General features: G+C 62.9%; 55 protein-coding genes (1 of these 55 running past the window's edge). 22 read left to right on the top strand and 33 right to left on the bottom strand.

Going from position 1 to position 57671, the window contains the following annotated elements; all coding sequences use genetic code 11:
* On the top strand, positions 1–118 hold the 3' end of the coding sequence (locus tag F1542_RS00275) for an acyl carrier protein (RefSeq protein ID WP_007400085.1). It extends 134 nt beyond the left edge of the window; 118 of the gene's 252 nt are visible here — the last part of the coding sequence; its start codon lies beyond the left edge, outside the window; the stop codon is at positions 116–118.
* A 6-nt stretch (positions 119–124) separates the two neighbouring features.
* Positions 125–1327 carry a serine palmitoyltransferase gene (gene spt / locus F1542_RS00270; RefSeq protein WP_193731251.1) on the top strand — a complete coding sequence of 401 codons (1203 nt, stop codon included), beginning with the start codon at positions 125–127 and terminating at the stop codon, positions 1325–1327.
* On the opposite strand, the gene F1542_RS00265 is transcribed toward spt, so the two are convergent.
* Together F1542_RS00265 and F1542_RS00260 are read right to left on the bottom strand one after the other, a co-directional pair.
* On the bottom strand, positions 1311–2279 hold the full coding sequence (locus F1542_RS00265; RefSeq protein ID WP_408886204.1) for a hypothetical protein: 969 nt from the start codon (positions 2277–2279) through the stop codon (positions 1311–1313). The two genes, spt and F1542_RS00265, sit on opposite strands and share 17 nt — an antisense overlap.
* 12 nt (positions 2280–2291) lie before the next feature.
* On the bottom strand, positions 2292–3272 hold the full coding sequence (locus tag F1542_RS00260) for an acylglycerol kinase family protein (RefSeq protein ID WP_193731249.1): 981 nt from the start codon (positions 3270–3272) through the stop codon (positions 2292–2294).
* A 159-nt stretch (positions 3273–3431) separates the two neighbouring features.
* Here F1542_RS00260 and F1542_RS00255 point away from each other — a divergent pair, with 159 nt between their 5' ends.
* The 8 genes from F1542_RS00255 to F1542_RS00220 all read left to right on the top strand — a co-directional run bounded on the left by F1542_RS00255 (position 3432) and on the right by F1542_RS00220 (position 10529).
* Positions 3432–4349, top strand: coding sequence for a metallophosphoesterase (locus tag F1542_RS00255; RefSeq protein ID WP_193731248.1), 918 nt, complete (start codon positions 3432–3434; stop codon positions 4347–4349).
* A 50-nt stretch (positions 4350–4399) separates the two neighbouring features.
* Positions 4400–5578 carry an LptF/LptG family permease gene (locus F1542_RS00250; RefSeq protein WP_193731256.1) on the top strand — a complete coding sequence of 393 codons (1179 nt, stop codon included), beginning with the start codon at positions 4400–4402 and terminating at the stop codon, positions 5576–5578.
* Positions 5575–6684, top strand: coding sequence for an LptF/LptG family permease (locus tag F1542_RS00245; protein ID WP_193731247.1), 1110 nt, complete (start codon positions 5575–5577; stop codon positions 6682–6684). The genes F1542_RS00250 and F1542_RS00245 overlap by 4 nt, the downstream gene beginning before the upstream one ends.
* A complete protein-coding gene (locus F1542_RS00240; RefSeq protein WP_193731246.1) occupies positions 6681–7463 on the top strand; it encodes a sterol desaturase family protein in 783 nt (260 codons plus the stop codon). The genes F1542_RS00245 and F1542_RS00240 overlap by 4 nt, the downstream gene beginning before the upstream one ends.
* An 8-nt stretch (positions 7464–7471) precedes the next feature.
* Positions 7472–8239, top strand: a complete 768-nt coding sequence (locus tag F1542_RS00235; RefSeq protein WP_193731245.1) for a nucleotidyltransferase family protein — start codon at positions 7472–7474, stop codon at positions 8237–8239.
* A 99-nt stretch (positions 8240–8338) separates the two neighbouring features.
* A complete protein-coding gene (locus F1542_RS00230; RefSeq protein ID WP_346011730.1) occupies positions 8339–8758 on the top strand; it encodes an MmcB family DNA repair protein in 420 nt (139 codons plus the stop codon).
* Between the two features lie 31 nt (positions 8759–8789).
* Entirely contained in the window at positions 8790–9578 is a 789-nt protein-coding gene (locus tag F1542_RS00225; RefSeq protein ID WP_193731244.1) for an inositol monophosphatase family protein, read from the top strand.
* A gap of 126 nt (positions 9579–9704) precedes the next feature.
* Entirely contained in the window at positions 9705–10529 is an 825-nt protein-coding gene (locus tag F1542_RS00220) for a lipid-binding SYLF domain-containing protein (RefSeq protein ID WP_193731243.1), read from the top strand.
* A 29-nt stretch (positions 10530–10558) separates the two neighbouring features.
* Here the strand turns inward: F1542_RS00220 and mltG are convergent, their stop codons facing one another.
* The 10 genes from mltG to F1542_RS00170 all read right to left on the bottom strand — a co-directional run bounded on the left by mltG (position 10559) and on the right by F1542_RS00170 (position 19453).
* On the bottom strand, positions 10559–11557 hold the full coding sequence (gene mltG, locus F1542_RS00215; protein ID WP_193731242.1) for an endolytic transglycosylase MltG: 999 nt from the start codon (positions 11555–11557) through the stop codon (positions 10559–10561).
* A 55-nt stretch (positions 11558–11612) separates the two neighbouring features.
* Positions 11613–12896 carry a beta-ketoacyl-ACP synthase II gene (fabF, locus tag F1542_RS00210; RefSeq protein WP_193731255.1) on the bottom strand — a complete coding sequence of 428 codons (1284 nt, stop codon included), beginning with the start codon at positions 12894–12896 and terminating at the stop codon, positions 11613–11615.
* 70 nt (positions 12897–12966) lie between these two features.
* Positions 12967–13206, bottom strand: a complete 240-nt coding sequence (locus F1542_RS00205; RefSeq protein WP_003618476.1) for an acyl carrier protein — start codon at positions 13204–13206, stop codon at positions 12967–12969.
* Positions 13207–13463: 257 nt separating this feature from the next.
* Positions 13464–14219 carry a 3-oxoacyl-[acyl-carrier-protein] reductase gene (gene fabG / locus F1542_RS00200; RefSeq protein WP_193731254.1) on the bottom strand — a complete coding sequence of 252 codons (756 nt, stop codon included), beginning with the start codon at positions 14217–14219 and terminating at the stop codon, positions 13464–13466.
* A 76-nt stretch (positions 14220–14295) separates the two neighbouring features.
* Positions 14296–15282: an ACP S-malonyltransferase gene (gene fabD / locus F1542_RS00195; RefSeq protein WP_193731241.1), complete on the bottom strand. Its 987-nt coding sequence runs from the start codon at positions 15280–15282 to the stop codon at positions 14296–14298.
* Positions 15283–15339: 57 nt separating this feature from the next.
* The gene (locus tag F1542_RS00190; RefSeq protein ID WP_193731240.1) at positions 15340–15879 is read right to left on the bottom strand and encodes a YdcF family protein; all 540 of its coding nucleotides are present in this window, start codon (positions 15877–15879) and stop codon (positions 15340–15342) included.
* 2 nt (positions 15880–15881) lie between these two features.
* Positions 15882–17156: a bifunctional 2-polyprenyl-6-hydroxyphenol methylase/3-demethylubiquinol 3-O-methyltransferase UbiG gene (locus F1542_RS00185; protein ID WP_193731239.1), complete on the bottom strand. Its 1275-nt coding sequence runs from the start codon at positions 17154–17156 to the stop codon at positions 15882–15884.
* Positions 17157–17166: 10 nt separating this feature from the next.
* Positions 17167–17925, bottom strand: a complete 759-nt coding sequence (locus F1542_RS00180; protein WP_193731238.1) for a glycine betaine ABC transporter substrate-binding protein — start codon at positions 17923–17925, stop codon at positions 17167–17169.
* A gap of 35 nt (positions 17926–17960) precedes the next feature.
* The gene (locus F1542_RS00175; protein ID WP_193731237.1) at positions 17961–18578 is read right to left on the bottom strand and encodes a Dabb family protein; all 618 of its coding nucleotides are present in this window, start codon (positions 18576–18578) and stop codon (positions 17961–17963) included.
* Between the two features lie 53 nt (positions 18579–18631).
* Complete coding sequence (locus tag F1542_RS00170; protein ID WP_193731236.1) at positions 18632–19453, bottom strand: acyl-ACP desaturase; 822 nt, start codon at positions 19451–19453, stop codon at positions 18632–18634.
* A 184-nt stretch (positions 19454–19637) separates the two neighbouring features.
* Between F1542_RS00170 and sucC the strand changes: the two genes are divergently transcribed.
* The 7 genes from sucC to F1542_RS00135 all read left to right on the top strand — a co-directional run bounded on the left by sucC (position 19638) and on the right by F1542_RS00135 (position 26310).
* The gene (gene sucC / locus F1542_RS00165) at positions 19638–20837 is read left to right on the top strand and encodes an ADP-forming succinate--CoA ligase subunit beta (protein WP_193731235.1); all 1200 of its coding nucleotides are present in this window, start codon (positions 19638–19640) and stop codon (positions 20835–20837) included.
* A 4-nt stretch (positions 20838–20841) separates the two neighbouring features.
* Complete coding sequence (gene sucD, locus F1542_RS00160) at positions 20842–21714, top strand: succinate--CoA ligase subunit alpha (protein WP_193731234.1); 873 nt, start codon at positions 20842–20844, stop codon at positions 21712–21714.
* Between the two features lie 106 nt (positions 21715–21820).
* The gene (bioB, locus tag F1542_RS00155; protein ID WP_193731233.1) at positions 21821–22837 is read left to right on the top strand and encodes a biotin synthase BioB; all 1017 of its coding nucleotides are present in this window, start codon (positions 21821–21823) and stop codon (positions 22835–22837) included.
* An 86-nt stretch (positions 22838–22923) separates the two neighbouring features.
* A complete protein-coding gene (queE, locus tag F1542_RS00150) occupies positions 22924–23559 on the top strand; it encodes a 7-carboxy-7-deazaguanine synthase (RefSeq protein WP_193731232.1) in 636 nt (211 codons plus the stop codon).
* Between the two features lies 1 nt (position 23560).
* Complete coding sequence (gene queC, locus F1542_RS00145; protein ID WP_193731231.1) at positions 23561–24298, top strand: 7-cyano-7-deazaguanine synthase QueC; 738 nt, start codon at positions 23561–23563, stop codon at positions 24296–24298.
* Positions 24291–24818: a 6-carboxytetrahydropterin synthase gene (locus F1542_RS00140; RefSeq protein ID WP_193731230.1), complete on the top strand. Its 528-nt coding sequence runs from the start codon at positions 24291–24293 to the stop codon at positions 24816–24818. The genes queC and F1542_RS00140 overlap by 8 nt, the downstream gene beginning before the upstream one ends.
* A gap of 34 nt (positions 24819–24852) precedes the next feature.
* Positions 24853–26310 (top strand): SulP family inorganic anion transporter, encoded by a 1458-nt coding sequence (locus F1542_RS00135; RefSeq protein ID WP_193731229.1) that lies wholly within the window; start codon positions 24853–24855, stop codon positions 26308–26310.
* A 137-nt stretch (positions 26311–26447) separates the two neighbouring features.
* Here F1542_RS00135 and F1542_RS00130 read toward each other — a convergent pair whose 3' ends face one another.
* The 9 genes from F1542_RS00130 to F1542_RS00090 all read right to left on the bottom strand — a co-directional run bounded on the left by F1542_RS00130 (position 26448) and on the right by F1542_RS00090 (position 35382).
* Positions 26448–27341, bottom strand: coding sequence for a hypothetical protein (locus tag F1542_RS00130; RefSeq protein ID WP_193731228.1), 894 nt, complete (start codon positions 27339–27341; stop codon positions 26448–26450).
* Positions 27338–28291, bottom strand: a complete 954-nt coding sequence (locus tag F1542_RS00125; RefSeq protein WP_193731227.1) for an MlaD family protein — start codon at positions 28289–28291, stop codon at positions 27338–27340. Before F1542_RS00125 ends, F1542_RS00130 begins: the two co-directional genes overlap by 4 nt.
* The gene (locus tag F1542_RS00120; RefSeq protein ID WP_193731226.1) at positions 28291–28986 is read right to left on the bottom strand and encodes an ABC transporter ATP-binding protein; all 696 of its coding nucleotides are present in this window, start codon (positions 28984–28986) and stop codon (positions 28291–28293) included. The genes F1542_RS00125 and F1542_RS00120 overlap by 1 nt, the downstream gene beginning before the upstream one ends.
* Before the next feature lies 1 nt (position 28987).
* Entirely contained in the window at positions 28988–29878 is an 891-nt protein-coding gene (locus tag F1542_RS00115) for an ABC transporter permease (protein ID WP_193731225.1), read from the bottom strand.
* Positions 29875–32220 carry an adenylate/guanylate cyclase domain-containing protein gene (locus F1542_RS00110; RefSeq protein ID WP_193731224.1) on the bottom strand — a complete coding sequence of 782 codons (2346 nt, stop codon included), beginning with the start codon at positions 32218–32220 and terminating at the stop codon, positions 29875–29877. Before F1542_RS00110 ends, F1542_RS00115 begins: the two co-directional genes overlap by 4 nt.
* Positions 32221–32317: 97 nt before the next feature.
* On the bottom strand, positions 32318–32998 hold the full coding sequence (dnaQ, locus tag F1542_RS00105) for a DNA polymerase III subunit epsilon (RefSeq protein WP_193731223.1): 681 nt from the start codon (positions 32996–32998) through the stop codon (positions 32318–32320).
* Positions 32995–33624, bottom strand: a complete 630-nt coding sequence (coaE, locus tag F1542_RS00100) for a dephospho-CoA kinase (RefSeq protein ID WP_193731222.1) — start codon at positions 33622–33624, stop codon at positions 32995–32997. The genes dnaQ and coaE overlap by 4 nt, the downstream gene beginning before the upstream one ends.
* A 12-nt stretch (positions 33625–33636) precedes the next feature.
* A complete protein-coding gene (locus tag F1542_RS00095; RefSeq protein WP_193731221.1) occupies positions 33637–34512 on the bottom strand; it encodes a shikimate dehydrogenase in 876 nt (291 codons plus the stop codon).
* A gap of 51 nt (positions 34513–34563) precedes the next feature.
* On the bottom strand, positions 34564–35382 hold the full coding sequence (locus F1542_RS00090) for an N-formylglutamate amidohydrolase (protein ID WP_193731220.1): 819 nt from the start codon (positions 35380–35382) through the stop codon (positions 34564–34566).
* A gap of 221 nt (positions 35383–35603) precedes the next feature.
* Here F1542_RS00090 and argH point away from each other — a divergent pair, with 221 nt between their 5' ends.
* Both argH and F1542_RS00080 read left to right on the top strand, forming a co-directional pair.
* On the top strand, positions 35604–37043 hold the full coding sequence (gene argH / locus F1542_RS00085) for an argininosuccinate lyase (RefSeq protein WP_193731219.1): 1440 nt from the start codon (positions 35604–35606) through the stop codon (positions 37041–37043).
* Positions 37040–37201 carry a hypothetical protein gene (locus F1542_RS00080; protein ID WP_193731218.1) on the top strand — a complete coding sequence of 54 codons (162 nt, stop codon included), beginning with the start codon at positions 37040–37042 and terminating at the stop codon, positions 37199–37201. The genes argH and F1542_RS00080 overlap by 4 nt, the downstream gene beginning before the upstream one ends.
* Here the strand turns inward: F1542_RS00080 and F1542_RS00075 are convergent.
* Positions 37180–37599 (bottom strand): cytidine deaminase, encoded by a 420-nt coding sequence (locus F1542_RS00075; RefSeq protein ID WP_193731217.1) that lies wholly within the window; start codon positions 37597–37599, stop codon positions 37180–37182. The two genes, F1542_RS00080 and F1542_RS00075, sit on opposite strands and share 22 nt — an antisense overlap.
* 77 nt (positions 37600–37676) lie before the next feature.
* Between F1542_RS00075 and lysA the strand changes: the two genes are divergently transcribed.
* Both lysA and F1542_RS00065 read left to right on the top strand, forming a co-directional pair.
* Positions 37677–39047: a diaminopimelate decarboxylase gene (lysA, locus tag F1542_RS00070; protein ID WP_193731216.1), complete on the top strand. Its 1371-nt coding sequence runs from the start codon at positions 37677–37679 to the stop codon at positions 39045–39047.
* The gene (locus tag F1542_RS00065; RefSeq protein ID WP_193731215.1) at positions 39044–41788 is read left to right on the top strand and encodes a DUF4175 domain-containing protein; all 2745 of its coding nucleotides are present in this window, start codon (positions 39044–39046) and stop codon (positions 41786–41788) included. Before lysA ends, F1542_RS00065 begins: the two co-directional genes overlap by 4 nt.
* 337 nt (positions 41789–42125) lie before the next feature.
* Here F1542_RS00065 and F1542_RS00060 read toward each other — a convergent pair whose 3' ends face one another.
* The 7 genes from F1542_RS00060 to glmU all read right to left on the bottom strand — a co-directional run bounded on the left by F1542_RS00060 (position 42126) and on the right by glmU (position 50845).
* Positions 42126–44750, bottom strand: a complete 2625-nt coding sequence (locus tag F1542_RS00060) for a cation:proton antiporter (protein WP_193731214.1) — start codon at positions 44748–44750, stop codon at positions 42126–42128.
* A 223-nt stretch (positions 44751–44973) separates the two neighbouring features.
* Positions 44974–45594 carry a thiamine phosphate synthase gene (locus tag F1542_RS00055; RefSeq protein WP_193731213.1) on the bottom strand — a complete coding sequence of 207 codons (621 nt, stop codon included), beginning with the start codon at positions 45592–45594 and terminating at the stop codon, positions 44974–44976.
* Complete coding sequence (locus F1542_RS00050; protein WP_193731212.1) at positions 45591–46361, bottom strand: thiazole synthase; 771 nt, start codon at positions 46359–46361, stop codon at positions 45591–45593. Before F1542_RS00050 ends, F1542_RS00055 begins: the two co-directional genes overlap by 4 nt.
* A 5-nt stretch (positions 46362–46366) precedes the next feature.
* Positions 46367–46567 (bottom strand): sulfur carrier protein ThiS, encoded by a 201-nt coding sequence (gene thiS, locus F1542_RS00045; RefSeq protein WP_193731211.1) that lies wholly within the window; start codon positions 46565–46567, stop codon positions 46367–46369.
* 24 nt (positions 46568–46591) lie between these two features.
* On the bottom strand, positions 46592–47587 hold the full coding sequence (locus tag F1542_RS00040) for an FAD-dependent oxidoreductase (RefSeq protein WP_193731210.1): 996 nt from the start codon (positions 47585–47587) through the stop codon (positions 46592–46594).
* A gap of 67 nt (positions 47588–47654) precedes the next feature.
* Positions 47655–49478, bottom strand: coding sequence for a glutamine--fructose-6-phosphate transaminase (isomerizing) (gene glmS, locus F1542_RS00035; protein ID WP_193731209.1), 1824 nt, complete (start codon positions 49476–49478; stop codon positions 47655–47657).
* Positions 49478–50845, bottom strand: coding sequence for a bifunctional UDP-N-acetylglucosamine diphosphorylase/glucosamine-1-phosphate N-acetyltransferase GlmU (glmU, locus tag F1542_RS00030; RefSeq protein WP_193731208.1), 1368 nt, complete (start codon positions 50843–50845; stop codon positions 49478–49480). Before glmU ends, glmS begins: the two co-directional genes overlap by 1 nt.
* A gap of 111 nt (positions 50846–50956) precedes the next feature.
* Between glmU and gph the strand changes: the two genes are divergently transcribed.
* Positions 50957–51637: a phosphoglycolate phosphatase gene (gene gph / locus F1542_RS00025; protein WP_193731207.1), complete on the top strand. Its 681-nt coding sequence runs from the start codon at positions 50957–50959 to the stop codon at positions 51635–51637.
* Between the two features lie 4 nt (positions 51638–51641).
* Here the strand turns inward: gph and gyrB are convergent, their stop codons facing one another.
* The 4 genes from gyrB to dnaA all read right to left on the bottom strand — a co-directional run.
* Entirely contained in the window at positions 51642–54110 is a 2469-nt protein-coding gene (gyrB, locus tag F1542_RS00020; protein ID WP_193731206.1) for a DNA topoisomerase (ATP-hydrolyzing) subunit B, read from the bottom strand.
* Positions 54111–54200: 90 nt separating this feature from the next.
* Entirely contained in the window at positions 54201–55325 is a 1125-nt protein-coding gene (gene recF / locus F1542_RS00015) for a DNA replication/repair protein RecF (protein ID WP_193731205.1), read from the bottom strand.
* Positions 55326–55347: 22 nt separating this feature from the next.
* Positions 55348–56472: a DNA polymerase III subunit beta gene (gene dnaN, locus F1542_RS00010; RefSeq protein ID WP_193731204.1), complete on the bottom strand. Its 1125-nt coding sequence runs from the start codon at positions 56470–56472 to the stop codon at positions 55348–55350.
* A gap of 117 nt (positions 56473–56589) precedes the next feature.
* Positions 56590–57671: chromosomal replication initiator protein DnaA (dnaA, locus tag F1542_RS00005; RefSeq protein WP_193731203.1), on the bottom strand; the 1082-nt coding region annotated here is incomplete at its 5' end.

Below are 57671 nucleotides of genomic sequence, written 5' to 3'. Positions count from 1 at the left end.
TTTTGTCATGGAAATCGAGGATACACTCGACGTTTCCGTGCCGCTTGACCGGCTGGCTGATATCCGCACCATTGATGATCTGGCTGCCTGTATCGTCTCTCTCAAGCAGGCATCCTGATACACCATGTCGATTTTCTCGAAATACGAAGGCCTTGCGTCCGCCCTGTCGGCTGTAACGGCCGGTGGCGGGCGCAACCCGTTCAACGTCGTGATCGAAAAGCCCATTTCCTCAACGGTCGGGCTGATCGAAGGGCGTGAGACGCTTCTGTTCGGCACCAACAACTACCTTGGGCTGAGCCAGTCTCCGGCCGCGATCGAAGCGGCGGTGGAAGCGGCCAAGGCCTATGGTGTCGGCACGACCGGATCGCGCATCGCCAATGGCACGCAGGGCCTGCATCGCCAGTTGGAGGAACGGCTGTGTGCCTTCTTCCGTCGTCGGCATTGCATGGTGTTTTCCACCGGGTATCAGGCCAATCTGGGCACGATTTCCGCATTAGCAGGCAAGGACGACTACCTGCTGCTTGATGCGGACAGCCATGCCAGCATCTATGACGGCAGCCGCCTTGGCCATGCGCAGGTCATCCGCTTCCGTCACAACGACGCCGATGACCTGCATAAACGCCTGCGTCGCCTTGAGGGTACGCCCGGCGCGAAACTGGTCGTGGTCGAAGGCATCTATTCCATGATGGGTGACGTCGTTCCCATGAAGGAATTCGCCGCCGTCAAGCGGGAAACCGGTGCATGGCTGCTGGCGGATGAAGCGCATTCCGTTGGTGTAATGGGCGAACATGGCCGTGGCGTGGCGGAAGCGGACGGCGTGGAAGATGATGTCGATTTTGTCGTCGGCACCTTCTCCAAAAGCCTTGGCACGGTTGGTGGCTATTGTGTATCCAACCATGCCGGTCTGGACCTGATCCGGCTGTGTTCGCGTCCGTATATGTTCACCGCATCCCTGCCGCCAGAAGTTATTGCCGCGACCATGGCCGCACTGACCGAACTGGAAAACCGGCCGGAACTGCGCGTGCGGTTGATGGACAATGCGCGCAGGCTTCATGCCGGGCTGCAGGCGGCTGGCCTGCGCACAGGCCCGCAGGCCAGTCCTGTTGTGTCCGTCATTCTGGATGATGTGGCGGTTGCCGTGGCGTTCTGGAACCGGCTGCTGGACCTTGGGGTTTACGTCAACCTCAGCCTGCCGCCTGCAACGCCCGACCAGCACCCGCTGCTGCGCACCTCCGTCATGGCGACCCATACGCCGGAACAGATAGACCGGGCCGTGGAAATCTTCGCCGTTGTGGCGGGGGAGATGGGTATCAACCGCGCCGCCTGAAAAAGCCTGCCTGCCGTAATTTCCACAGCAGATACGGCAGGCAGATCAGCGGATGCCGTTCCGAAAACGGTCCCAGCGGCAGTTCAATGCCGGAATGCCGCTTGATCTTCCATGCGATATAGCGCGCGCCCCCTTCAAACGTGAAGGCACCCTTGAACAGGCGGCTGACATTCAGCACGCGCCCCAGTCGGCCACGCAGCCACCAGCCATCATGCATGGTCCGACGCAGTTCAGGTGTCAGCTGGGGGGTCAGTTGATCGCCCTCGGACCGGAACGGCAGACCGTCTGCCCGCCATACATCCGGCAGTAGATGCCTGTATCGTGCTTCCTGTCCCTGTAACAGGCTACGCGGCCTGCGCCCGTTCTCGACACGCAGTTCCGCGCCGTACGTATGGGCAAACAGGGCCAGCCAGTAGTCATCGGCCGTACCCTGCGCCGGACCCAGGGCTGCAGCCCAGCGCCCTGCCTGCCCCACCGCACGGATAATGCAGGCCAGGATGGCATCGGCCGCCTCTGGCTCCCTGACCCATACAAGCCGCACGGGCTGGCAGAAACGTGCCCAGACCGTGGTATCCAGCGTGGCGCGCCCCGTCATTCTCCGGAACTGCGCTATGGACAAGATGGCCACCTTGGCCCGGATGATCCGTCCCCCGATGGAAAGTTCGTGATATTCCACATTGGGGGGTAGGATACGGTTGGCCTCACGTGACAGGTAGCCTGATGTCCAGTCTTCCAGATGCTCGACAATCACGTAAAAATCCAGAATCCCATCCGGATCGGGCGCCCGCAGGGCGGAACCATAGAAAATGACGCCCAGCGGCCGGGTGTCGCCAAGCAGGTGCGTGACAAACTGCGTAACAAAGGGGGCGACAGGCTGGACCAGATCATGCGCCAGCAGATGGGCGACCCGTCCGGCTGCGGCAGTGCGGTCTGTGGGGCTGGACGGGGACATGCTCACCATTCCTTACGCGTGGATGAAATCGATCGGGGCGGTCGCCGACAGCACGATCCGGCCTGTCGCACCGGGGGACATGACTTCCCCATCCAGTACGAAATCGGATTTCATCGTCATTTCGATGCGGTCTTCGCACCCGCTGCAATAATCCGGGTTATGCTGCAGCCAGGCCGGATGCCGCCCCCGCAGCAGCGCCCATGCCGCGGCGGCAAGGCGGGAAGGCTGTCCCGCCACATGCAGGAAATTGATGACATCATCACGCACCCCGCATGCGGTCCAGAACGGCCATATGCCATGGGGCAGATGCTGGAGCGTCGTGGACAGGAACAGGAAGCAGTTGCCCTGTCGCTTGATGGTCTTTCCCGCCTTCATGCCCATCTGTTCCCCGCGCATCCAGTCCTGCCGGGAACGCCGCGAGAACAGATGTGCTACCGACGACAGGAAGGAGACGACCACAGCCATTTCATGCGAATAATTATTCAGGATTGCGGGCTGGTGGGCCAGTTCGATACCGCGTGTAAACGCCGCCGCCCCGTGAAACATGCCCACCACCGGTGGTGGGCCATCGGGTTCGGGCCATTCCACCACCAGACCGCAGCGCCTGCGCACGTTACGTCGTAACTGACCTGACGCATCAAGCCGCTGCAGGTGCTCCAGCGCCCTGAGGCCACGCAGCCCGAAACCGACATCCCCCGCAATCAGGTTGGTATTGCCGGACGGCAGGATGGCGAGCGCAGGCAGCCTGTCGGGGGCATAATGCCGGTGGACGGCGGTCAGCACATCGCTGACGGTGCCATCGCCCCCATCTATGACGATACAGTCCGTGCCGCGGGATGCGAATTCCGCAATATTGGCATCCAGACGGGAACGGTCAGCCGGATCAACGAAGTTTTCTCCCAGCAGAGTCCGGGCTGTCTGGGCGTATGCACTCGTGTCCCCCATGTTCCGCCGGCTGCGCGGGTTGTAAACAAGCGCAAAACGTCCGGTCACTGATTATTCCATCCCTGTCTGAAATTTGACTTACAGGCCATAAGCAACCATCTGCCTTCTATTGCAAGGCACGAAAAGACGGAGCGCCCTCCCGCGCGGGCAGCCATAACACATGTCCCGACCGTTACCGGACGGCATGAGGCAACAAAAGAGGTCAGCTTGAACACGATCACCATCGCGCATCTGTCGGACCCTCACTTGCCTACCGAAATGGTGCCCCCACGCCTTGGCGAACGGCTGAACAAGCGCATGTTCAGCTATTTTTCGTGGAAAGGCCGCCGCCGTTTCCTGCACCGTCCCGAAATCCTGTCCCATGTCATGACGGATATCGCGGCAAGTGGGGTCGACATGATTGCCGTTACCGGGGATCTGACCAACATGGGCCTGCCGGGGGAATGCAGGCAGGCCCTGCGCTGGCTGGAGCAGATGCCCGCACCCTGTACAGTCATACCGGGGAATCATGACACCCTTGTGCATGACAGATGGCATCAGACCGTGGGATTATGGCAGCCATGGATGGGGACGTTGCCCTTTCCCTTTGTTCGCAGGGTAGGCAATGTGGCGCTGATTGGCGTCAGTTCGGCCGTACCGACACCATGGTTCATGGCGACCGGAACGGTCGGCGCACGACAGGCTGCGCGTCTGCGTGACATCCTGCGTGAAACCGCGCGTCAGGGACTGTGTCGCATTGTCATGATCCATCATCCCCCTGTCCCCGGCCTGGCAATACGTCGTAAAGCACTGACGGATATACAGGATTTTACAACCTGCATCGCACAGGAGGGTGCCGAGATGGTCCTGCACGGGCATATCCATACCTCGACCCTGTCTTCCCTTCCCGGTCCCGCAGCCCCCGTGCCGGTCGTGGGCATTGCGTCAGCTTCCGCACGGTCATGTGATCCGTTGCGTGCCGCCGGGTGGAATCATATTACGGTCACACCGCATGACACAGGTTACAGGCTGGGTGTCACGCGTCATTTTTTCATGGCGGATGCAACGACAGGCGCCAGTCAGGAAACTATTTTTGACCTTTCCTCTCCATCAGGGTGTTTTTCCAGTGTAAGCACGCCTGCATGAGTCGCATGTCCTTGCCGCACCGAATACTGGGGAAACTCGCTCTCAGCACAATGGACCGCTACCTGCTGCGTCAGGTTGTGCCGCCGTTTTCCATTGCGCTGGGTGTGGTCATGGCCGCCCTGCTGCTGGAGCGGCTGCTGGTGCTGTTCGACATGCTGGCGGCCAATGGCAGTTCCATGAAGACCTTTGTCGCGCTGCTCAGCGACCTGGTCCCCCATTACCTGGGTCTGGCGCTGCCCGCGGCCATGTGCGTCAGCGTGTTCACCGTCATCCGGCGCATGAGCGCCAACCACGAAATCGACGCACTGACCGCAAGCGGGGTCTCGATCTTCCGTATCTGCCAGCCCTTTGTCCTGACGGGCGCGGTATTCGGGCTGCTGGCATTCTCGCTTTACGGGTTCATCCAGCCCTATGCGCGTTATGATTACCGTTCGGCCTTCTATTTCGCCAGCCACGCGGGATGGACGCCGCATCTGCAATCAAAGATGTTCGCGATATCGGACAACATCGTGCTTACGGCGGAAACGGTCGATCATGCCGGGTCCCGCCTGTGGCACGTCTTCATACGCGACCAGTCGGACAAGGCGCATACACGCTACATTTCCGCACAGAAGGGATATATCTACAATCCCGCCGATGGCTCCAAGATACGCCTTGACCTGATAGATGGCACCATCGTGACCGATAGCGGCGACAAGCAGCCCTCCGTTACGGGGTTCACCCGCACCACCCGCATGATCTCAAGCAATGGCAAGCTGGATGATGAAGCCTATAACGGCCGAGGAGAGACCGAACGCGAACTGACGGTCCCGGAACTGTATTACGGTATACGACATGGCAACCCGTCCATCAGCCATTCCTACATGATTGCCGAACTGCATTTCCGTCTGGCCCGCACGGCGGCCATTCCGTTCATCCCCATCCTTGCCTGCGCGCTGGCGGGCGTGCGCAAGCGGCAGAAGGGCAATCCCGGTCTGGCCATCGCCGCGATCACACTGGTCGGTTTTGACCATACGCTGCAGATGGGGATGAGCTTTGTCGCAAACATGCATATGTCCCCGCTACTGGTCATCTGGCTGCCGACCCTCGTCTTCGCCGTGATCTGTATCGGCACACTGATCCATCAGGCGGGCGGGATCCGTATTCTCCTGACCCGTGGGCCTGCCATTGCACCACGCGAACTGTCTGCCGACGGCCTGCCCCGCCGTGCTGTGGAAACCGGGACATGAAACTGCGGTTACGCCTGGCCAATGGCACGGTCCTGCTGGGTTACCTGTCACGCGAACTGCTGTCCAAGGTGTTCACGACCACCGCCATCGTGGTTGCGCTCATGGAGATCCTGGCGCTGCTGGAGCAGGTGACGGAAATCATGCACCGCAAGCTGGGCCTGAGCGGGGTTCTGTATTATGCCGTGCTGCACCTGCCGCTGCTGCTGGGCAACGCCATGCCCATCGCGGTGCTGATCGGCACGCTGCTGACCCTGCAGCAACTGACGACATCGAACGAAATCTCGATCATGCGCGCGGCCGGGCTGTCCACGCCCGGACTGATCAAGCTGCTGCTGCCCGCCACCATCGCACTGGGGCTGCTGTGCGGAATCGTGGATGACCAGATTACCCCCCGCACCGAGCAGGCACTGGCCCAATGGTGGAACACCACCTCGCGACACGCGATGACACACAGGCACAACTACTGGATCCGGGCGGATAACGACCTGATAAACATCACGTACCTGGGCGGTGGCGGCACGATGATGAACGATGTGACCGTCTATCACCGCGACCAGCGCAGCCTGCTGCAGAAAATCACGACCCTGGAGGATGTCCATTACATCCATGGCCACTGGTATGGCACGCCGACGCATGTCCTCAGCGTCATCAACCCCACACGCGTGGACCTGCTCGATACCCCCCCTGGCCAGAGCGTAAGACTGAACTGGCCCGCGTCACTGACGCCGGGATATATCATTCAGTTGACGGTCAGCTTTACACAGTCCATCAATACGATGCTGGATGAACAGCGCGGCGTGCTGCCTTCCAGCCAGTCTCCGTCCTTTTTCCTGACGGAAATACTGGGACGTATCATGTTACCCGTGACATTCACGGTAATGCTGTTACTGGCCGTGCCGGTGGTCTATATCCCACCGCGGGCCGGAACGCGCAGCTGGCTGCCAATCTGGTGTCTGGGCGCGGGCCTGCTATTTATCGTATTCCAGGGGCTATTGCGCGCACTGGGAAATGCGGGAACATTGCCCTCGCTTATGGCGATATTCGTCGGGATCCTTATTTTCATCCTCGGCGTCATCACCGTGCTATTGAGGATCGAAGAGCGATGATTACGAATACCCTCAAAAACAGTTCCATCAGAACAGGTCGCAGCTTTGACCTGGGCAAGATGAACCTATCCCAGCTCTGGATTGCCTATCTGACCTATCCCACCATCTTGCTGTATTTTGCCCTGGCGTTGGTCAGCTACGCGTTGATGGTCTATAATTTCACATCCCTGGCGCCGGTGGCGATCAGCATTGCATCCGTCATTCTGGTCTATCCGCTGGTATGGTACTGCATTCATCGTTTCATCCTGCACGGACGTTTTCTCTATCGCATGAAATGGAGTGCGACGCTGTGGAAACGCATCCATTTCGACCACCATCAGGACCCCCACCTGCTGGATGTGCTATTCGGCTCCCCGCTCAACACCATCCCGACCATTGCCATCGTCACCATTCCCATCGGTTATGCCATTGGCAACATAGCCGGGGCCGCGGCGGCTTTCGGTGCGGGCCTGACCATCACGTGCATCTATGAATTCTTCCACTGCATCCAGCACCTGAACTACAAGCCGCGCATGGGCTGGATCCAGCGTATGAAGCAGCGCCACGTGCTGCACCATTTCCATAATGAAAACGGCAATTACGGCATCACCAGCTTCGTGGCCGACCGCCTGTTCCGTAGCTATTACGTTGATGCCCGCGGCTGCCCGCGCAGCCCGACCGTGTTCAACCTCGGTTACGACGTGAACGAGGCCAAGCAGTATCCGTGGGTGATGGAGGAAACCGGCTCCCCCCCCCGTGACCGGCCCGATGGTGCGAACACCACCCGTAACGCGGCGTGAACGCACAGATGGGGCTGAACGTTCTGATCCTGGCGGGCAGCCGGCCCGGGCGCCCCGACCCGATGGCGCAGGCGGCGGGTATTTCGCACAAGGCCATCCTGCCGGTCTGTGGCACCCCGATGATCAGCCGGGTCATCACCGCACTGCAGGCAGTCGAAGGCATTGGCAGGATCGCCATCTGCATCGAACGGCCTGACATCCTTGCGGGCATCGTGCCCGATAATGTCACCTTCATTCCCCCGGCCGCCGGTCCCAGCGCCAGTGTCATGCGGGCGCTGGACACGCTGGGCACGCCCCTGCTGGTCACCACTGCCGACCATGCCCTGCTGGAACCTGGCTGGGTCCGCGCTTTCGTTCAGGGCGCGCAGGACAGCGGATGTGATGTCGCGGCCGGTATCGCGATGGAACCCGATATACTGCGTGATGTTCCGGGCACGAAGCGCACCATGATCCGGCTGGCGGATGGCGCGTTTTCGGGCTGCAACATGTTCCTGTTCCGCACGCCCGCCGCCTATGGCGTGATCCGGCTGTGGCAGAAACTGGAAGCCGAGCGCAAACACCCGTTCAGGATGGCACGCATTCTTGGGCCGGGGATCCTGCTGCGTTTCATCCTGCGGCGCCTGACGCGCGCGGATGTCTGCCGTCGCATCGGGCACCTGTCCCACGCACGGGTGGCCATGATCCCCCTGCCGGACGGACGCGCCGCCGTGGATGTGGACAAGCCTGCGGACCTTGAACTGGTGACCCGCCTGCTATCCGCGGCATCTGCGACCTGATCGTTCTTATCCGCCCCCATGTCCCGCTCGGCTGCGCCACAGATCCAGTCCGCCATCCGTACTGGCGCAAGCCAGATATGCAGGCTGCATGGGTGAGCGGTGCTGCATGAATTCACCCTGCCGGGCCGCAGGCGCGCGGATATCATGGCGCTTACGCCCAAGGGGCATTTCATCTGTATCGAGATCAAGTCCGGCCTGCCCGATTTTCGCGCCGACCAGAAATGGCAGGAATACCTACCATGGTGCGACCAGATGTATTTTGCCGTCAATCAGGATTTTCCACAGGCTGTCCTGCCCGATACCACCGGCCTGATCTTGGCCGCGACGGGTCAGGGAGCAGAAGGGACTGCGACCTGTATTGACTGCGCGATCCTGCGCTCTTCCCCCAATGCCCCACTGCCCCCGGCGCGGCGACGGCAGCTGACACTTCAGTTTGCCATGCAGGCCGCCGAACGGTTAGGCAGGATGGAAATGCCACAGGTGGAACACGCGGTGAAAACGGCGCTACGTGTGGAATGAGATTTTCTGACCCTGAAAAGAAGGTTACCCGATGACACAGGCCATTCTGACCCGTTTTGAAGCCGCCCGTTCGGTTGTGCGTGATGCAGCCGCCATGGCCATGAAAATGCGCCCCGCCCCCGGTGGCCCCAAGGGTACGCTGAAAAGCGCGCAGGACTGGCTGACGGAAACCGATGGCGCGGTGGAAGCCTTCATTTCCGAACGAATCGGCACACTGTTCCCCGAGGATGGTTTTCAGGGGGAAGAAGAAGGCCGCACCCGCACCGGCAGCCTGCGCTGGGTGGTGGACCCGATTGACGGTACATCCAACTATGCCCGCGGCCGCAACCGCTGGTGCATCTCGCTTGGCCTAATGGATGGCGACACACCTGTCGCCGGCATTATCGAAGCGCCCGCACTGGGTGAAACCTATACTGCGGTGCGTGGGCATGGCGCATTCCTCAATGGCCAGCGCATCCATGCATCCCCCGTAACCGATACCGCATCCTCCCTCATCGAGATGGGATGGAGCAACCGCGTGCCCGCTGGCGTATTCCAGCAGAAGATCGACGCGATCCTGAACCTTGGCGCCATGCCGCGTTCCGGCGGGTCCGGCGCCATTGCGCTTGCGGAAGTCGCCTGTGGCCGCCAGGACGGCTATCTGGAAATCTGCATCAACCTGTGGGATGTGGCAGCAGCCCTTGTCCTGCTGGATGAAGCCGGGGCGCGTGTATCCCCCTTCCTGCGCGATGGTGGGCTGACAGGTGGCATCTGCATCCTTGCCGCAGCCCCCGGCATTGCCGATACGCTGTCGGACGCGGTTGGCGTCTCCCTTAAATAACCGCAATATATGGCTGTATCATGCCACATGGTCTTGCCTTATGGACCATGATTCAGCCATGAAAACGGACCACTCCAAGGCACGGGCCGTTTTGGTGGATCTGCCGTTACGAATCGGAAAGGGAGCATGGGTTTGCACACGTTTCATCTCATCAGGACATCATTTGCCGCCCTGGCCCTGATGATGCCGCTACACGCGGCCATGGCTGCCAGCATGGAAGAAGAACAGAATCTGGTGGACCGCGCCACCCTGACCGTTCGTGACATGTTTTCCACCGCGACCGCAGGCAGCAAGGTGACCCGTTACCTTGCTGAATCCCGTGGGGTCATTGTCTGTCCATCCGTCTTTCGCATGTCGATCGCTTTTGGCGGCGGCGGCGGCGGCTGTGTCTTTCTGACCCGTGATGCCCATGGGTCGTGGTCGGACCCTGCGTTCTACCGCATGTCTTCGGCCAATTTCGGCCTTCAGCTTGGCATGCAGGATGTCGAGGTCATGCTGTTTGTCATGACCGATGATGGCGTGCAGTCGCTGCTGGACAGCCAGATGAAGCTGAGCGCGGATGTCGGCACGTCCTTTGCCTCCTCCGGGTCGGGACTGGAAACCGGCACGGCGGGCGAACACAACACGTCCATCCGCGGCGTGCAGAAATCCAAGGGCCTGTTCGCGGGTGCGGCGCTGGGCGGGTCCAAGATGCGGGTGAACAGCGCCGCCAACCGGGCCTATTACAACCAGATCGTGGGACCGGAAGACATCGTGGTTTCCATGCGGGTCAACAATTCAGGTGCGGACCCGCTGCGCTCCGCCCTGAGCGAGGTCCTGACTGCAGCACAGGCCCGTCCGGACAAGACCGGCAAAACCAGCACCACGAATACGGACACCACCACAACACAGCAGCCGGTTGCCACCGCGCCGTCCGGGTCGGTCAGCAGCCAGAGCCTGCCGCCGCAGTAATCACGATACCATACACGGTCGGCCTCCCCCTATCTGGAGGAGGCCGCCTGTGCATGCTTCCCCGCCCGGAACGCGGATACGTTGCGGTTATGATCCCCCAGGGTTGTCGCAAAGTCGTGGCCACCATGTCCGTTCGCCACGAAATATAGCTGGTTTCCCTGTGCCGGATGGGCCGCAGCCTCCAGTGCCGCAGCGCCTGGTGAACAGATCGGTTCTGGCGGAAGCCCTGCAATCACATATGTATTATAGGCCGTCGGCTGCATGAGGTCGGCATGGGACAAGGCATGACCCAAAGGTCCCGCGCCCTGATTAAGGCCATAGACCACAGTCGGATCGGACTGTAGCCGCATGCCCTGATGCAGGCGGTTCAGGAACACGCGCGCCACGATTGGCCGTTCAGCCGGATTTCCCGTTTCCCGCTCGATCATGGATGCCAGCACCAGCAGGTCATGACGGTTCATGATGGCGGCATCCACTTCCCGCCCTTCCCATGCCTGATCCAGCGCGCGATCCATGGCGCGCTGCATGCGGGTCAGCATCTGCGCGCGCGGCATGCCCCATTCGTAATCATAGGTCAGCGGCATGACCGATCCCTCGGCCGGGAATGGAAAACTGCCATCCATATAGGACGCGTGTTCAAGCAGATTGGCAATCTGGATGGCGGACAGGCCTTCGGGCACCGTCAGTTTATGCACCACCGGTTTGCCATGCCGCAGCACGAACAGCACCTGCTGTATGGAAGCATGGGCGGGAAAAACCAGTTCGGCAGCATGAAAGGCCCCATCCACACGGGTCAGGGCGGTTGCGGTCTCATACACCTTGCGTGTCAGCAGGCCGGTATCCACCACGCCTGCCTGCTGCAATGTCAGCAGCACCTGTTCCGTGCCACCATGCGGGATCACAACCGTGCGCTGTTCAGTCAGGGGGCCGGGGGCTTCGTAATGCCGCATCCCCATGAAGGCGGTACCCAGAGCAGACAGGACCAGCAACAGAAAAACCAGTCCAAGTGCAGCCAGAACCCTGCGCACGCCCTCTCCTTACCCTGTTCCTGAAATGAAAAGGGCGCCCGCAGGCGCCCCGGTCTCACACGCCGCGCAGGATCACGCTGGCATTGGTCCCGCCAAACCCGAAACTGTTGGACAGGATCGTATCGATCTTGCGTTCCTGTGCCGTATGCGCAATCCGGTCGATCACGCTTTCACGCGACGGGTTGTCCAGATTGAGCGTAGGCGGCGCCACGTTATCGCGAATGGCCAGGATGGAATAGATCGCTTCCACCGCGCCCGCAGCCCCCAACAGGTGGCCGGTGGCGGATTTGGTGGAGGACATGGCCAGCTTGCGCGCGTCATCACCGAACAGACGTTCAACCGCATCCAGTTCCAGATCATCGGCCATGGTGGATGTGCCATGGGCATTGACATACTGGATGTCAGCAGGGGTCAGGCCCGCGCTGCGCATGGCGTTCTGCATGGCGCGGAAGGCACCTTCATGCCCTGCGGCGGGTGCGGTGATGTGGTGCGCATCGCCAGACATGCCGTAACCGATGACCTCGGCATAGATCTTGGCCCCACGCGCCTTGGCGTGTTCGTATTCTTCCAGCACCACGATACCGGCGCCTTCACCCATCACGAAACCGTCGCGGTCACGGTCCCATGGGCGGGATGCCTTTTCGGGGGTATCATTGAAATGGGTGGACAGGGCCTTGGCGGAACAGAACCCCGCGATGCCCAGCGGGCACACGGCGGCTTCGGCCCCACCGGCAACCATGACGTCCGCATCACCCAGCATGATCATGCGGGCGGCGTCGCCAATGGCATGCACGCCGGTAGCGCAGGCCGTGACAACCGAATGGTTCGGTCCCTTGAATCCGTATTTGATCGAGACATGCCCCGAGACCAGATTGATCAGGGCGGACGGGATGAAGAAGGGCGACAGGCGACGGGCCCGTCCTTCCTTCACCGTCACCGATGCCTCGTAAATGGTCTGGAGGCCACCGATACCCGCACCGATCATGACACCGGTACGGCAGCGGTCTTCTTCCGATTCCGGCTTCCAGCCCGAATCCTCGACCGCCTCGGTCGCCGCCACAAGACCAAGATGGATGAAGCGATCCATCTTTTTCTGGTCCTTGACGGGTATCCAGTCCGAAAGGGTCAGGCCGCCACTTTCCGTCGGCCCCGCGGGCACTTCACCCGCAACCTGTGCCGGCAGGTCGGACGCGTCGAACGAAGAAATGCGGCCAAAGCCATTTTCCCCGGCCACAAGACGTGACCAGTTACGCTCCACACCCAGTCCCAGTGGGCTGACAATGCCCATACCGGTTACGACAACGCGCCGTTGTCCAGACGTTAATCCGGTAGACTGCATCAACCCGTCCTGCTCCTGAAAGTAACGATACCTGACTGAATTCGTGTAAATATGATCGGAAACAGACCGATCAGGCAGCTTTCTGCTTTTCGATGTAGTCGATCGCGTCCTTCACGGTCGTGATCTTCTCGGCTGCGTCTTCGGGGATCTCGACGCTGAAAGCTTCCTCGAACGCCATGACCAGTTCAACCGTGTCCAGGCTGTCGGCGCCCAGATCATCGATGAAGGAGGCGTCGGGGGTGACCTTGCTTTCGTCCACACCAAGGTGCTCGACTACGATCTTCTTAACCTTATCGGCGATTTCGCTCATCTGTCTCTGCTTCCTGTCTGCCCCTGAAAGAAACGGGCGGTTCGAAACGTGTTCGTCCTGTAACGTCCCTGCAAACCAGTGTTTCACACCAGCCCGCTTCGGACGAAGCTGCGGGCGATTAGCACGGTTTTGATGCAATCGCCAAGGCGGCGAATGCATTTCCTGTCTGCTCACCCCGCAATTAAGGGGACAGCGCGACCGTCAGGACTATCTTTTTTGTCACTTCCGGCCTGCTGTCCAGCAAAATATCACATCTGTCAGACCATCGCCATGCCGCCATTGACATGGATCGTGGCCCCGGTGATCCACCCGGCCTCGTCTGAAGCAAGGTATACCACGGCCGGGGCGATGTCAGCGGGCTGGCCCATGCGGCCGAGGGGAATGGATCCGACCAGCTTTTCTTTCTGCGCATCCGGCAGGACATCGGTCATGGCGGTCTGCACGAAGCCCGGGGCCACGGTGTTGACGGTCACGCCCCGGCTGCCCGCTTCCTGCGCCAGCGACTTGCCCATGCCGATCATGCCGGCCTTGGCTGCGGCATAATTCGCCTGCCCCGCATTGCCCGTCACCCCCACGACGGAGGCAATGTTGACAATCCGCCCCGCCCTGCGGCGCAGCATGCCCTTCAGGGCTGCGCGACACAGGCGGAAGGGGGCGGCCAGATCAACGTCCAGCACGCGGCTCCAGTCCTCGTCCTTCATCCGAATCGCAAGCGTGTCACGTGTCAGCCCGGCGTTATTGACCAGGATGGCGAGTGGCGCACCGGCCTTTTCCTCGGCACTGGCGACCAGCGCGTCAGCCGCCGCCGCATCCGACAGGTCGGCGGCGCAGACATGCAGCCGCTCCGCGCCACCTTCCGCGCCGATGGACGCCGCCACGTCCTCCAGCACCGCCTGCCGGGTGCCCGACAGCACCACGACCGCACCCTGCGCATGCAGCGCACGCGCGATCTCGCGCCCGATTCCACCCGATGCCCCGGTAACCAGAGCAACCTTTCCGTCCAGCCTGAACATGACCTGTCCGTTCCCTTCGGTATCCATCAACTCAACATGATCCCACGACCAAAGCCGTGGGACAGACGCATTTTTTTCAGCGCGCGGCCAGATAGGCCTCGATATCGGCCGGGGTTCCGACCGAACGGGTGGCCACATCGCCATTGATGCGCTTCACCAGCCCCGCCAGAACCTTGCCCGAGCCGATTTCGACAAAACTGTCGATGCCCATGCCCACCATGGCGTCCACGCTTTCACGCCAGCGCACTGTGCCGGTCACCTGGCGCACCAGCAGGTCACGGATCGTGGCCGGATCGGTAACCTTGGCCGCCGTGACATTGGCCACCACCGGCACGACCGGGGCCTTGATGTCCGTATCGGCAAGGGCTGCGCGCATTTCCTCGGCTGCAGGGGCCATCATCGAACAATGGAACGGGGCGGAAACCGGCAGCTTGAGCGCCCGCTTGACGCCCTGCGCCTTGGCAAGTGCGATCACACGGTCAATTGCCGCCGTCTCGCCCGCCACGACCACCTGCCCGCCGCCATTGTCGTTGGCGACTTCCAGCACCTGCGTGTGGGTCCTGCCCGCCTTGTCGGTAAAGGTCGCGGCTTCCGCGCACAGGCTGGCGGCGCGTTCCATGTCCATGCCCACGCCAATCAGGGCCGCCATGCCGCCCATACCCGGCGGCACGGCCCGCTGCATGGCGTTGCCACGCAGGCGCAGCAGGCGGGCCGTCTGGGCGACACCCAGCGCGCCAGCCGCCGCAAGGGCCGAATATTCACCCAGCGAATGCCCGGCCACCAGCGCCACGTCACGCTTCAGATCCACGCCCCCTTCACGCTCCAGCACGCGCAGCACGGCCAGCGAGACCGCCATCAACGCGGGCTGGGCATTGTCGGTGCGGGTCAGGTCCTCCATCGGGCCTTCAAACATGAGCTGCGAGAGGTGCTGGTCCAGTGCGTCATCCACTTCCTGGAACACTTCCCGCGCAGGGGCGAATGCCTCGGCCAGATCGCGTCCCATTCCAACAGACTGACTTCCCTGACCGGGGAAAACAAAGGCTTGCACAGGCATGACTTCCATCCACACTCATGTTGTTTTTTCGGTTCAACCGCGTGATGCGGGTTGCGGCAGGCAGTGTCAATCACCATCCCGCCCTGCGCGCAGGCGGTACCATGCCAGCAGCAGCGCGTCCCATGGCAGCGCCGCCCCTTCACGCAGGCGCCAGAACCAGCGCCGGCCCAACCGCTGCGCGGCGGGCGCATCTGGCGGGGGCACGCGCACCACCCGCCAGCCCATCATGCGCATGAGCAGCAGGCAGCGCGGCAGGTGGTAGGCACTGCTGGCCACCGCAACCGGCCCCGCATACCCCCGTCGCCGCAACAGCCCCGTGCACCGGATGACGGAGGCGAGCGTATCCGGTGCCGTACCCTCCACCATGATGGCATCGGACGGGACGCCTCTGGCACGCAGCATATCGGTCATGACATCCGCTTCCCGCAGCCCGGATGGCAACGAGGGGCCGCCGGTGGGCACATACACCACAGCCCCCCGGCGCATGCCAAAAGCATGCGCCGCAGCCACACGCAGGCGCAGCGTGCGCGTGGGCGTGCCGTCAGGTTTAAGTTTCGCGCCGAATATGACGACCGGCAGGCCGTCCCCCCACGCCTGTCCCGCCATGATCAGCGCGGCGCGCGCAGCAGCACCCGGTTCAGCGATTCCAGCGTGGTGAAGACCTGTTCCCAGACCTTTGCAAACCGGCTGGCGGACAGGCCGCGCGTTTCCATGATCGCGCCGATTTCACCCACCGTGCGTTCCCCGTCGATCAGGGGCAGGATGCCGCGCGTCTGCGGCGGCACGGCAATCGCGACCTGCAACGTGCCAAAGGCGAAGGGCAGCCGGTCATCGCCACCGATCATGCGGGCAAGCTCGATTCCGGGGATTTCACGCATGATGGGCACGGCATCCGCCGCCATGGGGTCGGCTCGGTCCACAGGTTCGCTGGTCCGGCGCACATAGGCGACATGGGTAGCCATGTTGCCCGCCACGTCTTCCGCCACGGCCTGCCGCGCGCGTTCGGGCAGGGCCGCGATCCGTTCGCGCAGGCGCGGGTCGGGCAGCAGCAGGGCGGGATCGTAACGCGCCGGTTCCATCAGGCACGCGGCACCCAGCCCCGCACGGTCCAGCAGCCCATGGAAGGCGGTGATGTCATACGCCCGGTCACGCGGGTTGAGCAGCAGGTCATACAGCCCCGCGTCGCCACCGGTCAGGTGATCGCCAAAATTGCCATTCTGCCGCAGCCACGCCGTAGCGGGCAGGTGCCGCATGACCCGGCGGGCCACGTCCAGCCGCTGTTTTGGTGCATCCGCCACCGGGGCCAGCCGCTCCAGCGCGTCCTGCAGCATGTAAACGCCCGTGCGCCCATAGGGGGCATAGACCATGAGGCCCATCCCCCCGCCGGGGGCCAGCACGCCCTCCAGCGCCGCAAGCCCCGCATCGGGGTCTGGCAGATGATGCAGCACGCCACAGCAGTCGATATAGTCGAACGGGCCGGACGCGACCGTAGCAAGATCGGTCAGGTCACCACGCACGAAGCGCATGTTTTCCAGACCACGCACCTGTGCCCGCGCCCGCGCCGTTTCCAGCGCCACGGGGGAACGGTCAAGGCACAGCACTTCCCCCGCCCGTCCCGCGCGCGCCATGTGGGTGGCCAGCATGATCGCGCCATCGCCCGTGCCACACCCGGCCACCAGCACCCGCAACGGCAGCGATTGCGGCCGGGTGGCCCCGAAGACCCAGTAATCGATTTCGCGCAGGTGGCTGGGGCTGCCGATCAGCAGGCGGCCCTTTTCCTCACGCGGGTCGCGGGCGGGATAGGGATACTGCTCGTACTGGGCCTGAAGTCCCGCATCACGTGCATCATGGGCGGGCGGGGCGTCAGTTTCATGCTGGCTCATGACAGGGGCCTCAGCGCGGCAGCAGCTTGCCGCGCTGCCATGCCTCGGCCGCTTCGTCAGCACTCATGCCATCAAAGCGCATGGCGTGGTCCAGCGCGCTGACCACCTTGTTGCCCAGCGTCAGTTCGTCAAGTTCATCCAGCAGATCCTGGTCCATGTCCGCGCGCATGGCGGAACGCAGCAGGATACGCGCGTCCTGTTCAGTCCCGAATGCACCCTTCGGGTCATCCAGCTGTACCAGGCGCTGCCCGTAATGCAGGAAGGACGGCTGCCATGTCGGGATGATTTCGGGCAGGCCACCGGCAAGGACATGGGCCGCGTGATCATATGCCTGCGCATCGGGACGGCTGGCAATCGTGTAGCCTGCTTCCGTCAGGTTGTAGGCCGCGACAACCTGGCGCACGCGGTCAATGATGGAGTCCGGTGTCACGATCTCACGGCCGACGGGGCAGCCCTCACCCGCCAGCTGGGCTACTGACGTAATGCCGGTCGCCGCCGCTTCGGGCACGCACCAGCCAAAGGCCGGGCGGTACAGCTGGCCAAACGCCTCCATGCCCAGGTCGGGGGCCAGGAAGGCGGCATCCACATCCGGCAACCATGCGGACACAAACAGGTCCACATCGCCACGGCGCATGTGTTCCACCATTTCGGCACGGGCGGCCACGACATATTCGATTTCAAGTTCATAGGCTTCCAGAACGCGCGCCACTGCCGCCGCCGATGCCTGCTGCAGGGTGTTGTCCAGATGACCCAGGGTCACGGTTGTCATGTAATCTTACTCCTTGGTGGGGCTTATCCGGCCTGTCAGCCCTGCTGCTGGGGAACACGCAGGCGGCCGGTCTGGACCGGGGCCTTGTGCTGGGGGTGCGCGGAAGGCACGGCATAATCGAACACCAGGGTGCTGATGATGAAGGGTGCCGCGAATTTCTTGAAGGCTTCATGCGCGGGATCGAAATAGGCCGGGTCGGTCACGACGGGACGGCCGACATAGTAATTGCGGTCCCCTTCGGAACGGAACGTGATGATGAAGGCCTGCTGCAGCCCCTCGTCCAGTCCTTCGCCACTCATCTGCGCCCCCGTCTCGATGGAGGCGATGACAGGGCTGCCATCATTGCGCCGGGAGATCTGGCGCAGCGCCATGAAGCGGCGGACGACCTCCGCGCGCTGCTCATCGGTAATGACGGGCAGGAATCGGAACATGACGATATGCCGCACCATGCCCCGGTGGAAACCGGGGGAGGTGAAATTCACCAGCCCGACCTGTGATGCGATCAGCCGTTCGGCATGGGCGGCATCGCTGATCTGGGCTTCGGGCGGGGTATCCGTCCCTGCCGTGACGGGGGTGGCGGGCGCATCCGCCCGCGCCACGCCCGCCAGCGCAAGGCAGCCTGCCGCCACAAGGGCAAGATACCGCGTCTTCATGTCCCGAGCCTTCATTCTGTCTGTCTTCATTCCTGTCTGTGGGTGGATGCCGGTCAGGCCGCCATGACACGCGCGAATTTGCGCTGCCGCATCATGAGGAGGTGATACACCCCCCGCGCGATCAGCGCATGCAGCCGCCCGTGTGGTGTCCACCCGATTGTCTTGAGGATCATGCCCGTCACCCGCATGGCATGCCGGGGCTGGTAAAAGCGCAGCGCGCGCGACATGTAGGCCGCGATGCAGCGCCGGTGATCATAGGGCACGGTGCTGGGTTCATTGGTGGAATGGAAGGCGGAGGCCAGTTCGTCATCCTCGCTTTCCGTCACCCGCCCCAGGGCGATGCGCGTGCGCTGCCATACCCCCAGGTGCTCACGCTTCAGATAGCGGTGCATATGGTCATAGAACAGCTTGAAATGGCGGTATTCATCCGCCGCGACCTGCCGACATATCGCCTTGAGCACAGGTTCGTCCGTGGCGTCCGCCAGTGCGGTATAGAATGAGGAGGTACCCGTTTCCACCATGCAGCGCGCGATCAGTTCCCCCGTGCGCGACCCGCGGATGGAGGCATCCACATCCAGGTCCAGCCGGTAGGACCGCCGGTACCGATCGAACGCCGCCATATAATCCCATGACGGGTCCGCCAGCATGGCCCACCGGCCCAGGGCGTCGCCATGCTGCACCTCCTCCTGCGCCCAGTTGTCCGCCGCCTTGCTGAAATCAGGATCATCGGCGAAAACATTCTTCAGGTAACAGGCATAATCCAGGCCGTTGCGTTCAACGACCGATGCAGCCTTGACCAACGGGACAATGTCAGGGTCCACACGTCGCGGATCGAAACGGTCCCAGTCCATCTGTTCAATGCGCCAGTGTTTCATCGCTACCTGTCTTCTGCATTTTCTCCATGACGGCGCGCCGCGCGTGCCACTGCTGGAGACGACATGACACATGTTTCATGTTTACGCCAATCCCGCATCCATCCCACCCCTGTCATTCCGGGGCCATATCGTGCTAGGGGCGTAGCCCGACACCGCCAATAAGAACGACAGATTGGGTCGCCAAATGAATATTCACGAATATCAGGCAAAGGCGCTTCTGCGCTCCTACGGCATGCCCGTGCCTGAAGGACGTGCCGCCACCACCGCCGCGGAAGCCGTTGATGCCGCCCGTGCCCTGAACGCGCCGGTCACGGTGGTCAAGGCACAGATCCACGCGGGTGGGCGCGGCGCCGGGCATTTCGCGGGGAAGCCCGAAGGCAGGGGCGGCGTGCGCCTGGCCCGCAGCACGGACGAAGTCAGCAATGCAGCAGGCGCCATGCTGGGTGAAGTGCTGGTCACGAAGCAGACCGGCCCCATGGGGCGCCTTGTGCGCACGCTATATGTCGAATCCGGCTGCGACATTGCGCGTGAGCTGTATTGTTCCATGCTGGTCGATCGCGGCACGGGCCAGATCGTCATTGTGGCATCCCCCGACGGCGGTATGGAAATCGAGGAGGTGGCGGCCCGCACGCCTGAACGCATCCTCAAGGAATATATCGACCCGGCAAAGGGGCTGTGTGATTACCAGTCACGCGACCTTGCCGTACGCCTTGGCCTGACGGGGCGCGAGATCAGAGCGTTCCAGAACGTCGTGCGTTCCGCCTACAACGCCTTTACCGGCCTGGATGCCGCGATCGTGGAAATCAACCCGCTGGTCGTGACCGGGTCGGGCGACCTGCTGGCGCTGGACGCCAAGATGTCGTTTGATGAAAACGCGCTGTTCCGCCATCCCGAACTGGCAAAGCTGCGTGACGTGCACGAAGAAGACCCGCGTGAGCGCGAAGCCGCCGAATACGGGCTGGCCTATGTCGGTCTGGACGGCAACATCGGCTGCATGGTCAACGGCGCGGGCCTGGCGATGGCGACGATGGACATCATCAAGATGGAAGGTGAGGAGCCTGCCAACTTCCTTGATGTCGGTGGTGGCGCATCCAAGGAACGGGTGGCGGCCGCCTTCCGCATCCTGATCGGTGATCCCAAGGTGCGCGGCATCCTGGTCAACATCTTCGGTGGCATCATGCGCTGCGACGTGATCGCGGAGGCCATCATCGCCGCGTCGCACGAAACCGGGCTGAGCGTGCCGCTGGTCGTGCGCCTTGCAGGCACGAATGTCGAACGCGGCAAGGCGCTGCTGGCTGAATCCGGCCTGACGATCATCCCCGCCGATGATCTGGGCGACGCCGCCCGCAAGATCGTATCCGCCGTCCGTAATGCGGGAGCCTGAGTGAATGTCCATTCTTGTCAACCAGTCCACCAAGGTGATCACGCAGGGCTTTACCGGCGCGCAGGGCACCTTCCACACCGAACAGGCCATTGCCTACGGCACCCGCATGGTCGGCGGCGTCACACCGGGCAAGGGCGGCAGCCTGCACCTTGGCCTGCCGGTATTCGATACCGTCCTACAGGCGCGTGAAGCCACGGGGGCCGATGCCTCGGTCATCTACGTGCCGCCCGCGGGTGCTGCGGATGCGATCCTTGAAGCCATCGCCGCCGGCATCCCGCTGATCGTGTGCATCACCGAAGGCATCCCGGTGCAGGACATGGTGCGCGTGCGTGCCGCCCTTGAACGCTCCGACAGCCTGCTGATCGGCCCGAACTGTCCCGGCATCATCACGCCTGATGAATGCAAGATCGGCATCATGCCCGGCCCGATCCACCGCCGTGGCCATGTGGGCATCGTCTCGCGCTCGGGCACCCTGACCTATGAAGCGGTGGCCCAGACATCGGCCATCGGACAGGGACAGAGCACCTGCGTCGGCATTGGCGGCGATCCGGTCAAGGGCATGGACTTTACCGATGTGCTTGAACGCATGATCGCCGACCCGGACACGCATTCCATCGTCATGATCGGTGAAATTGGAGGCACCTCCGAAATCGATGGCGCCGAACTGATCCGCGCCAGCGGCACGCGCAAGCCGGTAGTGGGCTTCATCGCAGGCGCAACAGCGCCGCCGGGGCGCCGCATGGGCCATGCCGGCGCGGTGATTACCGGCGGGCACGAGACCGCCAGCGCCAAGATCGAGGCGCTGCGCGAAGCGGGCATCCATGTCGCCCCCAGCCCGGCCGAACTGGGCACGACACTGGCCCGCGTGCTGGGCTGATCCCTGCTTCCGGCGATGGCCCCATAACAATAAAAGTGTGGTCATCGCCGGTTTTGTATGGCACAGCCGAGAACGTTTTCCACCTGACACCAGAGGATCCAGACCGATGCCCGATGGGAGCAGCCCGGACACCCTGTCCATGCACGCCGGGGCCACCAGCCTGCCCCCCATAAGGACAGACTGGACCCGTGACGAAGTCGCGGCCCTTATGGCGCTGCCCTTCCCGGATCTGATCTATCGCGCGCAGACGGTGCATCGCGCCCGTTTCGATCCCACGGAAATGCAGATTTCCACCCTGCTGTCGATCAAGACCGGCGGTTGCCCCGAGGACTGCGCCTATTGCCCGCAGAGCGCCAGGCATGAAGATGGCGGCGTGCAGGCCAGCCGCCTTATGGCGGTTGAAGAAGTGCTGAAGGAAGCCCGCGCCGCCAAGGCCGCGGGTGCCGCGCGCTTCTGCATGGGGGCCGCGTGGCGCAGCCCCAAGGAACATGACCTGGAGACCGTGTGCGCCATGGTCGAGGGCGTGAAGGCGCTGGGGCTGGAAAGCTGTGTGACGCTGGGCATGCTCGACAACCATCAGGCGCATAAGCTCAAGGATGCAGGGCTGGATTACTACAACCACAACATTGATACATCGCCCGAATATTATGGCGACATCATTTCCACCCGCACATTCCAGGACCGGCTGGATACGCTGGAAAACGTGCGCGATGCCGGGATCAATGTCTGCTGTGGCGGCATTGTCGGCATGGGAGAGGACACCACGGACCGCGCGGGCATGATCGCGACGCTGGCCAGCCTGCCCCGCCACCCTGAAAGCGTGCCGATCAACATGCTGGTGCGCGTGGAAGGCACCCCGCTGGCTGACAGGGCCGCAGCTGTTGACCCGATCGAATTCGTGCGCACCATTGCCGCCGCCCGCATCACCATGCCCGCCAGCCGCGTGCGTCTTGCCGCGGGCCGCGAGGACATGAGCGATGAAGCCCAGACGCTGTGCTTCCTTGCTGGCGCCAATTCCATTTTCTATGGCGAACGCCTGCTGACCACGCCCAATCCGGCAGCGCTGCGTGACCGGCAGTTGCTTGACCGGCTGGGCATGCATACATCACACAAACAGGGCTGAACCCGACGCAGCCGGGCGCGGGACCGGCTGGGGCAGTTCCCACGCGTGGTGCCCTTTCCGGCCGCGTGCATTACGAAATCTGGAACATGTCCTATACCGTAAAGGAAATCTTCCCCACCCTGCAGGGTGAGGGCGCGCAGGCAGGCCGTACGGCGGTATTCTGCCGGTTTGCGGGGTGCAACCTGTGGTCGGGGCTGGAACGCGACCGTGACCGGGCCACCTGCCGGTTCTGTGATACGGATTTCATCGGCACCGATGGCCCCGGTGGCGGTCGCTTTGTTGATGCGGAGCAGTTGGCCGACGCCATTGCGGCCCAGTGGCCGGGCCCAGACAGAAAAGCTGCCTTTGTCGTCTTTACCGGCGGTGAACCCCTGTTGCAGCTGGATGATGCGCTGGTGACCGCAATTCATGCGCACGGCTTTGAAATCGCGGTGGAAACCAACGGCACCCTGCCCGCGCCGGACGGGATCGACTGGATATGCGTCAGCCCCAAGGCGGGGGCGGAACTGGTCCAGACTCATGGACATGAACTGAAGCTGGTCTATCCGCAGCCGGATCTGCTGCCCGATCAGGTGGCCGGGCTTGATTTCCAGCAGTTCTGGCTCCAGCCGATGGACAATGCCAATCGCGTCCGCAACACTGCCGATGCGGTCACGTATTGCATGCACCACCCGCAATGGCGGCTGTCATTGCAGACCCACAAGCTGATCGGGATACCCTGACATGCGCGCTCCCCCTCCCCCATCCCATCCTGAAAACGAAGCTGCCCTGGTCCTGTTTTCCGGCGGTCAGGATTCAGCCACCTGCCTTGCATGGGCGCTGGCGCGTTTTGGCCGGGTGGAAACGCTTGGTTTCGATTATGGGCAGCGCCATGCGGTTGAACTGGAATGCCGCGCAACCCTGCGTGACGGGATGGCTACGGAAAACGCCCTGTGGGCCCAGCGTCTGGGCGCGGACCATACGCTCGACCTTGCCGCCCTTGGCACGGTATCGGACACGGCGCTGACGCGTGAAGCCGAAATCACGATGAATGAAAACGGCCTGCCCAACACATTCGTGCCCGGTCGCAACCTGATTTTCCTGACCTTTGCAGCAGCCCTGGCCGCGCGGCGCAACATCCGCCATATCGTGACCGGCGTGTGCGAGACGGATTATTCCGGCTACCCTGACTGCCGCGATGATACGATCAAGTCCCTGCAGGTGACGCTCAACCTCGGCATGGATGCCCATTACGTGCTGCACACGCCATTGATGTGGATCGACAAGGCGCAGACATGGGAACTGGCCCACCAGTTGGGTGGGGACACGCTTGTCCGCCTGATCAACCGCGAAAGCCATAGCTGCTACATGGGTACACGCGGCACCCTGCATGCATGGGGACATGGCTGCGGCACCTGCCCCGCCTGCCAGTTGCGCAAGGCGGGATGGGCGCAGTACGTAGCGGCACGCCAGCATGTTTGAACTGGTTTTCACCCGGCGCTTTTCCATGGCGCACCGGCTGCTGGCGGGCGAGAGCGAACGCTGCGCCCTGCCCCATGGCCATAACGAATATATCCGCGCCCACCTGCGCGCCACGAACCCCACGGCACTGGATGGCCACACCAACATGGTCATGCCCTTCCAGCGGGCAAAGGGTGTCTGGCATGGCTTTATCGACAACCATGTCGATCATGCCCTGCAACTGGCGGAAGACGATCCGCTGCTTGCGTGGTTTGCCCGGAACGAGCCACGGCGTGCGCGGCGCATACTGGTCACACCCGGCGATCCCACGACCGAACTGCTGGCCTGCCTGCTCATGGCCAAGCTGAACGCCTTTCTTGCCGCCGATGGCGGGGTACTGGCCTGTGCCAGCATCGAAATCGAGGAAACACCCACCAACACGGTCCGTTACAGTGGCGACCCGCTAGCGGTCCTGCCTCAGCCCCGTCCCGCCCCGCAGTGCTGGTGGCGGCGGGCAGATACGACCATTTCCGATACCTGATTACCCTTCTGCCCCGAAAGGCCCCGTCTTTTTCATGTCTGCACTCGCCCGTTACCGTCAGGAATGGTTCGGCAACATCACACGTGACACACTGGCCGGCATGGTCGGCACGTTTGCGCTGATTCCCGAAGTCATTGCATTTTCCTTTGTCGCGGGGGTCGATCCCGCCGTCGGACTTTATGCGTCCTTTGTCATAAGCGTGGTGATTGCCTTTACCGGCGGCAGGCCGGGCATGATATCCGGGGCGGCCGGGTCGGTCGCACTGGTTGCCGCCGCCCTGGTGCGCGCCCATGGGGTGCAGTACCTTCTGGCCGCGACCCTGCTGTGCGGGGTGTTGCAGGTGGTGTTCGGCATCCTGCGCCTGCATGTGCTGATGCGCTATGTCTCGCGTCCGGTGCGGACCGGCTTCGTCAATGCGCTGGCCATCCTGATCTTTTCGGCGCAGGTCCCGCATATGCTGCATGTGACATGGCATACCTATGCCATGATCGCGCTGGGGCTGGTGATCATCTATACCCTGCCCCGGCTTTTTTCCGCCATCCCGTCGCCCCTGATCTGCATTGTTGTGCTGACCGTGGTGTCGATCCTGTGCCCCATGCCGTTGCATACGGTGGCCGACCTTGGTCGCCTGCCCGACAGCCTGCCGCATCTGGTCTGGCCCGCCGTGCCGTTCTCGCTTGATACATTCAACATCATCGCCCCCTATGCGCTGGCCATGGCCAGCGTGGGCGTGCTGGAATCCATGATGACGGCCCGCGTGGTGGATGACCTGACGGAAACCCACAGCAGCAAGCGGCAGGAATGCATGGGGCTGGGCATTGCCAATATCGCGGTCGGCCTGTTTGGCGGGATCGCGGGCTGCGGCATGATCGGACAGACGGTGGGCAACCTGCGCTATGGCGGACGGGGGCGACTGTCCACGTTCGTGGCGGGTGCCTTCCTGCTGCTGCTTATGGTGGCGCTGCGCCCATGGGTGGCGCAGGTGCCGGTGGCGGCCCTTGTGGCAATCATGATCATGGTTTCGGCCAGTACGTTTTCATGGTCGTCGCTGCGTGACCTTGTCCATCATCCGCGCACGACCAGTGTCATCATGCTGGCGACGGTGGCGGTTGTCGTGGGCACGCATGATCTTGCAGCAGGTGTTGCCGTGGGCGTACTGCTGAACGGACTGTTCTTCGCGTTTCAGGTTTCCAGCATGCTGTCGGTCAGCAATACGCTTTCGGCTGATGGCCAGACACGGACCTATATCGTGAACGGGCAGGTCTTCTTTGCCTCATCCGACGGTTTTGCCGATGCGTTCGATCTGCATGATACGGCCCGCCATGTCACGATCGACCTGACCCATGCCCATATATGGGACATGACGGCGGCCGGCATGCTGGAAGAACTGATTGGCAAGATGGAGGCACAGGGCATGGACGTGCAACTGATCGGCCTGAATGGCGCCAGCACCCGACTTCTGGCCCAGCATACGCGGTTGCAGGCTGGATAACCGGACCTCAACAATCTGTCGGGGAAAGAATAAACGCTTTTGGGTGCCGCCTTTTTTCAAAAAAGGCGGCATTTTTTTGAAGCTTTTGACTAATTAACCGATACACGCAACGGATGCGCCTGCCGGGTAAATGACCCCTACTTTTTCTTTACCGTTGTCGTAGTCACGGGCAGGGCAAAAGGATCTGCGGCCGTTGCCGTGCCCGCCTGCTTTGCCCAGCGATCGGCGGCGGTCTTGTCACCCGCCTGTCGCGCGCTCTGGCTGGCACGGGCGTAAAGCTGGGCAGCCACCTGTGTATTGCCCGCCTTGTCGGCCGCACGCGCGGCAACCCCAAGGGCACGGGCCATGTCACGGTAATCCACCTGCGTCTGGCGAATGGTCGCCGCCTGCATCGCGTCCTGCATGGCGGTCTGCGTGCTGCCACCCGTGGCCAGCAGGTTCCGGGCGGCAATTTCCTTTGCATCTGCCGTCCAGCCATCCGGCAGCTTTCCGGTCAGGTTGGCAAAATAGGCATCAACGGAGGCCAGTGTAGCCTGATCCCCGCTGTCATCGGCAATCAGGCCGCGGATCAGCTGGGCTTTCTCGACAATATCGGTGTCCTGCGCGCCTGCAGCGCGTGATGCGGCAGCAGCGGCTTCGGTATCCTGGCCCAGCCGGTGCAGCGCGCCCGCCTGAACCAGATCCAGACCGGCATCATCTCCCGTCTGGCCGCGCATCGCCAGGGCCGAACGCGTCGCGGTCACTGTGGACAGCGCATCCTGCGACTTGCCCTCGTCCAGTTGCACCGTCGCCAGGTTGTAACCCGCATCGCCGATGGCCGTGACATCATCGCGCGCGATGGCACGCTGACCTGCGGCCCGGTACTGCTGTTCCGCCACTGAGAGGCGTTCAAGCCCCACGGCATCCTTCGCGGTATCCATGTCCTGCGACAGGGTGGTGTCACCCGGCTGGGTAACCGCCTGCCCCCCGCCGCCACATCCCGCCAGCGCAAGGGCAACGCCAAGGGCCACGTGTTCCTTTTTCATGCTCATGGCTGCACCTTCTGCGCCGGGAGGCGGGCATGGGCATGCTTTGCCGCCTTGTTGCCATTACCGCCCAGTATCCACAGTCCGCGCATCTGATCGACCAGCTTCTGCAGGCTGGTAGCGGTTGTCTGCGCCTGCACCAGAAGTACCGGCAGCTGCTGGCTGGCATCCTGCAGGTTATGGGTGATGGCCGGTGTCGCGTTGCTCAGGTCACCCGTGGCCTTCTGCACGTTGGTCATGCTTGCACTCGCCTTGTCCATGACACCCGCAAGCTGTTTTTCGATCGGTGTCAGCTGTGAAACGGTGGCATTAAGGCTGGTGATCATCTGTTCAGCCTGCCGGATCAGGTCATCATTGGTCATGAGACGCCCGATGGAGCCCTTGCCTGCATGCATGTCCGTAATGGTGGCATCCAGCGTCGCCATCATGTGCTGGGCATTGTCCAGAACCGGAATGACACGATCACGGATGTCACTGAAGGTCTGGGTAATGGTGTCAGCCGGGTTGGGGGCGTTTGTGGCGCTCAGCACCGCATAGCTCCAGTCCAGCTTTTCCGCCGTCCCGCGTGAGATGTCGATGTAGCTGGCACCAGCCACCACGAAACGCTTGCGGATGATGGCCGTGCTGTCACGACGGATATAGGGTTCGATGTCGGGATCGATTTCGGCAATGGCGTACATGCCCCCCGATGGATTGATCCGCACACGCCGCACGGTGCCCGCATGGATGCCCATGACCTCCAGGTCGTCACCAACGGACAGGCCGCTGACCCCGTTTTCCGGCAGCACGATCCGCAACCTGCCCGCAGGCGTCAGCCAGTCACGCAGCACGCCTGCCTCGATCACCGCGCCAAGCAGGATGACAAGGGCCACAAGGACAAGGATCCCCACCCATTCATCGGCGTAACGGACACGCACAAGCTGCCGGATTCCGTCTGACTGTTGTTTCTGGACCATTACACCACCCGCATGGGAAAAAGACCTTCGTCAAGAAGGCGCATGTGGATATTCACCGCCTTGCGATACTCATGCCACGCCGCCGCGGAACGGACGAACCATAACACGCCACAGCCACGATCCCGCGCCGTGGTCATCATTTCAAAAAACGGCAGGATATTCTCCTCTGGCAGCGTGTCGGATATATCCTCCAGCACCAGCAGATCCGGCCGCCCCATAAACGCGCGCACACAGGCCGCCCGCGCCAGATCCGCGCCCGACAGCCGGTCGGGCGCGGATGTTGGCAGGCCGGGAAAACCAAACCGGTTCCCCAGTTCAGTGGCACGCAGGACCACGTTATCAAACGGGTCCGTGGTATGGTACAGGTGCGGCAGCATGATGTTGAGATGCGTGCCAAACAGGTTGAGCCAGCTGCTGCTGCGCGAAATGCGGCCAATCCGCCCCCGCAGCGCATTGAGCTGCCGGTCGCGCAGCGCAGCCCAGTCCAGCCCCATGAACCTGATAGTACCCTGCGTCAGGGACACCATGCCGGAACACAGGTCGGCAAACATCGCAGCCCGTTCAAAGTCACGGCAATCAACCACCGCGCATTCACCGGGCATGATGCGCAGGTTGTAGGGCGCGGGCATGAGGCCGGTTTCCTCGAACGACGGCACGACGTTACGCAGTTCCAGCAGGGGTGCGTTGGCTGTCATGTCAGAAATCCAGCATGAAGAGGATATTGACCACCAGCACCAGCATGATCCCACGTGCGAAGCCACGTGGCATGATGGTGGCCATCGTGTCGTTGCTGCTGACGGTCAGGCCCGAAACACAGGCCCCCAGCCCGACAAAGAAACCGACCAGCACGAATTTCAGTGGAATGATCAGGTAATCCCATGTGGTCATCGCACCAAGGACATTGAAAAAGAATGTCCAGACCGAAGACGTGATGGCCCCCGTGGAATGCGCGACCACAAACCCCATCAGCAGCGATACGACGGCAAAGATCATGCCCAGCGTAAAGCCACCCAGGGTAAAGGCGAACGTACGCGGCATGACCAGCGCCAGGAACGGATCAATGCCGCGCGCCTGCAGTGCACGCACTTCCCCACCAAGTACCATCATGCCGATTTCGGTCAGCGACAGCATGCCGCTGCGCCCCATGATGATGATACCGACCAGGATGGGCGAGATTTCACGCACCAGCACGGAAACAAGGATTGACCCCGTCATCTGCGCCATACCGGCGTAACCCAGCCAGTACGCGGCCTGTGACACCACCATCAGGCCCGTCAGCGTCGCGGTGATCACGATACTCAGGAAACCGCCACTGACCACCTGCCGCAGGGTTGCGCGGAATTCATAGATAACCGGCCTGCGCCATGAATTGGGGCGCATGCTTTCGCGTATCGCCCCCCATCCGGCACCAATCACCAGCAGGGCAAAACGGACCTGATGCCGCGTCAGTCGCCCAAGTGCCGCAAGCCACGGCGCAAAACGCCGTACCAGGTGCACCAGGCGACCGCCATTGTCCGGCTGGGGACCGGCCATGGGGTCGGCCTGCGGCGCCACGTGTTCAGGGGCAGGTGTTGGCGTATCGGTCATCGCCGTCCGGCCAGCACATAGGTGCGCGTCAGCCCCATGCCGGGAATGAAGAACCGGCCACGTTCGCGGAACAGGAAGTACTGACGCAGGCGTTGATAGACATTTTCCGATACCTGGATCGTGCCGACATCCGGCGCGCCCTGCGCCATCATCTCGGCCATGCCCATGGCATCGCCCCACAGGTTGAACGCCTGCGGGTTCTTGCCCAGCATGCCGCCAAATACCGGGCCGACATCAATGCCAATGCGGAAAACCGGATCCAGATCCGCCTTGGACAGCATGGCCAGCACGTTTTCACGCATCATGAGCGCCGCATTCGCCATGTGGAACACCGCCGTCTTGTCCGGCGTGCGCGAACACCCGGCAATACACACGACGCGATGGCCAAGCATGCGGATGGAATACAGCCCGCATTGATGGGCGATATCCTGCAGCGCGATCGCCATATCATCAATCAGCTTGATGTTGGCTGCAGGGTCATTCTGGGCCGTCATGATCATGTCGGACAGGCTGATGACCATGATGGTAACGGCAGGGTAGAACCCTTCCAACTGGCTCAGGTCCGTTGCGCTTGGCTGTCCGTTGATGGACAGCGCGCCGGGGGCCAGCAGGAAGCCCTGGCTGGTATCTTCGGGTCCCTCGCTGCCCTGGGGAGGCTCCGATTCCAGTTCCTCCCGTGCCGCAGCCACGGCCGTATAATGCTGGGCGGAGAAGCGGGCCGCCGCAACACCGGCGATCATGTCCACGAAATGATAGACCATTTCCGCCCGTGGCGCATCTTCCAGCGTGATGACGCCAACCGGGCCGCTACTGCCCAGAATCGGATTGCAGAACAGGGATTTACTGCCAAAGGCACGCATATACACACGGTAGAACGCCGTGGTGCGGTCATCGGTGGAGGCATCGGTGACGACCAGTGCGTCACCATGGGAAACGGCGTCAAAAAAGCTCTTGAGGTCCGTTGTGGACATCTCGAACCCACCGGAATGCACATCCTGCTGCCGGTCATAGGAATCGATGCACATGAGCGTATGCCCGTCGTGCAGGATCCGCCATATCGCCGCCCGGCGGGCATGGGACTGGTCAGCCAGCGTCTCGGTCAGAACAAGGGCGTTGTCTTCCGGATTGAACAGATCGGGATAGGTCGCGACCGACTGCAGGGCATGGCTTTCGTAATTGGCGACGGCCCGCGTCTGGGAAATCTGGTTGCGCAGGCGGTCCCCGCGTCGCGCCTGCAGGAACAGCAGCAGCCCAAAGCCCAGCGCCATGACCACGACCAGAACGAAAAACAGCAGGTTCTGCCGTCCATCCGCCATGGCGAAGCGCGAAAAATCGTCTTCGGGCGCGACCATCAACAGCACCCAGCTATCCTTGCCCACCGGCAGGTTGGCGGTGATGGTCACATACCGCCGTCCCTTCACGGTGACGGTACGCGCGCCGTAGCCATGAACGCGATATTCATCGAATGCCTTGGTCATGACCGGGAATTTTTCCGGGTCCAGCGTCATCCTGGACGGGTCGCCATGCGCCTTGGCCTGCGTTTCCTGCATGCCGTGGCCGGCAACGACATGTTCGTCCTGATCCAGCAGGATTGCGGTGCCGCTTTCACCAATTTTCAGCGAATTGAGAAAATTGTTGAGATGGTTGAGGGACATGTTGATGGCATAGACATACGTCTTGTCATCACTGCCCTTGTACGGCACCGCCGCCGTGATGGTGACCTGCTTGGTCACCTCCACCATGTAGGGACGGGTCCAGACTTCCTGTCCGGCCTTGACCGTATCGGCAAACCATCCATGCCCACGGGGGTCATACGTACCCGCCGGGGTCTGCCACTGTTTGAGCAGCTTGCCATTATCGTCACGCAGTTCATGTGTGAAAATGGCCTTGGGCGTTCCCACGTCATGCAGGGTGGTCAGCGCGGTCTGACCCGGCTTTTCCCCATGTTCCAGCGTACTGAAATTGCCATCGCTGTCGGCAATGTAGAAGGACTGGATCTGCGGAACATTCCGCATCATGGTGCTGCTGTAGCCGTTGAAGATCTTCTGCTCGACCGCTGGCGCGCCATGTTCGAGCATGTCGCGGGCCACGATCGCCCCGGCGGAGGCGGGCATGAGGAAGGAACTGACTTCCTTGGCGACATAATCCTGCTGGCTGACCAGCAGGTCATGCGTCAGGGTCAGCGCACCGGTCCGGACGGTCCGGTAGGAATGCCACCCCACCCCGGCGATGACGGCGATGACCGAAACCACACCGGCCACGGGAATGCCGATATGATAAAGGAAGCGCCGGAACTGGTCGGAAGGGGCAATCGTGGGATCGACAATCTCGTCCGTGGACAATGCTCTCTTCCTGTTCAATACAATCAGGTACGGCTAATGAAAACAGACTAGCCCAAACGTACCACCGGGACCACTCCCTTTGTTACATACCGCCCATTCAGCCCAGCCACAACGGGTCGGACAGGCGGCTGACAAAGCCCTGATGGGCTTCCAGTTCCGCCGCATCGGGCCTGACGCGTACACTGACATGCCCGGCTGGCCGCACATAGGTATAGGTTGCGATGCCGCCGCCACCTTCATCCACCGACAGGCTCAGCCCGCGCTGCCTGCCCCCGGTCAGTTCCAGATAGACCGCGGCCAGCAGCCGACAGTCCAGCAGCGCGTTATGGGTCGTGCGTTCTGACAGGTCGATGGAAAAACGGCGGCACAGCGCATCAAGGCTGTTGGGCATGCCGGGAAAACGCTCACGCGCCATATCCAGCGTATCGACCATGCGCCCCATATCCAGTTCGGGCAACCGCGCACGCGCCAGTTCCGCGTTCAGGAAGCCGAAATCGAAACGGGCATTATGCGCGATCAGGGGATCATTGCCGATGAATTCAAGGAATTCAGGGGCAACCTGCGCGAATTTCGGCTTTCCTTCCAGATCCGCGCGGGTAAATCCATGCACGCGCGACGCCTCTTCGGGTACATCGCGCTCAGGGTCGATCAGGACACGGAAACTGCGCCCGGTGGGCAGGTCACCAACCAGTTCAAGGGCTGCGATTTCAATGACGCGGTCCCCCTTCAGCGGATCAAGGCCAGTGGTTTCCGTATCAAACAGGATGGTGCGTTTCATGCAGCTTTTCCCCTGGCCGCAGCCCATGCGGCTGGACTTCCCGCGCGCATTGCATGCAGCAAACGCCTGACCTGTCGCACTGTTTCATGGCGTGACAGGCCGGTTTCGATAATCACATCGGCCCGTCGCCGCCTTACGGCATCGGGCATCTGCCGGGCAATGACGGCATCGATCTGGGCCGGTGTCATCCGCCCACGTCGCAACACGCGCTGGCGCTGCATGGACGCGGGCGCACTGACCACCACCACCCGGTCGCATATGCGCTGCGCCCCGGTTTCAAACAGAAGCGGGATATCCAGCACGACCCACCGGCACCCGTCACGCCGGGCACGCTGCACGAAACGCTCGCGCGCCTGACGCACCAGTGGGTGGATGATTGCCTCCAGCCCCTGCATGATGGTGGGGTTGGACAGTGCCGCCTGCCGCAACACCGCGCGATCCAGTACGCCATCACGCACCGAACCGGGAACCAGCCGCCCGATGGCGGGCAGCGCGGCCCCATGCGGCCCCTGCAGGGCCGCGACGGTGGCGTCGGCATCGAACAGCCGTATGCCCGCGCGCTGCAGCAGGGCCGCCGTCGTGGACTTGCCCATGCCGATCCCGCCGGTCAGTCCCAGTATGCGCATGGAAAACCCCGTTCAGTCGGCATGCGCGCGATGCAGGTCCGCATCAAGCAGGGCCTCGACCGCAGGGCCGATATCCGGGGTTGCCCCAAACCATTTTTCAAATCCCAGCCCGGCCTGATGGATCAGCATGCCCAGGCCATCGACCGTGCGCAGCCCATGGCTGGCGGCATGCCTGAGCAATCCGGTCTGGCGCGGCACATAGACAATGTCGCACACGGCCAGACCGGAATCCGCCCGCGCCAGATCCAGCGGGAAAGCGGCATACGCTCCCCCATCCATGCCGATGGAGGTGGTATTGACCAGAAACTGGCACGACGGCAGCACGCTGCCCGCATCCGCCCAGTCAACGACCGTGATACCCGACAGGGACGCGGCCAGCGCATCGGCCCGTGCACGGGTGCGGTTGGCCACCACGACAGAAACCCCGCGGTCCAGCAGGCTTGCGGCGATGGCGCGCGCTGCCCCACCGGCCCCCAGCAGCAGGGCACGGCCACCTGTGACAGGGATTCCATGCGCTTCCACATTGGCCACGAATCCATCGCCATCGGTGGAATAGCCCTCGATCTGCCCATCGGGTGCAAAGACCAGCGTGTTGACTGACCCCGAACGCCGTGCCGAACGGTCCAGCCGGCCGTGTTCCTCCACAATCCGGTAGGCCGATTCCTTATGCGGAATGGTCACGTTTACGCCACGGAAACCCGCTGCCTGAAGGCCCCGGACCGCGACATCAAACGAACCCGGCGCCACCGGCAGGGGCACATACGCCCCGTTGATCCCGCGCTGTTCCAGCCAGAAATTATGCATGAGCGGCGAGCGCGAATGCGCCACCGGCCAGCCGATCACCCCGGCCAGCAGGGTATGGCCGTCAATGCGTGGCCTGCGTTCCATTGTCTTCAATCCATCAGATGCGGTGTGTTTGTCAGGCGTGTACGGGGACCGCTAGTGCCTGAAATCTTCCCATGCCTGTGGCAGGACGCGCGCAAGCCTTCCGGCCCATTCCGCCTGCCCCTGTTCCGTTGCAATCAGGTCCTGACGTATCTCGATTTCCAGATAGGGCACGCCGCGTCCTTCGGCATGGACAGGCACGGTATAGTCACTGACATCCGTCAGGGCATAGGGTTCGTTGCTGCCGACCACCAGCCCGTCTTCGGTCGCCAGCAGGTCACGCACCCGCAGGCCGAAAGCGGGGTTGCGGTTATGCAGAACGCCCGTATGCCATGGCCGGACCATGCCGTTCATACGGTCGGTAAAGCTGTGCAGGGATACCAGCACGACAGGCAGCCCGGCCTCAAGCCGTGTCGAGATTTCCCGGCTGATCCGGTCATGGTAGGGCAGGAAGATTTCCTCCACCCGCCTGCCTTCTTCCGCCGCCGTGATGTCGATATTGGCCGGAACGCGCGTCCCGTCACTTTCGCGCACAATGGAAGTCGGGTGCCCCGGTGCACGGTTGCAATCGATCACCAGCCGGGAATAGGCCTGTTCAATCAGCACGCAGTCCAGGTTTCGCGCCAGCATCCGCCCGGTTTCGGCCATGCCCAGGTCACAGGCGATATGGCGGGCATGATCGGCGGCACTGACCCCCATGTCCCCCAGCGTGGAGGGCAGGCTGCGGCCCGCATGGTCGCTGACCAGCACGAATGGCAGGCCGGGCGGCGGCATGACGCCATCCAGCGCGGACCTGCCGTGCTGGATGAAGGGAGCCGGATCATCCTGCGTCAGCAACCGTAACGGCTCCTGCGCAAGGGCTGTATGCTGCATTGTGCGGGACATCCTGTGCCATGGGCGGGTTGCACCCGATATTACAGATCCCGCTGCCTGAGTAAAAGACCCTCCGCATAACCCGCCATATGGCGGCCGCAGGGGCACGGGAACGATTGTATCTGCAGCGGCAGATGGGTAGGGTGCGCGGCATGTGATGGCATTATGCCACGACGTATCAGACACAATCCTTTTCACACTTGGGGTAGCTGGAACACAGGATGCCGGGGAACGCAAAAACGCTGACGGATCAGGACGCGCAGAAGGCGAACGCACAATGGGGCGGACGCTTTGCCGGGGGGCCGGCGGCGATCATGCAGGACATCAATGCCTCGATCGGTTTTGACAAGGCCCTGTGGCGGCAGGATATCGCGGGGTCGAAGGCCCATGCCGCCATGCTGGCGAAAACCGGCATCATTTCCGACGCGGATGCCCGCGCCATTACCGATGGGCTGGACCAGATCGGGCAGGAAATCGCGGCTGGCACCTTTGAATTCAGCACCGCACTTGAAGATATTCACATGAATATCGAAGCCCGCCTGTCCGACCGGATTGGCGAGGCAGGCAAGCGCCTGCACACCGCACGGTCGCGCAATGACCAGGTGGCGACCGATTTCCGCCTGTGGGTGCGTGACGCGATCGACGGACTGGACCAGCAGGCGGCGTCCCTCATGCGCGCGCTGGCGCGGCGGGCGGCGGAGCATGCCGATACCCCCATGCCGGGCTTCACCCATCTGCAGACCGCGCAGCCCGTGACATTTGGGCACCACCTGATGGCCTATGTGGAAATGCTGTCCCGTGACCGGGGCAGGCTGGCGGATGCGCGGCGCAGGCTCAATGAATCGCCGCTGGGGTCGGCCGCACTTGCGGGCACGTCCTTTCCCATCGACCGGGACATGACGGCAGGAGCGCTGGGCTTCGACCGCCCCACCGCCAATTCGCTCGATGCCGTGTCGGACCGTGATTTCGCGCTGGAATACCTGTCCGCGCTGTCCATCATGGCCGTCCATCTGTCACGGCTGGCGGAAGAGATCGTGATCTGGTGTTCAGCCCCCTTCTCCTTCATCCGCCTGTCTGATGCGTTCACCACCGGTTCGTCCATCATGCCGCAGAAGCGCAACCCGGACGCGGCCGAACTGGTCCGCGCCAAGGGCGGCCGCATTACCGGCGCGCTGGTGGGGCTGCTGACGGTAATGAAGGGACTGCCGCTGGCCTATGCCAAGGACATGCAGGAAGACAAGGAACCCGTATTCGCCGCGACCGATGCCGCGGCACTCAGCCTTGCGGCGATGGATGGCATGATCCGCGACCTCAGCGTCAATGCGGGGCAGATGCGCGCCTATGCCGGGTCCGGTTTTTCCACCGCCACCGACCTTGCGGACTGGCTGGTGCGGGTGCTGAAGGTCCCCTTCCGCACCGCCCACCATGTCACCGGCCGCCTGGTTGGCAAGGCAGAGGCGAAGGGCGTGGGTCTGGCCGACCTGACGCTGGAGGACATGCAGGCGGAGGAGCCGGGCATCACCGCCGACATCTTCACGGTGCTGGATGTCGATTCCTCCATCGCCTCGCGCACCAGCCACGGCGGCACGGCGGCGAAGAACGTACGCGCGCAGGCCGCGCGCTGGCTGGATACGCTGGGGACAGGAGAAAGCGGCAAATGAACATTCACCCTTCCCGGCGCGGGCGCGCCATCATGCTGCTGACGCTGGCGGGCCTGGTCATCGCTTCCTCGCTGGGGGCATGCGGCCGCATTGGCTCCCCACGCCAGCCTTCCAATTCCCGGGCCTATTACACGACCTATCCCAGCCCCGATCGCTGACGGGTCAGACTGTCCGGCCCGAAACTGTCGGGCAGCAGGTCCGCCAGCGTGCGGACCAGCAGGACCGTCCCCCCGGCTGAAACCATGGTGACAGGCGTTTCAGGGGGGGCGAATTCCCTGATTTTCTGCCTGCATCCCCCACATGGCGTGCATGGGGCATCCGTGCCCCCGCATACCACGATGCGATGGATCTGGCGCCCACCCTGCGCCACCATGGCGGCGATGGCCCCGGCTTCGGCGCAGGTGCCCTCGGGATAGGCCGCGTTTTCAACATTGCATCCGGCGAATATCCGGCCATCCGCCATCTCTACCGCCGCGCCGACCTGAAAGCGTGAATACGGCGCATATGCCCGCAGGCGCACGTCAATGGCAGCCTGAACCAGGGGGTCATTGTTCATACCGGTCTGTCCTTCCTGTTCTTTCCTGCGTCAAGCACCTTGGAAGCGACGGGGCAAGGCGGTATCGTGCGCACATCATGGCTGATGCTTCCCCTACCTGTCCCGGACAGGATCCATCCGTTGCCGCCCTTCTGGCGGTCCGTCCGGCGCTATCCATGCATGCCATGGACGGACTTGTGCTGGAAGACGTGCCCCTTAACGCCATTGCCGACGCGCTTGGCACGCCCACATGGGTCATAAGTGCCGGCACGCTGCGCGCACGCTACCGCAGGCTTGCCACGGCCCTTGCCGCAACAGACCGGCCGGTTTCCATTCACTTCGCCGTCAAGGCCAATGACCATCTGGCGGTACTGCGCGTGCTGGCGGCCGAAGGGGCCGGGGCGGACGTGGTCAGTGGCGGCGAACTGCGTCGCGCCATGATGGCGGGCATCCCGGCGGAAAAGATCGTCTTTTCCGGCGTCGGCAAGAGCCTTGAGGAAATGCGCCTCGCCCTGCAGGCGGGCATTGCGCAGATCAATGTCGAAAGCGCGGAGGAACTTGAACTCCTCTCCGCCGTAGCGGAAGCCGAAGGGCTGGAGGCGCGCATCGCCCTGCGCATCAATCCCGACGTCGATGCCGGCACCCATGCCAAGATCACTACCGGCCTCGCCACCAACAAATTCGGCATTCCCTATGACCGCGCGGTTGAACTTTATGCCCGCGCCGCCACTTTACCGGGTATCCGGCCCGTCGGGCTGGCAATGCATATCGGCAGCCAGATCGTACGCATGCAGCCCTACCGTACCGCCTATGCCAGACTTGCCGACCTTGTGCGGGCCATCCGCGCGCGTGGACTGGCGGTCGAGGCACTGGATTGCGGCGGGGGACTGGGTATTTCCTACCGTGATGAAACCGAAGGCGCACCCGAAGCCCTTGCCGCCGCCATTCATGCGGAACTGGGTGATCTGGGTACGCGGCTGGCTGTTGAGCCGGGACGCTGGCTGGCCGGTCCCGCCGGTGTGCTGCTGTCCACCGTGATCCTGCGCAAGCAGGGATATGATGGCATGCCGCCGTTCCTTGTGCTGGATGCCGCGATGAATGACCTCATGCGCCCCAGCCTGTATGACGCGTGGCATGGCATCATTCCGCTTTCCGCCGGAATCGCTGCCGCCCCCACGGAACAGGTGCATGTGGTGGGGCCGGTCTGTGAAAGCGGCGATACCTTCGGCCATGACCGCACCCTGCCGCATATGGAGGCGGGGGCGCGTCTGGCGCTGCTGGATTGCGGGGCCTATGGCATGGTCATGAGTTCCACCTACAACGCCCGTCCGCTTGCGGCGCAGGTCATGGTGGACGGTGCGCGCTGGTCCGTCATCCGCGAACGCCAGCAGGTTGAAGACCTGTGGACTGCCGACCGCATTCCCGACTGGGTGGAGAATACCCTTCTCCCCGCTGGCGGAGGCCTATGACAGCCGGGCAGGACATTCCCCAGCCCGGCGGCAGCCTGCCGCAACGCCTGGCCCGCGCACGCCAGCAGGCGCGTCGCGCCCTATGGGTGGAACAGCTGTGGCCGCTCATGCTCCCTACGGCTGACGCGACCATGGGTATTGCACTGCTGGGGCTTGTGCGCCTGCCCCAGTATATGCCCGACAGCCTGCATGCCGTCCTTCTGGCCGGCATTGCGGGTGGAACGGCCTATGCCACATGGCGGCAGTGGCGTGGCATCCATGCCCCCACCGCATCCGAAACCGACCGCCGGGTGGAACAGGCGTCAGGCCTGACCGGGCAGCCGCTGCGCACGCTGCATGACCGGCCCGCCAATGCCCCCACGCCTGAAATCACCTATCTGTGGCAGGCCCACCTGCACCGCACCGCGGCGGCGCTGGGCCGCCTGCGGGGCGGGTGGCCGCACCCCCGCCTGAAGGGCGCTACATGGTGGGCGGCCACACCGGTCCTTGCCGTGCTGCTGGCGGGTGGCATGATGTGGACGGGCAATCATGCCGCAAGCCGGGTAACGGCGGCGTTCCTGCCCGGCATGGATGATGCCGATACCCCTGCCCCACAGATCAATGCATGGATCACCATGCCCGACTATGCGCCCGGCGCGCCGGTCTTCCTTGATGCGACGCATACCAGTGCGACCGTTCCCGCTGGCGCGCAGCTGGCCATCACGCTGAACGGGCTGAATGGCCGTCCCGCCCTGCGCATGCATGCCAGCGGACCGCAGCCCGCCATCGGCCCGCATGATTTTCGCGCCCTGGGCAATGCCAGCTGGAATGCACAGGCCACCCTTCTGGCCAGCGGCACGCTGCGCCTGCGCGGTCGCGGGCGCACGCTGGGGCAATGGACACTGAACGTCACACCCAACCCCGCGCCAGAGATCGCATGGGGCAAGGATCCGGGCAGCCATGAAGGTGAATGGCGCACCCGCCTGCCCTATCACGTGGCACAGCCATACGGCATCGCATCAATGCATGCGGAACTGGTCATGCCGGACAGCCCACGCGATGTCCTGACTGTTCCGATCCCGCTGAACGGCCACCCGCGCGTGGCGGATGACGTGGCAACCCCCGACCTGTCACAAAACCCGTGGGCGGGGGAAGACGTGAGCGCCCGCCTGGTTGCCACCAGCACCAGCGGCATGACCGCGACCTCTGCCCCGGTCCGGTTGCGCATGGGGGCACGGCCTTTCAACAACCCGTTGGCCAAGGCGGTGCTGGATATCCGCAAGCGTGTGGCCCTGCACCGCGAAAACCGCGCGCAGGCAGCGCGCGAACTGCTGGCGTTGGGTCAGGCCGACACCATGCTGACCCATCATGTCGGCCTGTTGCTGGCGCTGACCAGTGTTGCCGCCGTGCTGGGGGATGCTGACGACGTCACGGATGATTACGCCATTACACAGGCTACCGGACGGCTGTGGTTCCTTGCGCTGGATATCGAACACAACCGCCGCGACATAGATAACGAACAGGCCGATTTTGGCGTGCAGGCCGCGCAGGACGCCGTGCGGGAACAGCTGGAGCACATGCGCGAAATGGGCGCAAAGGGTCAGGGAGCGGAGCAGCAGGCCGAACTGCAGCACCGCATGCAGGCGCTGAAGGACGCGATTTCGCGCAAGATGCAGGCGCTGACGCAACAGGCCATGCGTGATCATTCCGCCATTCCAGCCATCCCCGAAATGACATCGCGCGGCGAACAGAACATGGCCCGGATGATGCAGCAGCTGCAGGAGGACGCGGCCAATGGCCGCGATGCCGATGCCATGCAGAAGCTGCAACAGATGGAGGACATGACCAACGGCATACGCAACGCCACCCCGCAGGACATGATGCAGCTGGCCCAGCAGATGCAGGCCCGCCAGCAGGCGAAGGAACTGCGCCGCGCGCTGCGCGATCTGGTCAGTCGCGAGTCCCAGCTTCTGGACCATGTGCAGTCACGCATGGACCAGGCCCAGCGCCAGCAGGAACGTGACGCCGCCAGCCGCCAGACCGACATGGATGAAGATGGAAGTGACCTGTCATCCATGTCCACCGCCGACCTGCTGCGCCAGCTTGGCATTACGCCGTCGGGCAGCGCGCCGCAGCCGCAGGCGGCAACACCCCCACCGCCGGAAAGCATGACGCCCGAAGCCCACACGGCGCAACAGCATGCCGACCGGGCCGTACAGCACGCCCTGTCGCGCGCACTGCATGAACTTCAGCGTGAATTCAAACAGGCCAGCGGCAAGGACATGCCTGCACTGGACAAGGCGCAGACAGACATGAAGGCCGTGCGCGCGGCCCTTGGCGCGGGCAAGGACCCCGATGCGGCGGCAGCCGAAAAAAAGGTTCTGGCTGACCTGCAGCAGGGCGACCAGCAGATGCGCCAGTCCATGCGCAGCCAGAGTGCGCATGGCGGTATGACCATATTCCTACCCATGCTGTCGCAGGATAATGGCAAGGGCAGCCATGGCAGCGGTGGCAACCAGCCGGGCGGTCAGGATGACGATGACGACACCGAACAGCAGGCCGAAGGCAAGGGTGATCGTGACCCGCTGGGCCGCAAGACCGACGGCACCCATGCAGGCATGGACAATGATACCCACGTACCCGACAACGCCAGCCGCGAACGCGCGCGCGAGATTGAACAGGAACTGCGCCGCCGCGATGCCGACCGCACCCGGCCGCCAGAAGAACTGGAATACCTCGACCGCCTGCTTCGTGCCTTCTGATGCGGTCGCGACGTTCAGGAATTTCATAAGAAGTTTTTGGGAAAGCTTTTTTCAAAAAGCTTCAGGAAGTCCCCGTCCTTTTGAAAAAAATGGCCTACACAGACGTCTGCCCGCTGCGGTGCCGCGCATGGATTACCTGCCAAGGCGTGGAATGTCGTTTTGCGGCATCAGGGCGTCGTTGGCGCCCCCTTACCCGACAATCATCCAGTCTGCATGGCAGTGATGACTGCACCAGCGCACTGGCAGCCCGTGTCCATGACAAGGCAACCTGAACAGCCCGGTCCCGGCATTACGATAGCCGCCGTATAACCGGGGAGATTAGTGCCGCCCCGACAGGTCAGGCATCACTGACCTGACTATCCTGCCGGACGGGAATGGCGCGGGTAACGGGTGCGGTGGCCAGGTCAATGGCGTCATATGACGGCGGGCTTTTTGGTGTGTCTTCCCCATCCTGCGGCAGAAGCTGGGCATCGGGCAGTTCGCCCTTGTTGCGGGCCTGCGCCAGACGTTCAAGGTTTTCGCCGATGCGGGGATAATCTTCCACCAGCTTGCGGAAATCACGCGCGCTCATCGTCATGAAATGACCGAACTGCAGGGAACGGCTGGTTGCGGTGACACGCTCGTCCTTCAGTGCTTCTTCCCCACCCAGGACCGCACCGGCACCAAAGCGCACGTCATGCTTGGGGTAATGGGTTTCAGCCAGTCCCGCGCTGATAAAATAGACCGTGCGCACCTTCTGCCCCTTGCGGTACAGCCGCTCACCGGGGGATGAGAAGTGAATGGACATCTTCATCGCGATGTCATGCAGCACGCCATCGGCCATCCCCTCAAACAGGGGAAAATTATGAATGCGGCTTTCGATCCCGGCCCGGATATTGAATTTCAGCCTGAAATCCAGCTGTTCGCGCCGGTGTTCCACATCGCGGTGCAATTCACGGTGCAGTTCCTCGCTCAACAGCGATTCGGACATCAGGGTATCGTATTTTTCTTCTTCCAGCCTGAGCGCGATCTGGCGCAGCATGCGGTTTTCCAGCGCTTCGGAATACCCATGGTAATGCAGCCGCAGGGTCTGCAATGCCTCATCCAGCAGCTTGCACTGCCGCCCCAGCACTTCACCCACGATTTCACTGATACGCGTGCCCAGCGTCGGCTCCATACGCTGGCGCATGAAGCGGGTCAGGGACAGGGAGACGAAATAGCCGATCATCAACATCTCGAACCGCTCCATCATGCAGTACATGAGAGGCGTGTCGAAATTGAAGCGATGATGGATCACCTGCGCCACACGGAAACGCAGCGATGGGCGCAGCCTGCGGCGCAGGGCGCGAACATAGCCAAAGCGTCCTTCCAGCCGTGCGCCATCCACCATGGCCTCGGCCGAGCGCAGCAGCGTTTCCATCACGCGGCGCGACAGCCCCTGTATGCGAAACAGGTCCAGCAGGATGGAACGTTCCCGGTTGGCGACGACAATCAGCGCCAGGGTCACGCGCTGCCGGTCACCCAGGGCGGTGTCAAAGGTATTGGCCTGCTCTTCCGAATGGACGCGCCGGTCGATCACCTCCACCACCGTATTGGTGACGTTGGTGGAAAAGCCCAGTTCGCCTGCGACTTCCTGCGTCTGGTCACGCACTTCACCCAGCCCGATGGCAAGGATCTGGTGGCGCAGCGCCTGATCAATCAGCGGCAGCTGGTCCAGCTTGAGGAACAGCACCAGATACCGCAGCGACATCCCGTTTACGAACAGGGTAATCAGCACGAACCCGGTGGCGATAATGCCAATAAAGTGGGCGATGCTGCTGGAGACATGTTCGTTTTCCGTCACCGCCAGCGCCAGCGCCAGTGTAATGGCGCCACGCAGGCCACCCCACACCATCGTGACCTTGAACGGCGTCGGCACGGGCGGTGACAGCTTGGTCGCGGCAAGGATGGGCAGCATGCCGAACACCACCGCCCCACGCGCCAGCAGCCCGGCACCCGCGGCCAGCAGGATCAGCACGCAGTCCCATTTGGTCATGCCCACCAGCAGGCGCGGCACCAGCATGGACGCCAGCACGAACACCAGCGACCCGGCCCAGAAAACAAGCTGCTGCCACAACTCGTTCAGGAAGCGCCAGGTCTGGGGGCGGAAGGTGGACGGGCCATAGATCGAAATCGTCAGGCCGGACGCCGCCGTGGCCACCACACCGGAAAAGCCCAGGAATTCATCACATACGATATAAGACAGGTACGGCAGCGCCACCGTCAGCGTGACCTCGGCCGCCGGTGCCGCACCCAGTGCGGGAATGACCATAAGCGTCAGGCGGCCAAACACGATGCCTATGATCAGCGCGCCGATGAAGGAGACAAGGAACTCCAGCACCGCACCACCCAGCATGATCTTGTGGTGCGAGGTGATGGAACCAAGCAGGATGGTGAAAATGGAAATGGCGGCCGCGTCATTCAGCAGCGCCTCCCCTTCCACCAGCCGGGTCAGGCGGCTTGCGGCACCAATTTCCTTGAAGATCCCAGCCACGGCCGAAGGGTCGGTCGTCGCCACGATGGAACCAAGCAGCAGGCACACCGCCAGTGGCATGCCGGCAAAGGGATACAGCGCAAAACCGATGGCCGCGGTCGAGACCGCCACCGCCACCACCGCCAGCAGAAGCACGGTCGCGGTTTCATGCGCCAGCCTGCGCACATCAATGCCCAGCGCCCCCTGGAATACCAGTATAGGCAGAAAAATCAGCAGGAACGCTTCGCTGTTAAGCGGGAAATCCAGCAGCGTCTGTGCCGCACCATTGAATATTTCCAGATGGGAATTGCGCAGCACAAGGTCGGCTGCGCCCCCGATCACGATACCCACAATGGCCAGCAGGACGGTTTCGGACAATTCCAGACGGCGGGCAAGCGGCTGGACCGCGCTGACCACGACAAGCAGCACGGCAATCGCCATCAGAATTGCTGCCAGACCCGCTATCTCCATTCAAAATCCCCGACTTCCGGCCATATCATGCTTACAGACCGATCCTAATGGCTGACCATGAACAGATTATGTCCACCGCGTTTCAAATCAACAGAATCTGGCTTATAAGACCAACATCTGGCTGTGAAAGACGTTCCTTCACATACTCATATGCCGCGTATCAATAATGCCACACCAACGTTGCATCAACAACACATGATGCATCACATTATATTCCAGTATTTCACACCCTGACCGGATGATCAGTGGCAGCCAGCCATGCCCGGACCTGTGCCTGCGGGTCCGGCATGCGGATAAAATCGGACACTGCCGAAACACAGTCCGCCCCCGCCGCAATACACAGTGGCGCGCGGGCAAGGGTAATCCCCCCGATGGCGACCAGCGGGATATCGCCAATGCGCTGCTTCCACACCGACAGTTTTTCCGTACCCTGCGGCCCCCAGGGCATTTTCTTCAGCTTCGTGGGCCAGACCGGCCCCAACGCCACGTAATCCGGGGCAACCGACAGCGCGCGGTCCAGTTCAGCATCACTATGGGTGCTGACCCCCAGTTTCAGCCCTGCCGTGCGGATGGCAGGCAGGTCCGCCGTATCCAGATCCTCCTGCCCCAGATGGATGAAATCCACCCCTTCCTCAATCGCCACCTGCCAGTAATCGTTCAGCACAAGGCAGACATCATGCGCGCGAGCCAGGCGAAGGGCTTCACGGACCGCGCGGCGCAGTTCATCCTCCCCCATGTCCTTGAGCCGCAACTGGATCAGCCGCGCGCCCGCCTGCCCCAGACTGCCGACCCAGTGCGCCGCGTCCACGACCGGATAGATACGGGACGGAAGCACCGTGGTCATAGCACGGCCTGCCCGATCACGGGCGTGGAGGGCACGGCCATGTCACGTTCTTCCATCGGGTCGGCAATATAGGCCATGCGCCCTGCCTCCACCGCCATGGCAAAGGCACGCGCCATTTCCGCAGGATTGCCCGCCTTGGCCACCGCCGTATTGATCAGCACCGCGTCATAACCCAGTTCCATCGCCTGCGCGGCATGGGACGGCACACCTATCCCGGCATCAACCACCATGGGCACATCGGGAAAATGGGCCCGCAGCGCCCGCAGGCCAAACAGGTTGTTCAGCCCCTTGCCCGACCCGATGGGCGCGCCCCACGGCATCAGCACCTCACATCCTGCGCGCAGCAGGCGTTCCGCACCAACCAGGTCCTCGGTCATGTAGGGAAAGACCCTGAACCCGTCTTCCGTCAGGATGCGGGCAGCTTCGACCAGCGCGAACATGTCGGGCTGCAGGGTATCGGATTCCCCGATCACCTCCAGCTTGATCCAGTCCGTGCCAAAGACCTCACGCGCCATCTGCGCCGTGGTCACCGCTTCACGCACCGTATGACAGCCCGCCGTATTGGGCAGGACGGGCACATCGAGTTCCCGGATCAGCGCCCAGAACGCCTGCCCCGCGCGCGTGCCTGCGGCCTCGCGCCGCAGCGAGACGGTGACCACCCCGGCCCCGGCCCGGCGCACGGCATCCGCCAGTATTTCGGGGGATGGGTACTGCGCCGTGCCCAGCATCAGGCGTGACGACAGTTCAGTGCCGTAAAAAAGGGTCATTGCGGTTATCCTCCCTGCATGGGGGCCAGAATTTCCACCTGTGCCCCGTCATGCAGGGGGTGGGTCGCGCGCCGGCCGGCCGCGACAAAGCTGCCATCCACCGCGGTCGCAACGCGGGCAGTGGCATCATATCCCAGTTCATCAAGCAATGCTGCCAGGCTTGCCGCCGTCACGTCATGGTGTTCGCCGTTCACCAGAATCCGCATGTCCGTCCTCCCCTTATGGCGGGTTCAGCCCCTGTCAAACACGATATCGGCCGCCTCGGCCGCGCGAACGGGTGAAAGCAGGAAACCATGCCGATACATGCCATTGATATGGATATGCCGCCCCGACTGCCTGACGGCTGGCATGTTGTCGGGATAGGACGGGCGCAGGCCGGTGCCGGTTTCCAGTATCTCGGCCTCCCCGAACGCGGGATGCAGGGCATAGACCGCACCCAGCATTTCCACCATTGAACGCAGGGTCATGGGTCCCGCGTTCTCACTTTCGATCATGGTCGCCCCCACCATGTACACATGCCCCGCACGGGGCACGATGTAGATGGGAATGCGCGGATGCAGCATGCGCACCGGACGATGCAGCGTGACATCGGGACAGCGCAGCAACAGCATTTCCCCGCGCACCCCGCGCATATCAACCATCTGGTCGCGGGCCGCAATACCGGTGCAGTCCACCACCCAGTCATAGCCCGACGTGCTGGCGTCAACCGGCACGTTGAAATGCAGGTTGCCCCCCAGTTCAACCAGCCGCGCCGCCAGCGCCTGCAAGGCGTCGCGCGGGTTGACGTGCCCTTCACCTGCGAAAAACAGCGCACGGGAAAAACGGTCGGCAAGGTCGGGTTCCAGTTGCGCGATCCCGGCTTCGCCAATCGTGGAAAAATGCGAAGTCCTGCGTGCGAACCGCATGATTTCACGCACATCACGCGGGGGCGCCAGCACCAGGGTACCGTTGCGGTCCACGCCGGGGACATGCTGGTCCCACCAGTCGAGGGAGGCCAGGGACTGCGCGGTGACTTCCGGGGTTGCGGATTCCGCCTCGCACCACGGCGCCAGCATGCCGCCCGCCTTCCATGACGCGCCCCAGCCCACGCGACCGCCACATTCATGCACGCTGACCCGCGCGCCACGTTCAGCCAGGGTAACCGCCGCCGTCAGGCCCGACACACCAGCGCCACGCACAAGGACGGACGGTCCCGCCCCGTGGGGGATTGCCGTTTGTGCTGCCATATGCGTCGTATCCCCTGTAGCGGTTGTCTGTATCTTGCTGTGATTGTGCCGGTTATGCCTGACGTGTCTATTCAACAGTCACGGATTTGGCGAGGTTGCGCGGCTGGTCCACATCCGTGCCCTTCAGCAGGGCGACCTCATAGGCCAGGATCTGCACCGGGATGGTCTGCAGGATCGGGGCCACGAATTCATCCACGGTCGGGATCGCCACCACGCATTCCGCGATTTCACGCAGGCGCGGCGCCCCGGCCATGTCCGTGAACACCAGCAGGCGCCCCCCGCGGGCCTTGGCTTCCTGCAGGTTGGACAGCGTTTTTTCGAACAATGGCCCCGACGGCACGGTGGCCACCACCGGCACCGTGTTGTCGATCAGGGAAATCGGGCCGTGCTTCATCTCGCCCGCGGCATAGGCCTCGGCGTGGATATAGGTGATTTCCTTGAGCTTCAGCGCGCCCTCCAGCGCCACGGGGAACATCGCCCCACGACCAAGGTAGAGTACGTCGCGCGCTTCGGCCACGATGGTGGCCATGCGGCGGATTTCATCATGGCGTTCGAAGACCTCGGTCGCCTTGCTGGGCAGGTCAAGCAGGGTGGTCACCATGCTTTCCTCCTGCTCCGCGGTCATCAGTCCGCGCGCACGGCCCAAGGCAATGGTCAGGCATGCAAGGACGGACAGCTGCGCGGTAAAGGCCTTGGTGCTGGCGACCGATATTTCAGGCCCCGCCACGGTGCCCAGCACGGCGTCGCTTTCACGTGCCATCGTGCTCTGTTCAACATTCAGCACCGAGACGATATGCTGCCCGGCCTCACGCATGCCGCGCAGGGCGGCCAGCGTGTCCGCCGTCTCGCCCGACTGGGAAATCAGCAGCCCGAGGCCGCCACTGGCCAGTGGCGGATTGCGGTACCGCATCTCGCTCGCCACATCTATATCGACCGGCAGGCGCGCATACTGCTCGATCCAGTACCGCCCGATCATGCCTGCGTAAAAAGCCGACCCGCAGGCCGTCAGCACCACGCGCGGAATGGCGGCAAGGTCGAATGGCAGGTCCGGCATCACCACACGCCGGGTAGCCGGGTCGATCATGCGCTGCAGGGTCTGCCCGATCACGACGGGATGTTCGTGCAGTTCCTTTTCCATATAGTGCCGGTAGCCGTCCTTGCCGACCGATGCCGCGATCAGCGCGGTCAGCCTGACCGGGCGTTCGACCGGGTTGCCCGCCATGTCAAAGAACGCAGCCCCCGCGGGTGTCACCACGGTCCAGTCCCCGTCATCCAGATAGGCGATGCGGCGTGTCAGCGGCGCCAGCGCCAGGCTGTCGGAGCCAAGGAACATCTCGTTATCGCCAAAGCCCACCACCAGCGGCGCGCCATGCCGCGCGCCGATGACCATGCCATCATGTCCCGCGAAGATCATGGCCAGCGCATAGGCGCCTTCCAGCCGCCTGAGGCATTCATGCGCGGCCTCCCGCGGGGAAAGGCCGCGCTGCAGGTGGTAATCGACCAGCTGGGCGATCGTCTCGCTGTCCGTATCGGTCGAGAAGACCTGCCCTGCCGCCTCAAGTTCGTGGCGCAGTTCCTCGAAATTCTCGATAATGCCGTTATGGACGACCGATACGCGTTCCGTTCCGTGAGGGTGGGCATTGTTTTCGGTGGGCGCGCCATGCGTGGCCCAGCGCGTATGGCCGATGCCGGTTACACCCGGCAGCGGCATGCGCGCCAGAAGGGTGGCCAGATGGTCCAGCTTGCCCGCCGCGCGCCGGCGTTCGACGTGGCCTTCCTCCAGCGTGGCGATCCCTGCGGAATCATACCCGCGATATTCCAGCCGACGCAGCGCGTCCAGAATGACCGGCGTGGCCTGATTGCTGCCAACAACCCCTACAATGCCACACATCAGCCCCGTTCCTTCCTGTTCTTCAGCCGTTCGCGAAATGATGCGGCATATCCTGCCCTGTTGGCCTGGCGTGCCCGGCCAATGGCCATGGCGTCATCAGGCACATCATGGGTAATCACGCTGCCTGCCGCCGTAATGACACCGCTGCCCACCCGCACGGGAGCCACCAGCACCGAATCCGAGCCAATGAAACTGTCTGCGCCAATTTCGGTCCGGTGTTTGTACACACCATCATAATTGCAGGTTATGGTGCCCGCGCCGATATTGGCCCCGCTACCCACCGTGGCGTTACCCAGATAGGTCAGGTGACTGGCCTTGGCCCCCGCCCCCAGTGTCGTGGCCTTGATTTCCACAAAATTGCCCACGCGCGCCCTTGCCCCCACATCGCTGCCGGGACGCAGGCGGGCATAGGGACCGATCTGCGCACCCGGGCCGACGATTGCCCCCTCAACGTGCGAAAAGGCATGGATTTCCGCGCCACTTTTTACATGTACGCCGGGGCCGAACACCACGTTGGGATGCACCACCGTATCGGGTTCCAGCACGGTATCGGCACACAGGAAGACGGTATCGGGGGCAACAAGCGTCGTGCCTCCATCCATCACCGCCTGCCGGAGGCGCGCCTGCACACAGGCTTCCGCCTGTGCCAGTTCGGCGCGGGAATTGATACCGCGCAGTTCATCTTCCGGCGCTACCACCGCGCGCACGCTGCGTCCGTCGGACACGGCGCGGGCCACCACATCGCCCAGATAGTACTCACCCTGCGCGTTGTCGTTATTGATTTCATCCAGCCAGCGGCGGAAATCAGCGGCATCAGCGCACAGCACGCCGGCATTGCACAGCCGGATTGCCCGCTCCGCCGGAGTGGCGTCCGCCCACTCCACGATCCGTTCAACCCGCCCGTCATGCGTCACCACGCGGCCATAACGCGCCGGATCGGCCGGTTCCATCGCCAGCAGGGCAAGGCCGGTATCATTGCTGCGGCGCTGTTCCAGCAGGGCGCGCATGGTATCGGGCGTGATCAGGGGGTTATCGCCATACAGGACCGCAACATCACCATCGCCAAACAGGGCTTCGGCCTGGCGTGCGGCATGGCCGGTGCCCAGGCGGTCCTGCTGCACCACGACCTGATGCGCGGCGGCAAGGGCCGCCACATCATCCATGTCCGGTCCCACCACCACCACGATACGGTCAAAGATCCGGGCCGCATTATCCAGCAGGTAGCGCAGCATGGGCTGCCCCGCCAGCGGGTGCATGACCTTGGGACGCTGCGATTTCATGCGCGTGCCACGACCCGCCGCCAGTATGACAGCGGTCGACAGGGTGCGTGCAGGGGCGGATACTGCGGTATCGGTCTGGGTATTCATGGCAGTGTGCGGGTACTCCGCCCCTGCGTTGCCTGTCAAACCCTTATGCGCGCGCGATACCATCACTTAGAATTTCCGATTGCTACTTCATTCATATGCTCAAAGGCGTTCATGATGACTTCTCTCCCGCCCCGTCTTGCCGTTTTTGACATGGACGGCACGCTTATCGACAGCCTTCCCGATCTTGCGGCCTGCGCCAACCGGCTTCTGGCGCATTATGGCCTGCCACCCATAGCAACGCAGCAGGTCCGCCCCATGATTGGTGATGGCGTGGCCGTCCTGGTCAGCCGCCTGCTGGTCCATGCGGGATCCGCCGCCACGGGCATTGACGCAGCCGAAGCAACCAGACGCTACATGGCCGATTACACGCCCCATTCAACCAACCTGTCCCGCCCCTTTCCCGGCACCATCGGCATGCTGGAGGAATTGCGGGCCGCAGGGTGGCAGATGGCTGTCTGCACCAACAAGCCCGTTGCCGCGGCACGCCATATCCTGCAGGTCCTTGATCTGGAAAAATGGTTCGTGGCCGTGGGTGGGGGCGACAGCTTCAGCGTGCGCAAACCCGACCCGCGCCATCTGCTGGGTACGATTGAAATGGCGCATGGCGACCCGAAGCGCGCGATCATGACCGGCGATCATCATAACGACATGGCCACCGCCATCGGGGCGCATGTCCCCGCCATCTTCGCCCGCTGGGGTTATGGTCGCCCGGAAATGGAAGCGGGCGCCACGGTTGGTGCCGATTCTATTTCCGAAATCCCCCATCTGGCCAATGAACTGGTGCCCGCGTAACCGGTCAGACGTCGAGATTGGCAACCTTCAGCGCGTTGCCAACAATGAAGTCGCGGCGGGGTTCGACCACATCCCCCATAAGGGTGGAAAAGACCTGCGCCGCGTTTTCCACATCGCCTACCTTGACCTGCAGCAGGGTACGCATGGCGGGATCCAGCGTGGTTTCCCACAGTTGTTCGTCATTCATTTCCCCCAGCCCCTTGAAGCGGTTGATGGACAGGCCCTTGCGGCCCTGCGCCAGAATCCGTTCATACAGCGATGCCGGCCCGTTGAAGGGCTGGGGCTGCCCGTCAATGACCAGTTGCACCGGCCCTGCGAAATCAGCCACCAGACGGTCGTGGCGATCAGCCAGCCACCGCACTTCCGCGCTGCGCAGCGCCAGGGCCTCAAGGCGGTAGACCTCGCCTACCCCACGCACGCTGCGGGCCATTTCCAGGCCGCTGTCACTGACGGCAACCTTCCACCCGCGTTCAGTGGGGGGAGACACCGCGTCCAGCCGCGCCTGCAGGTCCACAATCCGTTCCGGCACCGCCTGCGGGTCAGCCCGCAGCGCACCCGCAATCGCCGCCTGTTCCAGAATCCAGACCGGCACCCGCGCCGACAGGCGCGACAGGGCACGGGTCACGTCACGGATGAACATCACGTCGGAACGCATGGCCTCGCCCCCGACCTCGCGCCCGTCGGCATATTGCAGCGTGGCATTGGCCAGCGCCTTGTCCAGCAGGTAGGATTCCAGTGCCGCATCATCCTTCAGGTACCGCTCGTCATTGCCGCGCTTGGCGCGGTACAGCGGCGGCTGGGCGATATACAGGTACCCGTTTTCAATCAGTTCGGGCATCTGCCGGAAGAAGAAGGTCAGCAGCAGCGTGCGGATATGCGACCCATCCACGTCAGCGTCGGTCATGATGACGATGCGGTGATAACGCAGTTTTTCAATCGAAAAGCCGCCATGTTCCACATCACCCCGGCCAATCCCGGTGCCCAGTGCGGTAATCAGCGTCCCGATTTCAGCCGAACCCAGCATGCGGTCAAACCGCGCGCGTTCGACATTCAGGATCTTGCCCTTCAGCGGCAGGATAGCCTGGAACCGCCGGTCACGCCCCTGCTTGGCCGTGCCGCCAGCCGAGTCACCCTCGACGATGAACAGTTCGGACTTTGCCGGATTGCGTTCCTGACAGTCGGCCAGCTTGCCCGGCAGGGAGGAAATATCCAGCACTCCCTTGCGCCGCGTCAATTCACGCGCGCGCCGCGCCGCCTCACGCGCGGCGGCCGCATCCATGACCTTCGCCACGATGTGGCGGGCTTCCTTGGGGTGGGTTTCAAACCAGTGGGAAATCATGTCGGCGGCGGCGGCATGCACCACCGGCTGCACTTCAGACGAGACCAGCTTGTCCTTGGTCTGGGATGAGAATTTGGGGTCCGGCACCTTGACCGACAGCACGGCGGTCAGGCCTTCGCGCATGTCCTCGCCATTCAGGGCGTGGCTGTCCTTCTTGCTGGCATTGGCTTCGGCATAACGACCGACCACGCGGGTCAGCGCCTGACGGAAACCGGCCAGGTGCGAACCGCCATCGCGCTGGGGAATGTTGTTGGTGAAGCACAGCATGGTTTCATGGAAACTGTCGTTCCATGTCAGGGCGAATTCGACCTTGATGCCGTTTTCATCATTCTGCAGGCTGCCGGTAATCGGCGGCTCGACAATCGCGTTCTTGCCCTGGTCCAGCCATTCGACAAAAGCACACAGGCCGCCTTCGTAATGGAATTTCTCCTCACGCGCCGGGGTGTGGCGTTCGTCACGCAGGACGATTTTCAGCCCGGAATTGAGGAAGGCCAGTTCACGCAGGCGACGTTCGAGAATCGGGAATTCGAACTCCACCTTGGCAAATGTCCCGGCGCTGGGCTTGAACGTGACCTGCGTGCCGGTCGGATCACTGCTTTCGCCCACCACGCGCAGGGGTTCATCGCGCTCACCCGCGCGGAAACGGATCATGTGTTCCTTGCCATCGCGCCAGATACGGACTTCCATCCATTCCGACAGCGCGTTGACCACGGCAGCGCCCACACCGTGCAGGCCGCCCGATACCTTGTAGGAATTCTGGTTGAACTTGCCGCCCGCATGCAGCTTGGTCAGCACGACTTCGGCCGCGCTTACCCCTTCTTCATGGTGCATGTCGGTCGGGATGCCACGCCCGTCGTCACGTACGCTGACGCTGCCATCCCCGTTGAGGGTCACGATGCAGGTGGTGGCAAAGCCTGCCTGCGCCTCATCCACGGCATTATCGATGATTTCGAAGGCCATGTGGTGCAGGCCCGACCCGTCATCGGTATCGCCGATATACATGCCGGGGCGCTTGCGTACCGCGTCCAGCCCCCTCAGAACCGAGATGGATGCCGCATCATAGTCCGCAGCGGGTGTCACACCCCCCACGGCCTCGGCATCGTGTTTCTGATCGGGACTGGATTGATCGGACATGCCGGCAGATGCTCCACAGCGGACAACAACAAAATAACAGAATGCATTATAGCCTGAACCACCCGGCTGAACCAGCATTCCCCACCGAAATCATGCACGTGGCGCGAGATTACCTTCGACCGGCGTCACGAATTCGGCAATCTGGCGCAACGGGGCAAACTGTTCGTGGTCCGTGCCGGTCAGGAACACGCCCGTATCCATCCGTCCAATGGCCTGGAACAGGGCATCGCGTCGCACATCATCCAGATGCACCAGCGGTTCATCCAGCAAAAGCATGGGCATCTGCCCCCGGCATGCGGCCAGGATACGGGCATGTGACAGGACGATACCCAGCAGCAGCGCCTTCTGCTGGCCCGTGCTGGACTGGCTGGCCGGGCGCAGGCTCAGCCGGTCGGCCATGCGCAGGTCGGTACGGTGCGCGCCAAAGCGACTTCCCCCACGCTGGCGGTCGATCATACGCATGGCCGCGATCTGTTCCGCCAGCCAGTCTTCCACCGCAAGGGCGGGCATTTCGCGCAACCGGTCGGCAATCGCGCAGTCCAGTTCCAGCCACGCGGCGGGAAAGCCATCGGCCACCGCCTGTTCATCAGCATTCAGCCGCGCCACCATATCCACCCGGGCGGCAACCGCGGCCACGGCATGACGCGCCATGGTGCGTTCAAGGGCGGCCAGCCAGTCCTCATCCGCCCCACGTTGCGCCAGCAGGCGACTGCGCTGCATCATCGCGCGGTCATGGGCCGCCAGTTCCCGCGCATGGCCAGGTTCCAGCGCCAGCACCAGCCGATCCAGAAAGCGGCGACGACCGCCTGCCCCTTCCTGAAACAGGCGGTCCATCTGTGGTGTCAGCCATACGGCGGAAAAATATTCACCCACGGCATCGCGGTTGCGCAGGGCCTGCCCATCAACACGGAACGCCCGTCGTTCAGGCCGGACGGGATCGGCCCCGGTGGCGATCTGGATGGACAGGGCGTCATCACCCCACTGCGCCGCGACATCAGCGGCAACACCCCACAGGATGGCATTGTTACGGGGCAGTTCATCCATGCGCGCGCCCCGCAGGCCACGTCCGGGCACCAGCAGCGAGACCGCTTCCAGCAGGTTGGTCTTGCCACTGCCATTCGGCCCGGTAATGACCGTGACCGGGCATGCCGGTTTCCATGAAAGATGGTGGTAATTACGGAAATCCGTAAGAACCAGCCGCGTCACGCAGGCCATGCGACCAGACGGCCGCGCGTGATCACACGCGCATCGGCATCAGGACATACAGCGCGGACGGGCTGTCCACATCACGCACGATGGTGGGCGCGGAACTGTCGGAAAAGGCAAATTCCACTTCCTTTTCCACCTGATCGGTAATGTCGTTCAGGTACCGGGCCTGAAAGCCGATCTCGATGGGGGTTGCGTCATAGGAGACGTGGTTTTCGTCCAGTTCTTCCGTCGCGGTACCCTGGTCCTGACTGGCGGCGGACAGGGTCAGCAGGTTGTGCGCCATGCTCAGCTTGACCGGGCGGGAGCGTTCCTGACTGATCGCGGCCACGCGGGATACGGCGTCGGAAAAGATCTTCTTGCCCACGCGCAGGATCCTGTCATTGCCGTGCGGGATCACGCGTTCATATTCAGGGAAGGTGCCGTCAATCAGCTTGGATGTCAGCGTGATGTTGCCGATGGAGAACTGGATGCGGGTATCGGACAGGGCAACATCAACCTGCTCCGGACCTTCATCAAGCAGCTTGCGCAGTTCGGCCACAGTCTTGCGCGGCACGATCACACCAGGCATGCCGGCACTGCCTGCGGGCAGTTCGGTTTCCACCCGGGCCAGACGGTGCCCGTCGGTTGCCACCGCGCGCAGCACCTGCCCCGCATCGCCTTCGGCCACATGCAGGAAAATGCCGTTGAGGTAATAGCGCGTCTCCTCGGTGGAAATCGCGAACCGCGTGCGGTCGATCAGGCCACGCAGCACCTGTGCCGGAATACTGAATTCATGCGGCAGGTTCCCCGCCATCATGGACGGGAAATCATCCACGTCCAGCACGTTCAGGCTGGTGGCGAACCGGCCCGCCCGCAGGCCCAGCGGCGCATCGCCCCCGGCATGGTCCAGTTCAACCTGCGCGCCATCGGGCAGCTTGCGCACGATTTCATACAGGACAGCCGCCGGCGCCGTGACCGCGCCATCACGATGGGTTTCGGCCGCAACGCCCTCGACAACCGCGATTTCCATGTCGGTGGCGGTCAGGGTCATGGCGCCGTCCACGACATTGATCAGCACGTTGGCCAGGATGGGGATGGTATTGCGCTTCTCGGCAACGCTCTGGATATGGGCCAGTGCCTTGAGCAGCGTTACGCGGTCGGCCTTCAACTTCATCGGTACAATATCCTCCACATCCCGTCCCGTCACGGCAGGCATACGTGCAGACGGGGGGCGACCAGTCTAGCAGCCCCTTGCGACTCTGGTAAAGAGGTCGTTGAATCCTAAATTCGTTCAGCTTTCCAGCATGCGCCGCAGCAGTTCCACATCCTCGGCAAAGGCAGGATCCTGTTCCATCAGTTCCGTCACCCGGGTCACCGCGTGCATGACCGTCGTATGGTCACGGTTGCCGAACTTGCGCCCGATTTCAGGCAGGGAACGGCTGGTCAGCTGCTTGGCCAGGTACATTGCCACCTGCCGGGGGCGCGCCACGGCGCGCGCACGCCGGGCCGAAGACATGTCGGTCAGGCGGATATTCCAGTGTTCAGCCACCTTGCGCTGGATTTCCTCGATGGTGACGCGACGGTCATGCGCCTTGAGGATGTCATGCAGCACGTCCTGCGTCGCCTCCAGCGTCACGGGACGGCCAAACAGGTTGGCATGCGCGATCAGGCGGTTCAGCGCGCCCTCAAGCTCACGCACGTTCGACGTGATCTTGTGGGCGAGGAATTCCAGCACCTTGGCGGGCACCACCACGCCGGACGCACTGGCCTTGGCCTCAAGGATGGAAATACGCAGTTCGAACGTGGTGGCATGGATATCCGCCACCATGCCACAGCCAAGGCGGGTGCGCAGCCTGTCCTCCAGCCCCGACAGGTCGGAAGGCGACTTGTCGGCCGACACCACGATCTGCCGTCCCGCATCAACCAGCGCGTTGAAGGTGTGGAAGAATTCTTCCTGCGTATTGTCCTTGCCGATCAGGAACTGCAGGTCATCGATCATCAGCACATCGACGGAGCGCAACTGTTCCTTGAATTCCATGGTGGACTGGGACCGGATGGCCGCGATGAAGCGGTACATGAACTTTTCCGCCGACATGTAAGCGACGGATACCTTGCCCTCACGCAGCAGTTCGGCGCCGATCGCGTGCATGAGATGCGTCTTGCCCAGACCAACACCACCATACAGGAACAGCGGGTTGAAACCGGGGCTGGACGGCCGTTCCGCAACCCGGCGGGCGCAGGCATAGGCGAATTCGTTGGGCTTGCCCACGACAAAGGTATCGAAGGTGAAACGCGGATCCAGGGGGGCGGCAAGATCGCTGCGCACTTCGGCCTGACGCGGTTCCTCCGCCACGGGGGCGGGCGCTGCCGGAC

The organism is Komagataeibacter sp. FXV3 (assembly GCF_015155755.1).
Classification (GTDB): Bacteria; Pseudomonadota; Alphaproteobacteria; order Acetobacterales; family Acetobacteraceae; genus Komagataeibacter.
This window is presented reverse-complemented; position numbering and strand designations above follow the sequence as displayed.

Bases quoted from the DNA above. Each gene is read 5' to 3' on its own strand.
- F1542_RS00090 (WP_193731220.1), bottom strand. From the start codon at position 35,382: ATGCAGCATACAGCCCTTGCGCAGGAGCCGTTACGGTTGCTGACGCAG.
- F1542_RS00180 (WP_193731238.1), bottom strand. From the start codon at position 17,925: ATGACAACCGTGACCCTGGGTCATCTGGACAACACCCTGCAGCAGGCA.
- lysA (WP_193731216.1), top strand. From the start codon at position 37,677: ATGGCTGATGCTTCCCCTACCTGTCCCGGACAGGATCCATCCGTTGCC.
- F1542_RS00220 (WP_193731243.1), top strand. From the start codon at position 9,705: ATGGGTTTGCACACGTTTCATCTCATCAGGACATCATTTGCCGCCCTG.
- F1542_RS00235 (WP_193731245.1), top strand. From the start codon at position 7,472: ATGGGGCTGAACGTTCTGATCCTGGCGGGCAGCCGGCCCGGGCGCCCC.
- gph (WP_193731207.1), top strand. From the start codon at position 50,957: ATGATGACTTCTCTCCCGCCCCGTCTTGCCGTTTTTGACATGGACGGC.
- glmS (WP_193731209.1), bottom strand. From the start codon at position 49,478: ATGTGTGGCATTGTAGGGGTTGTTGGCAGCAATCAGGCCACGCCGGTC.
- F1542_RS00265 (WP_408886204.1), bottom strand. From the start codon at position 2,279: ATGTCCCCGTCCAGCCCCACAGACCGCACTGCCGCAGCCGGACGGGTC.
- dnaQ (WP_193731223.1), bottom strand. From the start codon at position 32,998: ATGAAACGCACCATCCTGTTTGATACGGAAACCACTGGCCTTGATCCG.
- F1542_RS00190 (WP_193731240.1), bottom strand. From the start codon at position 15,879: ATGGCGGGACAGGCGTGGGGGGACGGCCTGCCGGTCGTCATATTCGGC.
- argH (WP_193731219.1), top strand. From the start codon at position 35,604: ATGCCGGGGAACGCAAAAACGCTGACGGATCAGGACGCGCAGAAGGCG.
- fabG (WP_193731254.1), bottom strand. From the start codon at position 14,219: ATGTTCAGGCTGGACGGAAAGGTTGCTCTGGTTACCGGGGCATCGGGT.
- coaE (WP_193731222.1), bottom strand. From the start codon at position 33,624: ATGCGCATACTGGGACTGACCGGCGGGATCGGCATGGGCAAGTCCACG.
- F1542_RS00140 (WP_193731230.1), top strand. From the start codon at position 24,291: ATGTTTGAACTGGTTTTCACCCGGCGCTTTTCCATGGCGCACCGGCTG.
- queC (WP_193731231.1), top strand. From the start codon at position 23,561: ATGCGCGCTCCCCCTCCCCCATCCCATCCTGAAAACGAAGCTGCCCTG.
- F1542_RS00115 (WP_193731225.1), bottom strand. From the start codon at position 29,878: ATGACCGATACGCCAACACCTGCCCCTGAACACGTGGCGCCGCAGGCC.
- F1542_RS00075 (WP_193731217.1), bottom strand. From the start codon at position 37,599: ATGAACAATGACCCCCTGGTTCAGGCTGCCATTGACGTGCGCCTGCGG.
- gyrB (WP_193731206.1), bottom strand. From the start codon at position 54,110: ATGTCCGATCAATCCAGTCCCGATCAGAAACACGATGCCGAGGCCGTG.
- fabD (WP_193731241.1), bottom strand. From the start codon at position 15,282: ATGGAAGTCATGCCTGTGCAAGCCTTTGTTTTCCCCGGTCAGGGAAGT.
- F1542_RS00060 (WP_193731214.1), bottom strand. From the start codon at position 44,750: ATGGAGATAGCGGGTCTGGCAGCAATTCTGATGGCGATTGCCGTGCTG.
- glmU (WP_193731208.1), bottom strand. From the start codon at position 50,845: ATGAATACCCAGACCGATACCGCAGTATCCGCCCCTGCACGCACCCTG.
- F1542_RS00205 (WP_003618476.1), bottom strand. From the start codon at position 13,206: ATGAGCGAAATCGCCGATAAGGTTAAGAAGATCGTAGTCGAGCACCTT.
- sucC (WP_193731235.1), top strand. From the start codon at position 19,638: ATGAATATTCACGAATATCAGGCAAAGGCGCTTCTGCGCTCCTACGGC.
- F1542_RS00050 (WP_193731212.1), bottom strand. From the start codon at position 46,361: ATGACCCTTTTTTACGGCACTGAACTGTCGTCACGCCTGATGCTGGGC.
- F1542_RS00095 (WP_193731221.1), bottom strand. From the start codon at position 34,512: ATGGAACGCAGGCCACGCATTGACGGCCATACCCTGCTGGCCGGGGTG.
- bioB (WP_193731233.1), top strand. From the start codon at position 21,821: ATGCCCGATGGGAGCAGCCCGGACACCCTGTCCATGCACGCCGGGGCC.
- F1542_RS00185 (WP_193731239.1), bottom strand. From the start codon at position 17,156: ATGAGCCAGCATGAAACTGACGCCCCGCCCGCCCATGATGCACGTGAT.
- F1542_RS00250 (WP_193731256.1), top strand. From the start codon at position 4,400: ATGGACCGCTACCTGCTGCGTCAGGTTGTGCCGCCGTTTTCCATTGCG.
- F1542_RS00240 (WP_193731246.1), top strand. From the start codon at position 6,681: ATGATTACGAATACCCTCAAAAACAGTTCCATCAGAACAGGTCGCAGC.
- F1542_RS00120 (WP_193731226.1), bottom strand. From the start codon at position 28,986: ATGACAGCCAACGCACCCCTGCTGGAACTGCGTAACGTCGTGCCGTCG.
- recF (WP_193731205.1), bottom strand. From the start codon at position 55,325: ATGGCCTGCGTGACGCGGCTGGTTCTTACGGATTTCCGTAATTACCAC.
- F1542_RS00170 (WP_193731236.1), bottom strand. From the start codon at position 19,453: ATGAAACACTGGCGCATTGAACAGATGGACTGGGACCGTTTCGATCCG.
- F1542_RS00175 (WP_193731237.1), bottom strand. From the start codon at position 18,578: ATGAAGACGCGGTATCTTGCCCTTGTGGCGGCAGGCTGCCTTGCGCTG.
- queE (WP_193731232.1), top strand. From the start codon at position 22,924: ATGTCCTATACCGTAAAGGAAATCTTCCCCACCCTGCAGGGTGAGGGC.
- F1542_RS00135 (WP_193731229.1), top strand. From the start codon at position 24,853: ATGTCTGCACTCGCCCGTTACCGTCAGGAATGGTTCGGCAACATCACA.
- fabF (WP_193731255.1), bottom strand. From the start codon at position 12,896: ATGCAGTCTACCGGATTAACGTCTGGACAACGGCGCGTTGTCGTAACC.
- dnaN (WP_193731204.1), bottom strand. From the start codon at position 56,472: ATGAAGTTGAAGGCCGACCGCGTAACGCTGCTCAAGGCACTGGCCCAT.
- F1542_RS00130 (WP_193731228.1), bottom strand. From the start codon at position 27,341: ATGAGCATGAAAAAGGAACACGTGGCCCTTGGCGTTGCCCTTGCGCTG.
- F1542_RS00055 (WP_193731213.1), bottom strand. From the start codon at position 45,594: ATGACCACGGTGCTTCCGTCCCGTATCTATCCGGTCGTGGACGCGGCG.
- F1542_RS00040 (WP_193731210.1), bottom strand. From the start codon at position 47,587: ATGGCAGCACAAACGGCAATCCCCCACGGGGCGGGACCGTCCGTCCTT.
- F1542_RS00080 (WP_193731218.1), top strand. From the start codon at position 37,040: ATGAACATTCACCCTTCCCGGCGCGGGCGCGCCATCATGCTGCTGACG.
- F1542_RS00125 (WP_193731227.1), bottom strand. From the start codon at position 28,291: ATGGTCCAGAAACAACAGTCAGACGGAATCCGGCAGCTTGTGCGTGTC.
- F1542_RS00065 (WP_193731215.1), top strand. From the start codon at position 39,044: ATGACAGCCGGGCAGGACATTCCCCAGCCCGGCGGCAGCCTGCCGCAA.
- spt (WP_193731251.1), top strand. From the start codon at position 125: ATGTCGATTTTCTCGAAATACGAAGGCCTTGCGTCCGCCCTGTCGGCT.
- thiS (WP_193731211.1), bottom strand. From the start codon at position 46,567: ATGCGGATTCTGGTGAACGGCGAACACCATGACGTGACGGCGGCAAGC.
- F1542_RS00225 (WP_193731244.1), top strand. From the start codon at position 8,790: ATGACACAGGCCATTCTGACCCGTTTTGAAGCCGCCCGTTCGGTTGTG.
- sucD (WP_193731234.1), top strand. From the start codon at position 20,842: ATGTCCATTCTTGTCAACCAGTCCACCAAGGTGATCACGCAGGGCTTT.
- F1542_RS00245 (WP_193731247.1), top strand. From the start codon at position 5,575: ATGAAACTGCGGTTACGCCTGGCCAATGGCACGGTCCTGCTGGGTTAC.